General features: G+C 62.3%; 44 protein-coding genes and 1 pseudogene (1 of these 45 cut by a window edge). 31 read left to right on the top strand and 14 right to left on the bottom strand.

The window, feature by feature from the left end; translation table 11 throughout:
• Positions 1-559: 559 nt before the first annotated feature.
• The 4 genes from KLP40_RS11195 to KLP40_RS11180 all read left to right on the top strand — a co-directional run bounded on the left by KLP40_RS11195 (position 560) and on the right by KLP40_RS11180 (position 4,861).
• Positions 560-1,639, top strand: a complete 1,080-nt coding sequence (locus KLP40_RS11195; RefSeq protein WP_215593867.1) for a LacI family DNA-binding transcriptional regulator — start codon at positions 560-562, stop codon at positions 1,637-1,639.
• A complete protein-coding gene (locus KLP40_RS11190; RefSeq protein WP_215593866.1) occupies positions 1,636-2,352 on the top strand; it encodes a 3'-5' exonuclease in 717 nt (238 codons plus the stop codon). The genes KLP40_RS11195 and KLP40_RS11190 overlap by 4 nt, the downstream gene beginning before the upstream one ends.
• Positions 2,345-4,252 carry a DUF294 nucleotidyltransferase-like domain-containing protein gene (locus KLP40_RS11185; protein WP_215593865.1) on the top strand — a complete coding sequence of 636 codons (1,908 nt, stop codon included), beginning with the start codon at positions 2,345-2,347 and terminating at the stop codon, positions 4,250-4,252. Before KLP40_RS11190 ends, KLP40_RS11185 begins: the two co-directional genes overlap by 8 nt.
• A 90-nt stretch (positions 4,253-4,342) precedes the next feature.
• A complete protein-coding gene (locus KLP40_RS11180; protein ID WP_215593864.1) occupies positions 4,343-4,861 on the top strand; it encodes a D-glycero-alpha-D-manno-heptose-1,7-bisphosphate 7-phosphatase in 519 nt (172 codons plus the stop codon).
• A 79-nt stretch (positions 4,862-4,940) separates the two neighbouring features.
• Here KLP40_RS11180 and KLP40_RS11175 read toward each other — a convergent pair whose 3' ends face one another.
• From KLP40_RS11175 to KLP40_RS11165, 3 genes are all read right to left on the bottom strand, one after another.
• On the bottom strand, positions 4,941-5,102 hold the full coding sequence (locus tag KLP40_RS11175; protein WP_215593863.1) for a hypothetical protein: 162 nt from the start codon (positions 5,100-5,102) through the stop codon (positions 4,941-4,943).
• Between the two features lie 192 nt (positions 5,103-5,294).
• Positions 5,295-5,453, bottom strand: a complete 159-nt coding sequence (locus tag KLP40_RS11170) for a hypothetical protein (protein WP_215593862.1) — start codon at positions 5,451-5,453, stop codon at positions 5,295-5,297.
• 179 nt (positions 5,454-5,632) lie between these two features.
• Positions 5,633-7,036: a type III PLP-dependent enzyme domain-containing protein gene (locus tag KLP40_RS11165; protein ID WP_215593861.1), complete on the bottom strand. Its 1,404-nt coding sequence runs from the start codon at positions 7,034-7,036 to the stop codon at positions 5,633-5,635.
• Positions 7,037-7,424: 388 nt separating this feature from the next.
• Here KLP40_RS11165 and KLP40_RS11160 point away from each other — a divergent pair, with 388 nt between their 5' ends.
• Positions 7,425-8,399 carry an arginase gene (locus KLP40_RS11160; protein WP_215593860.1) on the top strand — a complete coding sequence of 325 codons (975 nt, stop codon included), beginning with the start codon at positions 7,425-7,427 and terminating at the stop codon, positions 8,397-8,399.
• A gap of 61 nt (positions 8,400-8,460) precedes the next feature.
• On the opposite strand, the gene KLP40_RS11155 is transcribed toward KLP40_RS11160, so the two are convergent.
• On the bottom strand, positions 8,461-9,219 hold the full coding sequence (locus KLP40_RS11155) for a hypothetical protein (protein ID WP_215593859.1): 759 nt from the start codon (positions 9,217-9,219) through the stop codon (positions 8,461-8,463).
• A gap of 347 nt (positions 9,220-9,566) precedes the next feature.
• Between KLP40_RS11155 and argS the strand changes: the two genes are divergently transcribed.
• Positions 9,567-11,360 carry an arginine--tRNA ligase gene (gene argS, locus KLP40_RS11150; protein WP_215593858.1) on the top strand — a complete coding sequence of 598 codons (1,794 nt, stop codon included), beginning with the start codon at positions 9,567-9,569 and terminating at the stop codon, positions 11,358-11,360.
• A 159-nt stretch (positions 11,361-11,519) separates the two neighbouring features.
• Entirely contained in the window at positions 11,520-12,101 is a 582-nt protein-coding gene (locus KLP40_RS11145) for an LOG family protein (protein ID WP_215593857.1), read from the top strand.
• A gap of 127 nt (positions 12,102-12,228) precedes the next feature.
• Here KLP40_RS11145 and KLP40_RS11140 read toward each other — a convergent pair whose 3' ends face one another.
• The gene (locus KLP40_RS11140; RefSeq protein ID WP_215593856.1) at positions 12,229-13,317 is read right to left on the bottom strand and encodes a 3-oxoacyl-ACP synthase III family protein; all 1,089 of its coding nucleotides are present in this window, start codon (positions 13,315-13,317) and stop codon (positions 12,229-12,231) included.
• Positions 13,318-13,610: 293 nt separating this feature from the next.
• Between KLP40_RS11140 and KLP40_RS11135 the strand changes: the two genes are divergently transcribed.
• The 5 genes and pseudogenes from KLP40_RS11135 to KLP40_RS11120 all read left to right on the top strand — a co-directional run bounded on the left by KLP40_RS11135 (position 13,611) and on the right by KLP40_RS11120 (position 16,904).
• Positions 13,611-14,105: a glutathione peroxidase gene (locus tag KLP40_RS11135; protein WP_246558775.1), complete on the top strand. Its 495-nt coding sequence runs from the start codon at positions 13,611-13,613 to the stop codon at positions 14,103-14,105.
• A gap of 142 nt (positions 14,106-14,247) precedes the next feature.
• Positions 14,248-14,907, top strand: coding sequence for an HAD family hydrolase (locus tag KLP40_RS11130; protein ID WP_215593854.1), 660 nt, complete (start codon positions 14,248-14,250; stop codon positions 14,905-14,907).
• A gap of 243 nt (positions 14,908-15,150) precedes the next feature.
• Positions 15,151-16,095: a 1,4-dihydroxy-2-naphthoate polyprenyltransferase gene (locus tag KLP40_RS11125; RefSeq protein WP_215593853.1), complete on the top strand. Its 945-nt coding sequence runs from the start codon at positions 15,151-15,153 to the stop codon at positions 16,093-16,095.
• 253 nt (positions 16,096-16,348) lie between these two features.
• Positions 16,349-16,432: pseudogene (locus tag KLP40_RS21540) on the top strand (RNA 2'-phosphotransferase); the annotation flags it as partial.
• Positions 16,433-16,526: 94 nt separating this feature from the next.
• A complete protein-coding gene (locus KLP40_RS11120; RefSeq protein ID WP_317196767.1) occupies positions 16,527-16,904 on the top strand; it encodes an RNA 2'-phosphotransferase in 378 nt (125 codons plus the stop codon).
• Positions 16,905-17,016: 112 nt separating this feature from the next.
• Here the strand turns inward: KLP40_RS11120 and fabG are convergent, their stop codons facing one another.
• Positions 17,017-17,766: a 3-oxoacyl-[acyl-carrier-protein] reductase gene (gene fabG / locus KLP40_RS11115; RefSeq protein ID WP_215593852.1), complete on the bottom strand. Its 750-nt coding sequence runs from the start codon at positions 17,764-17,766 to the stop codon at positions 17,017-17,019.
• A 185-nt stretch (positions 17,767-17,951) separates the two neighbouring features.
• On the opposite strand from fabG, the gene KLP40_RS11110 reads away from it, so the two are divergent.
• Positions 17,952-19,184, top strand: coding sequence for a geranylgeranyl reductase family protein (locus KLP40_RS11110; RefSeq protein ID WP_215593851.1), 1,233 nt, complete (start codon positions 17,952-17,954; stop codon positions 19,182-19,184).
• Positions 19,185-19,406: 222 nt separating this feature from the next.
• Here KLP40_RS11110 and KLP40_RS11105 read toward each other — a convergent pair whose 3' ends face one another.
• Positions 19,407-20,147: a tetratricopeptide repeat protein gene (locus tag KLP40_RS11105; protein WP_215593850.1), complete on the bottom strand. Its 741-nt coding sequence runs from the start codon at positions 20,145-20,147 to the stop codon at positions 19,407-19,409.
• A 245-nt stretch (positions 20,148-20,392) separates the two neighbouring features.
• On the opposite strand from KLP40_RS11105, the gene lpdA reads away from it, so the two are divergent.
• Complete coding sequence (lpdA, locus tag KLP40_RS11100) at positions 20,393-21,787, top strand: dihydrolipoyl dehydrogenase (protein WP_215593849.1); 1,395 nt, start codon at positions 20,393-20,395, stop codon at positions 21,785-21,787.
• A 97-nt stretch (positions 21,788-21,884) separates the two neighbouring features.
• On the opposite strand, the gene KLP40_RS11095 is transcribed toward lpdA, so the two are convergent.
• From KLP40_RS11095 to argB, 4 genes are all read right to left on the bottom strand, one after another.
• Positions 21,885-22,415 carry a TetR/AcrR family transcriptional regulator gene (locus KLP40_RS11095; protein WP_215593848.1) on the bottom strand — a complete coding sequence of 177 codons (531 nt, stop codon included), beginning with the start codon at positions 22,413-22,415 and terminating at the stop codon, positions 21,885-21,887.
• A gap of 478 nt (positions 22,416-22,893) precedes the next feature.
• Entirely contained in the window at positions 22,894-24,207 is a 1,314-nt protein-coding gene (argH, locus tag KLP40_RS11090; RefSeq protein ID WP_215593847.1) for an argininosuccinate lyase, read from the bottom strand.
• A 134-nt stretch (positions 24,208-24,341) separates the two neighbouring features.
• Positions 24,342-25,409, bottom strand: coding sequence for a M20 family metallo-hydrolase (locus tag KLP40_RS11085; protein ID WP_215593846.1), 1,068 nt, complete (start codon positions 25,407-25,409; stop codon positions 24,342-24,344).
• Positions 25,397-26,179 (bottom strand): acetylglutamate kinase, encoded by a 783-nt coding sequence (gene argB / locus KLP40_RS11080; protein WP_215593845.1) that lies wholly within the window; start codon positions 26,177-26,179, stop codon positions 25,397-25,399. The genes KLP40_RS11085 and argB overlap by 13 nt, the downstream gene beginning before the upstream one ends.
• A 603-nt stretch (positions 26,180-26,782) precedes the next feature.
• Between argB and KLP40_RS11075 the strand changes: the two genes are divergently transcribed.
• From KLP40_RS11075 to KLP40_RS11010, 15 genes are all read left to right on the top strand, one after another.
• Positions 26,783-27,361, top strand: coding sequence for a GNAT family N-acetyltransferase (locus tag KLP40_RS11075; RefSeq protein WP_215593844.1), 579 nt, complete (start codon positions 26,783-26,785; stop codon positions 27,359-27,361).
• 243 nt (positions 27,362-27,604) lie between these two features.
• Complete coding sequence (gene argG / locus KLP40_RS11070; protein ID WP_215593843.1) at positions 27,605-28,789, top strand: argininosuccinate synthase; 1,185 nt, start codon at positions 27,605-27,607, stop codon at positions 28,787-28,789.
• Positions 28,782-29,909, top strand: coding sequence for an N-acetyl-gamma-glutamyl-phosphate reductase (argC, locus tag KLP40_RS11065; protein WP_215593842.1), 1,128 nt, complete (start codon positions 28,782-28,784; stop codon positions 29,907-29,909). The genes argG and argC overlap by 8 nt, the downstream gene beginning before the upstream one ends.
• A gap of 164 nt (positions 29,910-30,073) precedes the next feature.
• Positions 30,074-31,237: an aspartate aminotransferase family protein gene (locus tag KLP40_RS11060; RefSeq protein WP_215593841.1), complete on the top strand. Its 1,164-nt coding sequence runs from the start codon at positions 30,074-30,076 to the stop codon at positions 31,235-31,237.
• Between the two features lie 650 nt (positions 31,238-31,887).
• Entirely contained in the window at positions 31,888-32,871 is a 984-nt protein-coding gene (locus KLP40_RS11055) for an aspartate carbamoyltransferase catalytic subunit (RefSeq protein WP_215593840.1), read from the top strand.
• 78 nt (positions 32,872-32,949) lie between these two features.
• Entirely contained in the window at positions 32,950-34,248 is a 1,299-nt protein-coding gene (locus KLP40_RS11050) for a dihydroorotase (RefSeq protein ID WP_215593839.1), read from the top strand.
• Positions 34,249-34,346: 98 nt separating this feature from the next.
• Positions 34,347-34,748 carry an Imm50 family immunity protein gene (locus tag KLP40_RS21645; RefSeq protein ID WP_394370027.1) on the top strand — a complete coding sequence of 134 codons (402 nt, stop codon included), beginning with the start codon at positions 34,347-34,349 and terminating at the stop codon, positions 34,746-34,748.
• A gap of 61 nt (positions 34,749-34,809) precedes the next feature.
• Positions 34,810-35,328, top strand: a complete 519-nt coding sequence (purE, locus tag KLP40_RS11045) for a 5-(carboxyamino)imidazole ribonucleotide mutase (RefSeq protein ID WP_215593838.1) — start codon at positions 34,810-34,812, stop codon at positions 35,326-35,328.
• A 2-nt stretch (positions 35,329-35,330) separates the two neighbouring features.
• Entirely contained in the window at positions 35,331-36,581 is a 1,251-nt protein-coding gene (locus KLP40_RS11040) for a 5-(carboxyamino)imidazole ribonucleotide synthase (protein ID WP_215593837.1), read from the top strand.
• Between the two features lie 184 nt (positions 36,582-36,765).
• On the top strand, positions 36,766-37,845 hold the full coding sequence (gene carA, locus KLP40_RS11035; protein ID WP_215593836.1) for a glutamine-hydrolyzing carbamoyl-phosphate synthase small subunit: 1,080 nt from the start codon (positions 36,766-36,768) through the stop codon (positions 37,843-37,845).
• Between the two features lie 71 nt (positions 37,846-37,916).
• Positions 37,917-38,285, top strand: a complete 369-nt coding sequence (locus tag KLP40_RS11030; RefSeq protein WP_215593835.1) for a hypothetical protein — start codon at positions 37,917-37,919, stop codon at positions 38,283-38,285.
• Positions 38,286-38,376: 91 nt separating this feature from the next.
• Positions 38,377-41,610: a carbamoyl-phosphate synthase (glutamine-hydrolyzing) large subunit gene (gene carB, locus KLP40_RS11025; protein WP_215593834.1), complete on the top strand. Its 3,234-nt coding sequence runs from the start codon at positions 38,377-38,379 to the stop codon at positions 41,608-41,610.
• 234 nt (positions 41,611-41,844) lie between these two features.
• Positions 41,845-42,135, top strand: a complete 291-nt coding sequence (locus KLP40_RS11020; RefSeq protein WP_215593833.1) for a GIY-YIG nuclease family protein — start codon at positions 41,845-41,847, stop codon at positions 42,133-42,135.
• A gap of 79 nt (positions 42,136-42,214) precedes the next feature.
• Positions 42,215-42,583 (top strand): hypothetical protein, encoded by a 369-nt coding sequence (locus KLP40_RS11015; protein ID WP_215593832.1) that lies wholly within the window; start codon positions 42,215-42,217, stop codon positions 42,581-42,583.
• A gap of 111 nt (positions 42,584-42,694) precedes the next feature.
• Positions 42,695-43,639, top strand: a complete 945-nt coding sequence (locus tag KLP40_RS11010; RefSeq protein WP_215593831.1) for an N-acetylornithine carbamoyltransferase — start codon at positions 42,695-42,697, stop codon at positions 43,637-43,639.
• A gap of 189 nt (positions 43,640-43,828) precedes the next feature.
• On the opposite strand, the gene dinB is transcribed toward KLP40_RS11010, so the two are convergent.
• Entirely contained in the window at positions 43,829-44,911 is a 1,083-nt protein-coding gene (gene dinB / locus KLP40_RS11005; RefSeq protein ID WP_215593830.1) for a DNA polymerase IV, read from the bottom strand.
• A 122-nt stretch (positions 44,912-45,033) separates the two neighbouring features.
• Between dinB and KLP40_RS11000 the strand changes: the two genes are divergently transcribed.
• The gene (locus KLP40_RS11000) at positions 45,034-45,279 is read left to right on the top strand and encodes a hypothetical protein (RefSeq protein ID WP_215593829.1); all 246 of its coding nucleotides are present in this window, start codon (positions 45,034-45,036) and stop codon (positions 45,277-45,279) included.
• Positions 45,280-45,327: 48 nt separating this feature from the next.
• Here the strand turns inward: KLP40_RS11000 and KLP40_RS10995 are convergent, their stop codons facing one another.
• Positions 45,328-45,942, bottom strand: coding sequence for a hypothetical protein (locus KLP40_RS10995; protein WP_215593828.1), 615 nt, complete (start codon positions 45,940-45,942; stop codon positions 45,328-45,330).
• Positions 45,943-46,253: 311 nt separating this feature from the next.
• Between KLP40_RS10995 and KLP40_RS10990 the strand changes: the two genes are divergently transcribed.
• Positions 46,254-48,698: a S9 family peptidase gene (locus tag KLP40_RS10990; RefSeq protein WP_215593827.1), complete on the top strand. Its 2,445-nt coding sequence runs from the start codon at positions 46,254-46,256 to the stop codon at positions 48,696-48,698.
• A gap of 162 nt (positions 48,699-48,860) precedes the next feature.
• Here KLP40_RS10990 and KLP40_RS10985 read toward each other — a convergent pair whose 3' ends face one another.
• Positions 48,861-48,931, bottom strand: partial view of a GNAT family N-acetyltransferase gene (locus KLP40_RS10985; RefSeq protein WP_215593826.1) — the end only. The gene runs 379 nt beyond the window's last position; 71 of the gene's 450 nt are visible here — the last part of the coding sequence; the start codon falls outside the window, past its right edge; its stop codon occupies positions 48,861-48,863.

The raw sequence follows: 48,931 nt of genomic DNA, 5'->3' as shown, positions 1-48,931 counted from the left end.
CCGGGGTGGCCGGAGTTGGCGGCCTGCACCATATCCACCGACAGCAGCCGGAGGGTGTTCACACTTTGCTGGGCAAGAGAATCGGTGGAGTCGGGCACGGCAGAAGGAAGCGAAATGAAGCGAAGAAAGTAGAAAGTGCAGGAGTGAAATAGGGTCTTTCGATGCTGGGGCGCAAGCTGCCGGCCCGAAAGAAAGGACCGGAATCGGTACCGGTAGCCAATGAGGGCTGGGTGTTTCCAAAAGTAGCGAAATACGCCTCTTAACACAAACGTTTGTGTTAGGTACAGTCCGACTATTCGGTCTGTCGGGCGGAGATGGCGCGGGCCGCGGGGGGGCGTTGGGCGGCCGCACCCCGGCCCGAACGGCAGCCCTAAGTAGGCGCGGGAGCCGGATTTGGAGAAAATAATCTATCTTCCGGTCCTCCCTGCCCTGGGCAATTATCTTTTCGGAACTTCGCGTATGCTGCCATTCGCCCCCTGTTGCGGTTTCCCGGAAACCGGCGCTGCCGACGGGGGTAAAATACTTTCTTTACACAAAGCATTGTGTAGCGCCCTCGTACATGGCTCCTCGTAAAAAGAACCCCGCCGCACTCACCACCAACAGCCCCGTTTCCATGGCCGACTTGGCCCGGGAGCTGGGCGTTTCGATGACTACTATTTCCCGGGCCCTGAGCAACCACCACAGCATCGGGCCGGAAATGAAGGCTCGGGTGCTCAAGCTGGCTAAAAAGTACAACTACCAGCCCAACCGCCTGGCCGCGGCCCTGCGCAAGGGCAAAAGCCAGCTGCTGGGCATCATCGTGCCCTACATTGAGGGGCGCTTCTTCCCCTCGGTAGTGCACGGCATCGAAACGGCCGCCAGCCGGGCCGGCTACAACGTCATCATCTGCCAGTCGAACGAGGACGCGGCCCAGGAGCAGCGCAACGTGGAAGCCCTGCTCAGCGCCCAGGTGGCCGGCATTATGGTGTCGCTGGCGCGCACTACCAGCACGTACCAGCACTTCGAGAAGGTACGCAGCCGGGGCCTGCCGCTGGTGTTTTTCGACCGCAGTATGGGGGGCGAGGACGTGAATGCCGTGGTGCTCAACGACCACGAAGGGGCCCTGATTTCGACCCGGCACCTGCTCAGTCAGGGCTGCCGACGGGTGGCGCACCTGGCCGGGCCCCAGCACCTGAGTATCTACAAAAACCGCTACCAGGGCTACCTGGCGGCCCTGCGCGAAGCGGGGTTGCCCCTGGAGGAGGAGCTGGTGGTGTTCACCGACATGGCCCAGGCGGAAGGGGCGGCGGCCATGCGCCGGTGGTTGGAGCTGCCCAACCCGCCCGACGCCGTATTTTCGGCCGGCGACTACTGTGCCCTCGGGGCCCTGCAGGAGGCGCGGCGGCAGGGCCGTCGGGTGCCCGAGGACGTGGCTATCAGTGGTTTCAGCAACGAGGCTTTCACGCTCATTACCGAGCCTACTATCACGACCATCGACCAGCGCTGCGAGGAAATGGGGCAGGCCACCGTGCGCCTGTTGCTGGAACAGATTGAGGCCGGCAGCACCCCCTTCACGCCCCGGCAGACGGTCCTCCAGCCGGAGCTGCTGGTGCGCGGCTCTTCGTTGCGGGTGTCCCGGCCCGGCCCGGCCGAGGCATGAGTGAGCAGTACCTGTTGTTTCTGGATACTGAAACCACCGGCCTGCCCACCAGCTGGAACCGGCCCTATGCCCGGCCGCGGCACTGGCCGGCCATTGCCCAGCTGGGCTGGCAGGTGTTCACCGTCGAGGGCCAGCTCATCAGGCAGGACCAGGCCTACCTGCGCGTGCCGCCCGGGCGGATGACGGCCGCGGCCGAAGCTGTGCACGGGCTCACGGAGGCCTTTCTGGCCCAGCACGGCCAGGCTCCGGCCGCCGTGCTGGCCCGTCTGCTGGCCGATCTGGAACGGTACCAGCCCCGGGTAGTCGGCCATTTTCTGCGCCTCGACTTCCACGTGATTGGGGCGGCACTGGCCGGGGCGGGGCTACCCAATCCGCTGCCCGGGCTGCCGCAGTTCTGCACCATGCGCATCACCCAGGACGCGCGCCTGGGCAGCCCGGGGCGGCAGCTGCGGCTCCAGGAGCTGCACCAGGAACTGTTCAGGGAGGCCCTGGCGCGGCAGCACGATGCGGCCGTGGACGCGGCGGCCACGGCCCGCTGTTTTTTTGAGCTGCGCCGCCGGGGCCTGATACCGGCCGGCGTACTCACGGGTCAGCCGCGGCTCACGGAACCCGGCCGGGAGCAGGACTCCGGCCGGGGCCGCTTCGGCCTGGGCTGGCTTCTCCTGATGGTGGTTGCCCTGCTGCTGGGGCTTTACTGGTTTGGCAATGGATAATCGACTGGCGTTTCTACGGACCGTGGTGCCCTTCAACCTGCTGCCCGAGGAGGTGGTGCGCGGCGTGCTCGACCTGCTGGTGGAGGAGGAGCACCCCCACCAGAAGCTGCTCTACGAGCAGGGCACCAGCAAGCTGCGCAGCCTCGACATCATCGTGGCGGGCGGCTACGAAACCTTCTTTCTCGACAGCGACCAGCACCAGCGCCTGGCCGAAACCTACGGGCCCGGCACCTGCTACGGCGGCATGTCGATTCTGCTCAACAAGAAACGCTCCCTGCGCACGGTGCGGGTGCAGGCCCGCACCCGGGTGCTGCACCTGCCCCGCCGCGACTTCCGGGCGCTGTGCCTGGCCTACGCACCGTTTTTTCACTACTTCACGGCCCGCTTCGGGGAGCGGATGCTCGATGAGGAGTACGCCCACTTCGTGCAGCCCCAGGCCGCGCCGGAGCAGAACTACCTGGTGGCCGACCAGCTGTTTTCGCGCCGCATCAGCACCCTGGAGGTGCGGGCCCTGGTCACCTGCCCCGGCCACCTGCCCATTCACGAGGCCGCCCGGCGCATGGCGGCGGCCAGGGTCAGCTGCCTGTTCGTGCTCGATGCGGCCAAAGAGGTGGTGGGCTACTGCACCGATATCACCCTGCGCGACGCCGTTATTGCCCGCTGCCTCGACCCTCGCCGGCCGGTGGCGGACGTGGCCGCCACGCCCCTGGTCAGCATTCCCGAGTCGGCGCTGGTGCACGAGGCGGTGCTGCGCATGTTCCAGACCAAGACCCGCTACCTGCTGGTGGAGCAGGCCGGAGGCGGCTACCGGGGCTTTCTGAGCCGCAACAAGCTGCTCACCGACCTGGCCCAGTCGCCGTTCATGTTCATTCAGGCCGTGAAGCTGGCCCAGAGCACCCGGGAGCTCAAGCGGCGCTGGGACATGGTGCCCGACATTGTAAACCAGCTGCTGAGCCGGGGCGTGAAGGCCGACATCGTGAACCAGGTCATCAGCACCGTGGCCGATACCGTGGCCCTGACGGTGATTGAGCGCGTGCTGGCGGCCCAGGGGCCGGCCCCGGCCCGGTTCGTGTTCATGGTGCTGGGCAGCGAGGGCCGGCAGGAGCAAACCCTGCTCACCGACCAGGACAACGCCATTATCTACGAAGACAAGGCCAACGAGCACCGGGAGGAAGTGCGGGCCTGGTTTCTGCGTTTCGCCACGGCCGTTTCCGACGAGCTGAACGAGATTGGCCTGCACCACTGCACGGGCGGCTTCATGGCCAAAAACCCCAAGTGGACGCACTCCCTCTCGCACTGGAAGCGCAACTACCAGGAGTGGATGAGCGAGTCGAACCCCGAAACGGTGATGCGCATGGCCACTTTCTTCGACTGCCGCTACCTCTACGGCGAGGCCGGCCTGATGGAGGAGCTCCACGCGTTTCTGCGCGAAGAGCTGACCCAGCCGCTCGACCGGTTTCTGTTCTTTATGGCCCGCAACGCCCTGCAGTACGAGCCGCCCCTGACCTCATTCCGGGGCCGGTTCCGCACCTTCGAGCAGGAAGGCCAGCAGGTGTTCGACCTCAAGAAGGCCATGACGCCCATCGTGGACGTGGTGCGGGTGTACGCCCTGCGCCACCAGATTTTCGAGACCAATACCGGCGCGCGCCTGGCCCGGCTGCGCGAGCAAGGCGTGTTTCGGGAGCAGGAATACCAGGAGCTGCTGCAGGCCTACTACTACCTCATGGGCATGCGCCTCCAGAAGCAGGCCCGCCAGCTCATCCACGACCGGCAGGCGCCCACCAACTACCTCGACCCCACGGCCCTGACCCAGGTGGAGCAGGTCACGCTCAAGGAAATCTTTAAGGTCATCGGCGAGTTTCAGCTCAAAATCAAGGTCAGCTTCACCAAGTCGTTGTAGCGGGCCGGGCGGGCCACGGGCGGCGGATGGGGGCTGAACTACCGGCGGCGGGCTACCTTTGCGGCCTGTTCACTTACTTTCTTCTGCCCGATGACACTCCGTAACAAAGCCGTATTCCTGGACCGCGACGGCGTGCTGAACCACGAAATCGGGACCTACGTGTGGGAGCCGGCGAAATTCGTGGTCATGGAGGGCGTAGCCGAGAGCCTGGCCCGCCTCAAGGCCGCCGGTTACCTGCTCATCGTGGTCACCAACCAGGCCGGCATCGCCCGGGGCCTCTACTCCGCCGCCGATGTGCAGGCCTGCCACGCCAAGCTCCAGCAGGCCGTGGGCGGGCTGATTGACGCCCTCTACTACGCTCCCGGCCACCCCAGCGTCTCGGAGAGCCTGCGCCGCAAACCCGACTCGCTGATGCTGGAGCAGGCCCGGGCCCGGTTCCGCCTCGACGTGGCCCAGTGCTGGCTGGTGGGCGACCGGCCGCGCGACATCGCCGCCGGCCACAAAGTAGGCGTGCGCGGCATCCTGGTGGGTCCCGACGAAGCCACCGGCTACCAGCCCCACGTAGCCGACCTGCGCGCCGCCACCGGCCTGATTCTGGCCGCCGGCTGATTGATAGGAGTATTCTAAACGACGTCGGCCGCTTCCGCCCCGGGGCAAAAGCGGCCGGCATCGGCAGCGGGCAACCGTGTTAGTACAGTGGCGCGGTAGCGGCGGTGCTGGCCAGCACCGGGGCGGCTACCGGAGCCGCTTGCCGGGTGGCCGGTTTGGTGGCCGAATAGGCCGGGCACTGGTTGCGGCAGGATACGGCTCCCAACGAAACCAGTACGCCCAATAGAAGAAGCTTTTTCATGGCAAAATGCTAAAAAGGTGTGCGAGCCGGGGGAGAGCAGGTCGTGTACGAAGAACCCCGTCGGCCGCCAAACGATTCAACTGCCGCGAAATTGTTGGTACTGCCTAAGTTTTTCATCCGGCCGGAATGCAAAAAGGCTCCCCTCCACCACGGAGAGAAGCCTTCCTAACATATAGGCAAGCGGGCCGGAGCCTACTGACGTTCGGGGGCAGGGGTGGCGTGCTGGGCCATGATGGGCGAGGAAACGCGCACCGCGTCCTTGGTGCTGCTGTAAGCCGGGCACTGGGCTTTTTTGTTGCACGAGCCCAGGCCGAGGCCGGCCACGCAGGCGAAGAGGAGAAGTTTTTTCATGAGTCTGATAAATAAAGGGCACCGCCCGGAGTACGTGTCGGCAGTAAAGGTAACCTGCCGGGCAACGGCTTGCAACTCAGGAATACGCCGGCTTCGGCGAGGGACCCGCCGGGGCCGATAAAAAAACGGGAGCTCCGGCCGGAACTCCCGTTTTCGCCGCTGGCCGGGTTGGCCGGGGGCTATACTTCGTAACCCAGGATACGCAGCATCGACTCGCCGGTCTGCTCCTCGGCAAACACCCGGTCGGTGAGGTTGCCCTCGGCGTCGCGGTCGAGAATCACGATTTTGGGGGCCGGAATCAGGCAGTGCTTCACGCCGCCGTAGCCCGAGAGGCTTTCCTGGTAGGCGCCCGTGTGGAAGAAGCCCACGTAGAGCGGCTCGGTATCGGTGGCGGGCTTGCGCTCGGGCAGGAACACCTGGTAGATGTGCTTTTCGGCGTTATAGTAGTCCTGGGAGTCGCAAGTGAGGCCGCCGAGCTGGATTTTCTTGTACTTCTTGTTCCAGCCGTTGAGGGCCAGCATGATGAAGCGCTGGTTCAGGGCCCAGGTGTCGGGCAGGTTCGTGATGAACGAGCCGTCAATCATGTACCAGAGCTCCTTGTCGTTCTGCAGCTTCTCGTCCAGAATCGAGTAAATCGTGGCCCCCGATTCGCCCACCGTGAAGATGCCGAACTCGGTGAAGATGTCCGGCTCCGGCACGCCTTCCTCGTCGCAGATGCGCTTGATGGTGCGCAGCACTTCCTCAATCATGTAGGGGTAATCGTACTCCTTCTGAATGGACGTCTGGATGGGCAGGCCGCCACCGATGTCGATGGTCGTGAGCGTATCGCAGACCTTGCGCAGCTCGCAGTACTGGTGCACAAACCGGCTCAGCTCCGACCAATAGTAGCTCGTGTCCTTGATGCCGGTGTTGATGAAGTAATGCAGCATCGAGAGCTCGAAGCGCGGGTCGTCCTTGATTTTGCTTTCGTAGAGCGCCACCGAATCAGCGTAGCGGATGCCCAGGCGGGAGGTGTAGAACTGGAAGCGCGGCTCCTCGTCGGAGGCCAGGCGCATGCCCACGCGGCACTTTTCGCGCACGTTATCGTGGTAGTAATCCACCTCGTTGGGCGAGTCGAGGATGGGCATGCAGTTCACGAAGCCGTCGTTGATGAGGCGGGTGATTTCGTGCTTGTACTCTTCGGTTTTAAAGCCGTTGCAGATGATGAACGTGTCCTTGGTCACGCGGCCCTTGGCGAACATGGCCCGGATGATGTTGGTATCAAACCACGACGAGGTTTCGATGTGCACGTCGTTTTTGAGGGCTTCCTCCACCACGAAGCTGAAGTGCGAGGCCTTGGTGCAGTAGGCGTAGGAGTACTTGCCCCGGTAGCCCGTCTGCTCGATGCCGCGCTTAAACCAGGCCTGGGCCCGCTGAATCTGGGAGCTGATTTTGGGCAAATAGGCCAGGCGCAGCGGCGTGCCGTGCTTTTTCACGAGGGCCATCAGATCAATGCCTTCGAAGCGCAGCTCATTGTTTTCCACCGTAAACTCGTCGGTCGGGAAGTCAAAGGTCTGCGAGATGAGGTCGTGGTAGGTATCCATTTAGTAGTGCCTAGTGCTGGGTGCCTAGTGCTTAGGGGTGGAAACAAAAGGAAAGAGTACGGGATGCGTAGCAGTCTGGCTGGGCAAGTACGAAGAGGAAACTCCACACCAAGCACCAAGCACTATCAACTATGCACTAAATTGCATCCGCAAAGATACCCCGTGCGCGGGGTTTTGGTTGTGCTTTGTTCGTTGGTTGCACCGGAAGGTCCGCGCGCGTCAAGCCTGAGGGGAGGTATCATCCCCTCAATCGGCAAGCATTTGGTAAGTAGTGAGTAGCTGGTATTGAGTAGTGAGATGATGTTTGCTTGACTATATCATCTCACTACTCAATACCAGCTACTCACTACTTACTTAACCACTCTAACCTCTTTTCTGCCAATGTAGTATGCGACGCATTAAGCTTGTGGAAGTCCGCTCCGAACTCGGGGCCGGAACCCGCGGGGCCAGTATGGGCATCGACGCCCTGAAGGTGGCCTGCCTTAACAAAGGCTCCGATTACTTCCGACGGTTCAACGCGGTCCAGGTGCCCGACCAGAACCACGTGCTCTTCGACCGGAATCATTTCCCCTACGCCCGGTACATCGATTCCATTTATACGGTGCAGAAGGCCATTGCCGGCACCGTGGAGCAAACCCTGCGCCTGGGCGAATTCCCGCTCGTGCTGGCCGGCGACCATAGTTCGGCCGCCGCCACCATTGCCGGCATTAAGGCCGCCTACCCCCACAAAACGCTGGGCGTCGTCTGGGTTGATGCCCACGCCGACATTCACTCGCCCTACACCACGCCCTCGGGCAATGTGCACGGCATGCCGCTGGCCATCAGCCTCGGCGACGATAATCGCCAGTGCCAGCGCAACGCCCCCGAGGCCGAAACCGAGTTTTTCTGGCAGCGCCTCCAGGATTTGGGCGAACCCGGCCCCAAGCTCACCGCCGAGCACCTCGTGTACGTGGTGGTGCGCGACACGGAGGAGGAGGAAAACGCCATTATCGAGCGCCTGGGCATCAAAAACTACCAACTCGCCGAAGTAAAGGAGAAGGGCACCCGGCAGGTGGCCCGCGAAATCTACGAGCGGCTGCGCTTCTGCGACCTGGTGTATATCAGCTTCGATGTGGACTCGCTGGACTCGCGCTTCAGCAAGGGCACCGGCACGCCCGTGGAGGAGGGCCTCAACGTGGAGGAAGCCATCAGTTTGTGCCGCGCCCTGCTCGAAAACGACCGGGTGGTGTGCTTCGAGATGGTGGAAATCAACCCCACCCTCGACTCGGAAAACACCATGGCCCAGAACGCCTTCGACATCCTGGAAGCCGCCACCGACGCCATCCAGCGCCGCCTGCGCATGGACGAAGTGGTGAGCCGGTAAACCACGCGCCTCCTGTCAGCTACTGGCAGGAGGCGCGTGATTTGTGGGACGAAGCCGCTTTCTAGCGCACCCGCTTGCCCCGGAAAACGCGGTTTACGCGCTTGAGGCTGCGGTCATTCTCAAACTGCGAGTAGTCCACCCGAATGGAGTCGCGGGTGGTCAGGTAGCCAATGCCGCTCTCCGTCAGGCAGCTAAAATCGTTGCCTCCGTAATCAAACTGAATGCCGCGCCAGGTCAGGCCCAGGGTGAAGTAGGGCGACTGGCAACCCCGGCTCAGGTTGCGCAGGAAATCGTACTGGATGGGGCTGCCCACGTTGTAGGGGTCCAGGCCCTGGAAGATGCGGATGGTGAACGTGTCCCTGGGTGCATCGGTGGTGCTGCCCTGGAACTTGCCGTAAATGGGGCCCTGGCGGAAGGAGCGCGGCACCAGGTGCAGCACCTGGGTGAGCGTGTCCACGCCGTCGTCCTGGGGAAAGCACCGGGTGTTGGGCGGGCGGCGGGCAATCAGGCGCACGGGGTAGTTGCCGGCGTCGCGCTCGTCGAAGTAGAGGCTGAACCGGCGGTCGGTGAAGCGGCGCGCGTCGTTGCCCACGCGCCACTCGTAGCTGGTGTAGGGGGCGCCGGGCCCCTCGAAGGTGATGTCCTGCTTGGCGTAGGCCGTGTCGGGGGTGGGCGTGCCGTAGTTTTCCAGGAAGCGGAAGGTGAGCGGGTTGGCCTGGGCGGCGGCGCAGGGGTCGGGCGCGGGGTCTTTATCCGGGCGGCAGCCGGCTAGCAGTAGTGAGCCCAGCAGGGCCAGGGCAGCAAGAAGAGAGGAACGCACGAGCAATCGAATAAGAAGTAGAAAACACTAACGCTGGCAAATATAGCAGTCCCAGACCAGCGGCGAGCCGCCACCGATGCCATCCAGAACCGTTTGCGCATGGAGAAGGTGGTGAGCCGGTAAGTTTTTTCGGTGGCTTCGGGGTGGGTGTCTACCTTTGTAGCGGGAGCAGCCCGGCGCGGCCCGCTCCCGCCGCCTTCATGTTGACTCACTGTTTCCCTGCGCTCCGACGATTCTAGCGTAAGTACCGGCCCCCGTGGCCCGGACTTACGCTGCCGCCGTTTCCGCCGGTGTTCCTGACCTCAACCTGTGCCGAAGCCCCGGGGCTTCCTTTTCGCATTATCCCTGTGCAACAACTCGAACAAACCCTCAAATCCGCCCTCGGGGCGGCTGTCCAGTCCGTATTCGGCACCGAAGTGCCCGCCGCCCAACTCACATTGCAGCCCACGCGCAAGGAGTTTGCCGGCCAGTTTACGCTCGTTACGTTCCCGTTCACCAAAACCCTGGGCAAGGGTCCCGAGCAGATCGGGCAGGCCATAGGGGAGTGGCTGGTGGCCAACGCGCCCATCGTGAGCGGCTACAACGTGGTGAAGGGCTTTCTCAACCTGGAAATTGCCGACGCCGAGTGGGTGAAGCTGTTCACCGACCTGCGCCAGCAGCCGGCCGGCGCGCCCGTCACTACCGAAGGCCCGCGCAACGTGGTGGTGGAGTATTCCTCGCCCAACACCAACAAGCCCCTGCACCTGGGCCACCTGCGCAACAACTTCCTGGGCTACTCCGTGGCCGAGATTCTGAAAGCCACCGGCGCCACCGTCACGAAGGCTAACCTGGTCAACGACCGGGGCATCCACATCTGCAAATCCATGCTGGCCTACCAGCAGTACGGCCAGGGCGAAACCCCGCAGAGCGCCGGCATCAAGGGCGACCACCTGGCCGGCAAGTACTACGTGCTGTTTGAGAAGCACTACCGCGAGCAGGTGCGCCAGCTGGAAGCCGAAGGCGTGGCCCCCGACGTAGCCAAGCGCCAGGCCCCCATGATGCTGGAGGCCCAGGACATGCTCCGGGCCTGGGAAGCCGGCGACGAAGCCGTGGTTAGCCTCTGGAAGCAGATGAACGGCTGGGTGTACGAAGGCTTCGACGCCACCTACACCAACATAGGCGTTGATTTCGACAAGTATTACTACGAATCGGGCACCTACCTGCTGGGCAAGGAGCGGGTGGAGGAAGGCCTGCAGAAGGGCGTGTTCTTCAAGAAGGAAGACGGCTCGGTGTGGGTGGACCTCAAGGAAGAAGGTCTCGACGAGAAGCTGCTGCTGCGCGCCGACGGCACCTCGGTCTACATCACCCAGGACCTGGGCACGGCCGAGCTCAAGTATCAGGATTTCGGCTACGATTTGAGCGTGTACGTCATTGCCGACGAGCAGAACTACCACATGCAAGTGCTGCGGGCCGTGCTCCAGAAGCTGGGCAAGCCCTACGCCGACGCCATCTACCACCTCAGCTACGGCATGGTGGACCTGCCCTCGGGCAAGATGAAAAGCCGCGAAGGCACCGTGGTGGACGCCGACGAGCTGGTGCGCGAAGTGGTGGAAGCCGCCAAAGCCGCCACGCTCGAAAAAGGCAAAACCGAAGGCCTCTCCGACGACGAGCTGGCCCAGCTCTACCACATGCTGGGTTTGGGCGCACTCAAGTACTACCTGCTGAAGGTGGACCCCAAGAAGCGCATGCTCTTCAACCCTGAGGAATCGGTGCAGTTAGAAGGCCATACTGGTCCATTCATTCAGTATAGCCACGCCCGTATCAGCAGTATTCTGCGCAAAGCTGCCGAAAAGAATATTGATCTGAATTCTTCTTTGGACGGTATAACTGAGCTGCAGGCTACTGAGCGTGAATTGATACAGGAACTAGGGCGCTACACGTCGATTGTTGCGGAAGCTGCCCGAACCCAATCACCAGCAGTGGTAGCACAATATGCTTACGACATAGCTAAAGCGTATAATCGTCTTTTTGCAGAGGTTCCGATTTTTTCGGAGACTGACGAAACTAAGCGGGCATTCCGTGTGGCCCTCTCGGCCCAAACCGGCCGCACCATCAAAGCTAGCTTGGGCCTGCTGGGCATCCAGGTGCCCGAGCGGATGTAACGGCAGTAGGGTACGGGGCTTGTTCCCCTCAGAACGTCATGCTCAGCATGACAGTTAACAGTTGTTTGTAGTGCAGCAGCAACGCCAGTAGTGGGCGTTGCTGCTGTTTTTTCTTTTGTCACTAATGACGGGCGAGGCGTGGCCGAGTCCGGTTTGCTTATGAAAAGCGTAGCCGTGTATTGCGGTGCCAGCAGCGGCACCAACGAATTGTTCACCCAGCAGGCCATTGCCATGGGCCAGGCCCTGGCCGAGCGGGGCTTCACGCTGGTGTACGGCGGCGGCCGGGTGGGCCTGATGGGCGCCGTGGCCGATGCCGTGATGCAGCACGGCGGCAAGGTTATCGGCGTGATTCCTGATTTCCTGGCCGACAAAGAGCTGGCCCACACCGGCCTCACCGAGCTGCACCTGGTGAAAACCATGCACGAGCGGAAGCTGATGATGGCCGACCTGGCCGAAGGTTTCGTGGCCATGCCCGGCGGCTACGGCACCCTGGAGGAGCTGTTCGAAGTGCTCACCTGGGGGCAGCTGGGTTTGCACAAAAAGCCCATCGGGGTGCTCAACGTGGCCGGCTACTACGACCACCTGCTCCGCGCCCTCAACCACATGGCCGACGAAGGCCTGCTGCGCCGCGAAAACCGCAACCAGCTCCTGAGCAACCCCGAGCCCCACGGCATCCTCGACGCCATGCTGGCCTACGAGCCCATCGAACTGGAAAAGTGGCTCACCCCGAAAACGACGTAGCCGATAGGCGAAGACAAAAAAGCGTCATCCTGAGCGGAGCGAAGGACCTTATTACGTCGACAAGATTTGCTCTTGTGTGATAAGGTCCTTCGCTCCGCTCAGGATGACACTTTTATTTGAGCCCGCTTTACTCCGTGGGCATCTGGTACACCACGGCGTTGCAGTTCATGCCGGCCCCGACGCTGGCAAAGACAATAATTTCGCCGGGCGTGATGGTGGTGCCGGGGAGCTGGCCTTTGAGAATCAGGTCGAGCAGGGTGGGCAGGGTGGCCACGGAGGAGTTGCCGAGCCAGGAAATGGTCATCGGCATCACGCCGGCCGGAATGGCAGTTTCGCCGTAGAGGGCGTAGAGGCGCTTGAGGATGGCCTCGTCCATCTTGCCGTTGGCCTGGTGAATGAGCAGCCTGCCCATGTCGGCAATGCCGAGGCCGGCCTTGTCGAGGCAGTCCTTGATGGCCTGGGGCACGGTTTTGAGGGCGTACTCGTAGAGCTTGCGGCCTTCCATTTTCAGGAACAGCTCCTGGCCCTGGTACTCGGGGTTGCAGGAGGTGGCCATGCGCAGCAGATGGGCCGCCTGCAGGGTATCGGAGCGGGAGCCGTGGCAGAGGATGCCGGTAGGCACCGCGCCTTCCCGGGCTTCGAAGAGCACGGCCCCGGCCCCGTCGGAGTAAATCATGCTGTCCCGGTCGTGGGGGTCGCAGACCCGGGAGAGGGTTTCGGCCCCAATCACCAGCACCCGCTTCGCGTCGCCGGAGCGCAGGTAGTAATCGGCCTGAATGACGCCCTGGAGCCAGCCGGGGCAGCCAAAGGGCAGGTCGTAGGCAATGGTTTTGGGGTTCTCGATGCCGAGCTTGTGCTTGACGCGGGCGGCCAGGGAGGGCACGAAATCGGAACGGCGGTTGGCTTCCGTGATGTCGCCGAAGTTGTGGGCGACCAGAATATAATCGAGCTGCTCGCGGTCGGCGGAGCAGGAAGCAAACAGGTTTTCGGCGGCCAGAAAGGCCAGGTCGGAGGCTACCTGGTCGGGCTGGGCGTAGCGTCGCTCCCGGATGTCGGTGATCTGGGCAAACCGCTCCACGATTTCCGCGCCCGGCTTGGTCAGGCGCTGGCCCTCGGCATCGTAAAACGCAGTCGGAACAAATTCCTCGTTTTTGACAATCCGGGTCGGTAGATAAGAGCCTGTTCCGGTAATGACCGAATGGAACGTCTTATGCATGAGCAGATTAGTAGAAGGGTGATGGTGCGGCAATTGACGAAAGTAGGGGCTTTTTGGGTAGGGCCGGGTGCCGACGTACAAAATTCCGGCAATTTATTTCCGGGCGGGCCGTCGGGCCGGGGCGGGCGGGGCCGCCGGCTGAACATTGGGGGGGCGCCGCGGTTTGTCGGAATTATCCGCTACTTGCCGGCCCCTGTATGAAATCCGTTGTCTTGGTGGGCGCGCTGCTGGCCGCAGGCCTCGCGCTGACCCGCTCCTTTTCTTCTTTCTCTTCCTCTTCTGCCGCTACTGCCATGTCTGAAACCCCTGCCGCCCAGTCCGTGTACGATTTCACCCTCAACGGCATTGATGGTCAGCCGGTGGCGTTGCGCCGGTTCGAGGGCCGCAAGCTGCTCATCGTGAACACGGCTTCCGAGTGCGGCTACACGCCTCAGTACAAGGAGCTGGAGCAGCTGCACCAGCAGTACGGCGGGCAGGTAACGGTGCTGGGTTTCCCGGCCAATAACTTCGGCGGCCAGGAGCCCGGCTCCGACGCCCAGATTGCCTCCTTCTGCGAGAAGAACTTCGGCGTCACGTTCCCGCTTTTCAGCAAGGTATCCGTAGCCGGCCCCGATGCCGCCCCGCTGTTTCAGTACCTGGGCAGCAAGGCCCGCAACGGCGTTACGGACGAGAAGCCGAACTGGAATTTCTGCAAGTACCTTATCGACGAAACCGGCCACGTGCAGGCCTTTTATCCTTCGAAGGTGAGCCCCCTGAGCGAGGAGCTGCTGACGGCCATCCGCAAGTAGGCCAGGTGTTTTGCAGACTGACGGGTGGTGGCCCGGACTTCCGTCCGGCGCCCTTTTTCGTACGTTTGCTGCCTGCCGCCGGGCCACGGACGGAAGTCCGGGCCACCACCGGTCAGCGACTCACTTACTTCTCTCGCCCATTATGCGGACCGTTATTTTCGACATGGACGGCGTTATCGTCGATACTGAGCCTGTTCACCGCTACGCCTATTTCCGCCACTTCGAGGAGCTGGGTATTGCGGTTACCGATGCCGAGTACGCGCAGTTCACCGGGCGCTCCACCAAAAACGTGTACCAGCACCTCAAGGACCGGCACGGCCTCGCGCCCGGGGTAGGAGAGCTGGTGCTCAGCAAGCGGGAGCTGTTCAACCGGGCCTTCGACGAGAAGCCCGACCTGGAGCTGCTCGACGGCGTACGGACCCTCATCGAAGACCTGCACCGCCACGGCCTGGAGCTGATTCTGGCCTCCTCGGCTTCGCACTCCACCATCGGGCGGGTCATGCGCCGCTTCGAGCTGGGCCCGTATTTCACCCACCTGCTCAGCGGCGAAGACTTCCCGCGCTCCAAACCCGACCCGGCCATTTTCGTGCAGGCCGCCGCTTTGGCCACCGCGCCCCGAACTCAGTGCGTGGTCATCGAGGACTCGGCCAACGGCGTGACGGCCGCCAAGGCCGCCGGCCTCTATTGCATCGGCTACAACAGTGTGCATTCACCCCTTCAGGACCTGAGCCACGCCGACCTGGTCGTGACCCACTTCCAGGAGCTGACCGCGGCCCGCGTGGCGGCCATTGCAGCGGATTAAGGCGTAAATTTGGGGCCGATGCTCCCGGTATTTCTGTACAAACAGAACGTCATTCCGAGCTTGCCGAGGAATCTCGCGTGCTGACGTTGTGCCGGTAACTCTTACACCAGAATTACTTTGGCAACATCAGCACGCGAGATTCCTCGGCAAGCTCGGAATGACGTTCTTTTTACCTGTCACCTGTCACCTGTCACCTGTCACCTGTCACCTGTCACCTGTCACCTGTCACCCCCATTGCCCGCAATGACTTCTTCTGCTCCCCTGAGTCCCGCTAAAGCCTGGATTTCGGCGTTTCGGCCGCGCACGTTGCCGCTGGCGCTGGCCAGCATTATGGCCGGGGGCTTTCTGGCAGCCAGTCACGGCCAGTTCCGGCCCGCCGTGGTGGCCCTGGCGGCCCTGACGACCATCCTGCTGCAAATCCTGAGCAACCTGGCCAACGACTACGGCGACTCCCAGAACGGGGCCGACAGCGTGCACCGCGAGGGGCCGCAGCGGGCCGTGCAGAGCGGCGCCATTTCGCCGGCCCAGATGAAGAAGGGAATGGGCGTGTTCGGGGCGTTGTCGCTCGGGAGTGGGCTGCTGCTGCTGTGGGTGGCGCTGGGCGCGGCCGGGGCCTGGGTGTTTCTGGCGTTTCTGCTGCTGGGGTTGTCGGCCATCTGGGCGGCGGTAAACTACACGGCGGGCAGCAAGCCCTACGGCTACGCCGGTTTGGGCGACCTGTCGGTGTTCGTGTTCTTCGGCCTGGTGGGCGTGTGCGGCACCTATTTCCTGCAGGCCTACAGCCAGGTGCCCGTCTGGACCCAGGCCCTGCCGCTGCCAGTGCTGTTGCCGGCCGCCGCGCTGGGCTGCTTCGCTACGGCCGTGCTCAACGTGAACAACATCCGCGACATCCGCTCCGACCAGCTGGCCGGCAAAATCACGATTCCGGTGCGGCTGGGCCCCGTGCGCGCGCGCCGCTACCACTGGCTGCTGCTGGCACTGGGCTTTTCGGCGGCCGTGCTGTACGTGGCCTTCACCTACCACTCGCCCTGGCAGTGGCTGTTCCTGCTGAGTGCCCCGCTGCTGCTGCGCAACGCCCGCGCCGTGTGGCAGCGCCAGGACAGCCTGCAACTCGACCCGCTGCTCAAGCAAATGGCCCTCACCACGCTCGTGTTCACGCTGCTGTTCGGGCTGGGGCAGGTGCTGTAAGGAAGAGTATGGAGAGTCTGTCAGCCGCTGCTGACGTACTTGCGCCCGCGTATCACCTGCTTCTTGAGAGGGGATATGAGGTGTTCTATGAAAAGGAGCCGGATTGGTGGGTGGCACGCAAGGGGGAGCTGCGACTGGTCGGTTACTCTACCCTTGAGCTATGTGGCCTTGCCTACCTTCATGAAATAAAAGGGGCTGATTGGGCGGTATCCGATGCGGCCATTAATGATTATCTTAAGCTAGAATCAGAATAATGCTATCCGACAAAGAAACCACCCGCCTCAGCAAGCTCCTGAGCCTGGTGCTGCGCCACGACCCCGCCCACCTGGGCTTGAGCTTGGACGACCAGGGCTGGGTAGCTGTTGATACGCTGCTGGCCCAGGCCCGGGGCCACCAGGTGCCACTGAACCCGCGAAATTCTGCTGCACCTTGTGGCCACCAGCCCCAAGCAGCGCTTCCGCCTCTCCGACGACCAGCAGCGCATCCGCGCCAGCCAGGGCCACTCGGTGGCGGTAGAATTGGGCTACGTGCCGATGGTGCCGCCCGCCACGCTGTATCACGGCACGACGGAGCGCTACCTGTCAATCATCCTGGAACAGGGGCTGCTGAAAATGAACCGCCAGCACGTGCACCTGAGTGCCGATAGCGCCACGGCCCGGCAGGTAGGCAGCCGCCACGGAGTCCCCGTGGTGCTGGTAGTCGATACCGCCCAAATGCACGCCGACGGCAACCCGTTCTACCAAGCCGATAACGGCGTCTGGCTCACCGAAGCCGTCCCGCCGCAGTATCTGCGGCGGCTGGGGGAGTAGCTTTGCCTTTTAATGGATAAATAACGCAACGTTCCGAAACCGTAAAAAAAGAGCGTCAGGCCACCGTGAGGGCCTGACGCTCTTTTACTTTTGGCTGAATTGCCGTTGACTCCTACGTCAGCATGCCGCCATCCACCTGCAATACCTGGCCGGTGATGTAGGACGAGTTGTCGGAGGCCAGGAAGGCCGTGGCCTGGGCCACGTCCTCGGGCGAGCCGCCGCGACGCAGCGGAATGGCTTTGCGCCATTCGTCTACCTGCTTAGCGTCGAGGGCGTCGGTCATTTCGGTTTCGATGAAGCCGGGGGCAATGGCGTTGCAGCGGATATTGCGCGAGCCCAGCTCCAGGGCCACCGACTTGGTGAAGCCGATGATGCCGGCCTTGGAGGCCGCGTAGTTAGCCTGGCCGGCGTTGCCCTTCACGCCCACCACCGACGACATGTTGATGATGCTGCCGGCCTTGGCCCGCATCATGGGCTTGGTGGCGGCCTTGGTGAGGTTGAACACCGATTTCAGGTTCACGGCCATCACCTGGTCCCACTGCTGCTCGCTCATGCGCATGAGCAGGCCGTCCTGGGTGATGCCGGCGTTGTTGACCAGGATATCGAGCTTGCCGAACTCGGCCACCACGTCTTCCACCAGCTTTTCGGCCTCGGCGAAGACGGAGGCATCGGAGCGGAAGCCTTTTACTTTAGTGCCGAAGCCGGCCAGCTCCTGTTCCAGCTGCTGGCCCTTCTCCACGCTGGAGAGGTAGGTGAAGGCCACCTGGGCGCCCTGCTGGGCAAAATACACCGCAATGGCGCGGCCAATTCCTTTGGAAGCCCCCGTAATCAGGGCCACTTTTCCGTCGAGCAGTTTTGTCATGGGGCGAAAGTATTGGTTTTTGGTTTTTAGTTCGTGGTTTTTGGCTTTCAACCTGGAAAGTAAGTCCCGCTAAGTTGCCACCTTTGCCCCTAACGGAGGGCAACCAGGAGGCAATGCAGCGCGAACGTAAGCGCGTGGTGCTGCAAGTGCCAAAAACCAGAAACCACCCACCAAATACCAACCCCATGACCATCTGCATCCTCGGCGCCGGACCGGGCGGGGCCACGGCGGCCCTGCACCTGGCCAACGCCGGCCACCGCTGCCTGCTGCTCGACCGCGCCGCTTTCCCCCGCGATAAAGTGTGCGGCGATGCGCTCAGCGGTAAAGTCATCAACGAGCTGCGCCGCATCGGGGAGGACCTGCCGGAGCGGCTGGCGGCCGCGCCCATTCAGGTACCCAGCTGGGGCATCGATTTCTACGCCCCCAACGGCCGGCGCCTGGCCGTGCCGTTCAAGCCCCACTACCACGCGGCCCACGACCGCGCCGCCGGCCACATCAGCAAGCGCCTGCACTTCGATAACTTCCTGGTGGAAGAAGTGCGCCAGCGCCCTGAAATCGACTTCCGCGAAAACACCGACGTCACCCGCCACGAGCAGCTGCCCGACGGCCGCTGGCGTCTGTTCGGGGCCGATAACGAGGAAATCGTGACGGCCGACTTGCTGCTGGTGGCCAACGGGGCCCAGTCGAATTTTGCGCGCGTGGTGGGCGGGCACGCGCTGGAACCGGCCCACCACTGCGCCGGCCTGCGGGCCTACTACCGCGGCGTAACTGGCCTGCACCCCGATAATTTCATCGAGCTCCACTTCATCAAGGAGTTTCTGCCCGGCTACCTCTGGGTGTTTCCGCTGCCCAACGGCGAGGCCAACGTGGGCGTGGGCATGCTCTCGGAAGCCGTATCGAAGAAGAAGGTGAAGCTGCGCGAGCGGCTCGACGACATCCTGCGCACTCACCCGGCGCTCAAAGACCGGTTTGCCACGGCCGAGCGCCTGGGCCCGGTCCGCGGCTTCGGGTTGCCGCTGGGCTCCAAGCGCCGCCCGCTCTCCGGCCCCGGCTACCTGCTGCTCGGCGACGCGGGCTCCCTCATCGACCCGTTTTCGGGCGAAGGTATCAGCCACGCCATGGTCTCGGGCCGCCACGCTGCCGACTGGGCCGCCCGGGCCGTGGCCGCGCAAAACGTCACGCCCGGGTTCCTGAAGGGCTACGACGGGGCCGTGTACAACCGCCTCTGGCAGGAGCTGCGCCTGAGCCGGGCCATGCAGCGCCTGCTCGATTACCCCTGGCTGTTCAACTTCATTGCCAACCGCGCCGCCAACAACCCCACCCTGGCCGAAACCATCAGCAACATGTTCCTCGACCTCGACCTGCGCGAGCGGCTCCGCCAGCCCAGCTTCTACCTCAAGCTCCTGCTGGGAAAGTGAGTCGCGAGTTTTTGGTTGTTAGTTTTTGGTTGTCAGTTGTCAGTAAGAGAACGTCATCCTGAGCCTGCGAAGAATCCTGTCAGGCCGGAACGAGTACCGCTTTAACGACTCGTTCTGCCGTGATAAGATCCTTCGCAAGCTCAGGATGACGTTCTCTTACTGACAACTGACAACCAAAAACTAACAACTACAAACCAACAACCAGCAACCAAAAAACCAGCGCTACTCCTTACTCGTGTAACGACGGAGGCTTTTTTCGGCCTCGGGGTTGAGCTGGGCGGCTTTTTCGAGGTCGGCTTTGGCTTCTTTGGGCTTGTTGATGGAGGAGTAGCTGATGCCGCGGTACTCATAGGCGTCGGCGTAGGCGGGGTCTAGGGCAATGGCCCGGGTGAAGTCCGGAATGGCCGACTTATAGTTGAAGATCTGCATCTTGGCCGCACCCCGACCAAAAAAGGCCTCTTTATCCTGGGGGTTGTACTTGGTGGCCTTGCTGAAGTCGGAAATGGCCCCGCTGTACTCTTTCATTTTCAGACGGTTCAGGCCCCGGTTATAGTACACCTCGGCGTTGGTGGGCTTGAGGCGGGCGGCGGCGTTGTAATCGGTCATGGCCTCCTTGTAGTCTTTGAGGTGACTCTTGGCCTTGGCCCGGGCCAGCAGGGCCTCGAAGTTGCGTGGGGTGGCTTTCAGACGGGCATCGGCCAGGCGGATTTCCTCCCGGTAGTCGGTACTGTTCTTGCGGGCGGCGGGCTCCACCACCGTCGGCGGGGCCGTAGTCGGCGCAACGGAAGCAACGGCCGTAGCGGCCTCGGCGCTGGCTCCGGTCGTTTGGGCTATGGTTGTTTCCCGGGCCATATTACGGGCGGCAGAAGTTGGCCGTTCCCGGTCGGCGGTAGTGCTGCGGGCGCAGGAACCGGCCAGCAGCAGGGTAGTGGCGGCCAGCAGGGAGAGTATGGATGAGTTCATGAAACGAGGTGAAAAAGAAGAAATAACGGGCTCAGCGGCCAGCGTTAGGCAACAACGGCTCTATGTACGCGCGGCGTTCCGTTAGGGCTGCGGGTTAGCCCAAAATTTTGTCCGGAACTGTTTGGCCGCTCCGGCCGGCGGAAGGGTGGCACACTCACCCGGGGTGCCTATCTTTGCCCGGCTTGGCTTGCGGGCTGCCCGATGCGGCGCGCAGCCCTTCTTCTTACCCTTCAACCGAACATAACATGGCATTGCAATACGACCTGGTCGTTATCGGCAGCGGCCCCGGCGGTTACGTAGCCGCCATCCGGGCTTCGCAGCTGGGCTTGAAAGTAGGCGTGGTAGAGCGCGAGTCGCTCGGCGGAATCTGCCTCAACTGGGGCTGCATCCCAACCAAAGCGCTGCTCAAAAGCGCCCAGGTATTCGAGTACCTCAACCACGCCAAAGACTACGGCCTGTCGGCGGAAGGAGTGGGCTACGACTTCGGCGCCGTGATTCAGCGCAGCCGCGGCGTGGCCGACGGCATGAGCAAGGGCATCAACTTCCTCTTCAAAAAGAACAAGATTGACGCCATCATGGGCACCGGCAAACTGCTGGCCCCCGGCAAAATCGAGCTCACCAAGGCCGATGGCAGCAAGGATACCATCGAGGCCAAGTCCATCATCCTGGCCACCGGGGCCCGCTCCCGCGAGCTGCCCGCCCTGCCCATCGACGGCAAGAAAATCATCGGCTACCGCCAGGCTATGGTGCTGCCCGAGCTGCCCAAGCGCCTCGTGGTAGTGGGTTCCGGCGCCATCGGCGTCGAGTTTGCCTACTTCTACCGCACCATGGGCTCGGAAGTGACGGTGGTGGAATACCTGCCCCGCATCGTGCCCGTGGAAGACGAGGAAGTGTCGCGCCAGATGGAGAAATCCTTCAAGAAAATCGGCGTGAACGTGCTCACGTCGGCCGAAGTAACGGCCGTCGATACCAGCGGCGAAGGCTGCAACGTGACCATCAAAACGGCCAAAGGCGACCAGCAGATTGCCTGCGACGTGGTGCTGAGCGCCGCCGGCGTGGTCACCAATATCGAAAACCTGGGCCTTGAGGAGCTGGGCATCAAAGTAGAGAAAGGCCGCCTGGTGGTGGATGATTTCTACCAGACCAACGTGCCCGACATCTACGCCATCGGCGACATCGTGCCCGGCCCCGCCCTGGCCCACGTGGCTTCGGCCGAAGGCATTATCTGCGTCGAGAAAATTGCCGGTCACCATCCCGAGCCCCTCAACTATCAGAACATCCCCGGCTGCACCTACGCCTCGCCGGAAATTGCCTCGGTGGGCCTTACCGAAGCCGAAGCCAAAAAGCAGGGCTACGACATTCTGGTGGGTAAATTCCCGTTCTCGGCCTCGGGCAAAGCCTCGGCCGGCGGCGTGAAGGACGGCTTCGTAAAAGTCATCTTCGACAAGAAGTACGGCGAGTGGCTGGGCGCCCACATGATTGGGGCCAACGTAACCGAAATGATTGCCGAAGTGGTGGTAGCCCGCAAGCTCGAAACCACCGGCCACGAAATCATCAAATCGGTGCACCCGCACCCCACCATGAGCGAGGCCGTGATGGAAGCCGCCGCCGCTGCCTACGGGGAGGTAATTCACTTGTAGGAGCGTTCAGCATTCATTCAAAAAGCGAAGTCCCGGCCGAAATTCGGCCGGGACTTCGCTTTTTAGGCCCTTGGGTTGGCCACTACGCCTAGAATATTTACTGCGCTTGGTATTTGCCTTTGATGAAGTCGAGCATGTAGCGGCCGTGGTCTTCGGTTTTGGTGGCTTCCATTTTCCAGAGGGCTTCCACCAGCAGCAGCAGCAGGGCCGTTTCCTTGTCCGGATCAGGGTAGCCGAGCTTTTCGAAGGCCTGGCGGAGCAGGGCCGGCACGGGCTTCATGAACCGCTCGTGCTGCTGGCGGGCCATTTCGGAGTCGGCGAGGCGGTACTGGAGCTTCCAGAAGTGGGGCTCGGCCTGCACCAGCTTGTAGGGCAGCTCAATCACGCTGTAGATGAACGTGAGCGGGTCAGGCTCGCCCAGGCCACCGCGGTTATCCTCAATGATGCGCTTGTAGCCGTTGCGGATAACAAATTCCAGGAGCTGATCCTTGGAGCCGAAATGTTTGAAAATCAGGGCCTCGGAAACCCCGGCGGCCTTGGCAATAAGTTGGGTAGACGTGTTCTCGAAACCTTTCTCCCCAAAGAGCCGCAGTGCTACCTCGGCAATGTCCTGCTTGCGGTTCGTCATAAACAGAGTCGGTTAAGCCCCCGAATATAGTGATTCGGGATGTTGATGGCAGAGCATCGGTTGAGGCTGCAAGTTCGCGCTCAGAACGCTAAAAACGCGTAATGCAAAAAAATAAAGCCGTTTGTTTCTTCCACTCAGCCGGCTCCAAACAGAAGCCGGCCGATTCGGAGAATCCGAATCGGCCGGCTACGTGAGTTCCGAAAGCCAGCGGGCGGCAGGGCCGGGGGCAAAGCCGCGCGGCTTTCGAAGGGGCCCGGACGAGGGTGGGAATTCATCCGGATAATCAGGGCGTGGGAATTGGCTGCCAGCAACTAGTGGGAATCGTTATCTGATAGCGGGAGCAATATTACACAACGAATTCCAATAAAGTAAGTGTTAGCTTACTTTTAATTGGTGAGTGCTTACTTACTATTCTCGATTTAGAAGTTAATTAACTGAAATTCAGTTGCAATAGCGCGTTGTTCAAGATTTTGGCATTTTATGCCCCAGGAGTTTCGATCAGATGACTGCCTGCCCGGAACCGCGCCACCTTCGCCCGGATTTCTTCTAGACCGAGGTTATGGACGCTGCCCAGGTGGGTAGTCTGGAACTGCTTGCGGGGCACGTAGGAACCGTCTTCCACGGCCAGGCCCACCTGCTTGTAAGCCGTGCGGAAGGGCGTGCCGGTCTGGATCAGCTGGTTGATGTTCTCCACCGTAAACACGGCGTCGTACTTGGGCTGGTTGAGCAGGTCGGGCTTGATGCGCAGCTGGGGCAGGGCAAACAGCACGATGTCGAGGATGTCGAGAAACTGGGTCATCGGCTCGAACAGGATTTCCTTCAGAATCTGGAAGTCGCGGTGGTAGCCGCTGGGCAGGTTGCCGGTGGCCAGCATCAGCGTGTTGGGCAGGGCCTGCAAGGCGTTGCAGCGGGCCCGGATCAGCTCGAATACGTCGGGGTTTTTCTTGTGGGGCATGATGCTGCTGCCGGTGGTAAACTCCTTGGGCAGCTCCACGAAGGCCATGTCCTGCCCGTTGTAGAGCACCAGGTCGTAGCTCATTTTGGCCAGGGTGGCGGCCATGCCGGCCAGGGCAAAGGCCACGGTTTTCTCGGTTTTGCCGCGCAGCATCTGGGCCCCCACGCTGCTCACGGCCAGGTTGCCGAAACCCATTTCCTGCGTCGTCTGCAGCCGGTCGATGGGGAAGGAGCTGCCGAAGCCCGCGCCCGAGCCCAGCGGGTTCTGGTCGGCCACGGTGTGGGCCGCCTCGAAGAGGGCCAGGTCCAGCAGCAGGTGCTCGGCGTAGGCCGAAAACCACAGCCCGAACGAGTTGGGCATGGCCGCCTGGAAGTGGGTGTAGCCGGGCATCAGGTCGGTTTTGTGCGTTTCCGCCTTCTGCAGTAGCACCTCCACCAGCTCCAGCGTTTTGGTGGCCGCGCGCCGGGTGTAGTCTTTCAGGAACAGCTGAATGGCGGTCAGCACCTGGTCGTTGCGGGAGCGGGCGGTGTGGATTTTCTTGCCCGCGTCGCCGTAATGCTCGGTCAGGTAGGACTCGATTTTGGAGTGTACGTCCTCGAAGTCCTCGCCGATGGTAAACGTACCGGCTTCCAACTGCGCGGCCAGCTCCTGCAGGCCCTGCTGCAGCTGCTGGTTTTCCGCCGCGGAAATCAGTCCCGCTCCGGCCAGCATGTTGGCCTGGGCGCGGGAGGCCTGCACGTCGAACTGCGCCAAGTACATATCCAGTTCCCGGTCGCGTCCGACGGTGAACTGCTCGATTTTTTGATCAACGGCAATGCCTTTATCCCAGATTTTCATGGTGTGGTGCGGTGTAGCGCGAAGCCTTTGCTTCGCGTATCGTGTAAACGGATTTTCATAGCGCAGCTTCTGTTGCGCGTACAGTTGAACAATATCAGTTACTGTCCGACGATACGCGAAGCAAAGGCTTCGCGCTACAACTCCAGCCCGTCCAGCAACTCCACGTACCCTTGCACGCCGGCGCGGATTTCGCTGAGCAGGATGTACTCGTCGGGGGTGTGGGAGCGGGCCGAGTCGCCGGGGCCGATTTTGACGGTGGTGAAGGGCATCATCGACTGATCGGAGAGGGTGACGGAGCCGAAGGTACGGCGGCCCAGCGCCACGCCGCGCTGCACCAGCGGGTGCGTGAGCGGGATGCGCGAGGAGTTGAGGTGGGTGGAGCGCGGCGTCACGTCGGCCCCGATGAGGCCGCGCACGAGCTCCACCACTTCCGGGTTGGTGTACAGCTCGTTGGTGCGCACGTCGGCCACAAAGGTGCAGCGGTCAGGCACCACGTTGTGCTGGGTGCCGGCTTGGAGCTGCGTTACCGTCAGCTTCACCGGGCCCAGCAGCTCCGATACCCGCTCGAACCGGTAGTCGCGCAGGCGCTGCACGTCGTCGAGGGCTTTGTAGAGGGCGTTTTCGCCTTCCTCGCGGGCAGCGTGGCCGGTGCGGCCGTGAGCCACGCAGTCGAGTACCACGAGACCTTTTTCGGCCACGGCAAGGTCCATCTGCGTCGGCTCACCCACGATGCCCAGGTCAATCCGGGGTAGCAGCGGCAGCAGCCGGCGGATGCCGTTCACGCCCGATACCTCCTCCTCGGCCGTAATGGCGCAGATGAGGTTGTAGGGCAGGTTCTCCTGCTCGTGGAAGTAGAGGAACGCAGCCAGCAAACTCACCGCCGAAGCCCCCGCGTCGTTGCTGCCCAGGCCGGTCAGCCGGTCGCCTTCCACCGCGGCCCCGAACGGGTCGGTGGTCCAGGACGCGCCGGGCTTCACCGTGTCATGGTGGGAGTTGAGCAGGATGGTGGGCTTAGCTGGGTTGAAGTGCTTCGAAACGGCCCACACGTTGTTGGCGTCGCGCTGGGGGCGGGCCCCGCGGAACGCCAGAAACCGGAAAATCAGCTCGGCCGTCTGGTCTTCTTCCCGCGAGAAGGAGGGCGTCTGCACCAGCTGAATCAGCAGCTCGATGGCGTCGTCGGTGAGGGCGGTTAGCTCCGGCATAGCACGGTTTTTACGGGCTCGTTGATGCGCAGCGCGTGCTCGATGACTACCCGCTCCACGCCAGCCTCCAGGGCGGCAAAGGCGTTATCCAGCTTGGGCACCATGCCGGCCGCAATGATGCCCGCGGCCTTTAGCTGCTGGTATTCGGCGGCGGTAATCTGCGGAATTACGGAGGCGTCATCATCCACGTCGCGCAGCACACCGTCCTTCTCGAAGCAGTAGTGCAGATCTACGGCGTAGTGCGGGGCCAGGGCGCAGGCCAGCACGCTGGCAATGGTGTCGGCGTTGGTGTTGAGCAGCTGGCCCGCGCCGTCGTGGGTGATGGCGCAGAACACGGGTAGCAGGCCGGTTTCCAGCAACTGGCGCAGCAGGGGCACGTTTACCGCGTCGGCTGGCAGGTCGCCCACGAAGCCGTAGTCAATGTCCTTTACCGGCCGCAGCACGGCCCAGATGGCGTTGCCATCGGCGCCGGAGAGGCCCAGCGCATTTACGCCTGCGGCCTGCAGGCCGGCCACCACCTGCTTGTTGGTCTTGCCGGCGTAGAACATGGTTACGATGTCGAGGGTGGCCGCGTCGGTGATGCGGCGGCCCTGCACCATCTGGGGTTCCTGGCCCAGGTCGCGCAGCATCTGGCTGGCACCTTTGCCGCCGCCGTGCACCAGCACCTTGCGGCCCGGCACCCGCGCCAGCTCCCGCAGAAACCGCTGCAGCTGGGCGTCATCGTCAATAATGCCGCCCCCGATTTTAAAAATTTTCAGGCCTTCGCTCATAGGATGCAAGTAGGGAGAAATGAGGCACTGCGCGCCGTACGCTGCCAAAAGGAGGCTCATCGGGCCCCGGCCGGAGTGGACCGGCCAAACCGGGGAAGAATTTTTTTTGCTCCCGGAGCGGCAAAGTTTCCGAAAAAAATCATCTAGTTTTGCAACGATTTAGCGGTTTAAACGATTTAAACCGTGAAAACACTCCCTTGCCGCCCCGCGGCACCCGTCATGATTCAACTCTCTTCTATTGCGCTTCTGCGACGACCTCGACTGGTCGTGCGAATCATGCCAGCTTAACCGCTGGCTGCAATAGTACGTCCGGGTTCCGCCTCTACCGCGAACCGACGCCGGGTCCTCCCTCCGGAGCCCGCCCCAAGAGACCTTTCACGAATCAACCGACCTTAGTCCGAGTGTAAGCCTTCGTGTGACGTTGCCCGGCATCCGCCGGGATACCCCGCTCCCCGGCCTGCTGGCCCCACCTTCTTTTTGGGTTTTTGTCGCTATCGGCGTTTCTGCCTGAGCATAGGCTTTGCTTGGCCCGCGCCGTTCCCCTCCCGCTTTTCGTCTTCCCGAGTCTGCTGCCCAACTCAGGCAGCCCACCGAGCTTTGACCATGTTCCTACGAGTCGCCGATGCTGCCGATGCGCAGTATGTGGAAACCCTCTGTCAATGGTACGCCGAATCCGCCAAAACGCGGGGCGTAGGCATTGCCAAGCGTGATCCTAACTATCTGATTAAGAAGATGGAAAAGGGTGATGCCATCATTGCCTTCATCGATGACCAACTGGCGGGTTTCTGCTACATCGAAACCTTCGAGGACGCGAAATTCGTGGTGAACTCGGGGCTGATTGTGAACACCGAACTGCGCAAAGAGGGCCTGGGCCGCGCCATCAAGCACCGCGTGTTTGAGCTGTCGCGCACCAAGTACCCGGCGGCTAAGATCTTCGGTATCACCACCTCGGCGGCCGTGATGAAGATCAACAACGAGCTGGGTTACCGCCCCGTGACCTTCCCCGAGCTCACGCAGTCGGACGACTTCTGGAAGGGCTGCTCCAGCTGCAAAAACTACGGTATCCTGATGGAAAACCAGCGCAAAATGTGCCTCTGTACCGGCATGGTGTACGATACGCTGGACGACAGTTTCACGCAGCAATCCATTGAAATTCTGGCGCAGGAAGACCACAAAGTATAATTGGCGGTCATGCTGAGCTTGCCGAAGCATCTCGCGTGCTGACGTCTGCTTACTACTCCTGCATCAGCACGCGAGATGCTTCGGCTTCGCTCAGCATGACGTTCCTTTTCCCACAACATCAGCATGCGAGATGCTTCGACTACGCCTCCGGCTTCGCTCAGCATGACGTTCTTTTCCCATAACATTAGCACGCGAGATGCTTCGGCAAGCTCAGCATGACGTTCTCATAATCTTCAGCACTCCATGAAAAAAAAGGTAGTTCTCGCCTATAGCGGCGGCTTGGATACGTCCTATTGCGTGGTGTACCTGACCCGCGAGCTGGGTCTGGAAGTCCACACGGTGATTGTCAACTCGGGCGGGTTCTCCCAGGAGGAGTTGGCCGGCATCGAGCAGCGCGCCTACGAAATGGGCTCCACCCGCCACGAGGTGATTGACGTGACTGAGCGGTTCTACCAGCAGTGCCTGCGCTACCTGCTGGCCGGCAACGTGCTCAAAAACGATACCTACCCGCTGAGCGTGAGCGCCGAGCGCATGTTCCAGAGCCTGGCGCTGGCCGAGTATGCCCGGGAGAACAAGGCCGACTACATTGCCCACGGCAGCACCGGCGCCGGCAACGACCAGGTACGTTTCGACGTGGCCTTCTCGGTGATTTCGCCTAACACCGAAATCATCACGCCCATCCGCGACCTGGGCCTCTCACGCCAGCAGGAAATCGAATATCTGCAGCAGAATGGCGTGGAGATGAGCTGGGAAAAAGCCCGGTACTCCATCAACAAAGGCATCTGGGGCACCAGCGTGGGCGGCGTGGAAACCCTGACCTCGCGCCAGGGCCTGCCCGAGTCGGCCTGGCCGACGCAGCTGAGCAAGCACGAGCCGCAGGAAATCAGCATCACCTTCGAGAAAGGTGAGCCGGTAGCCCTGAACGGCGAAACCATGAAGCCGGTGGACCTGATTGTGGCCCTCAACGAACTGGCCGGCCAGTATGCCATCGGCCGCGACACTCACGTGGGCGACACGATTCTGGGTATCAAGGGCCGCGTGGGCTTCGAGGCCCCCGCACCACTGATTCTCATCAAAGGCCACCACCTGCTGGAAAAGCACACTTCCAGCCGCTGGCAACTGCTGCACAAGGACTACATCGCCAACTGGTACGGCACGCTGCTGCACGAAGCGCAGTACCTCGACCCGGTGATGCGCGACATGGAGGCCTTCCTAGAGTCGTCGCAGGAGCGGGTGTCGGGCACGGTGTACGTAACGCTGAAGCCCTACCAGTTTGAGCTGCTGGGCGTGGAGTCGCCCTTTGATATGATGCAGTCGAAGGTGGCCACCTACGGCGAGGAAAACAACGCCTGGGACTCGCGCGACGCGAAAGGCTTCATCAAAATCTTCAGCAACCAGCTGCGGATTCATGGCTCGTTCAATGAATAACTCATCTAACTCAACGAATGCCTCATCCCCCCAGCCCCCTTCTCCGGTAGAGAAGGGGGAGCCAGCTGCTAGCTCTAAAAAGCTAGAAACTAGTCCCCCCTCTCTACCGGAGAGGGGGCTAGGGGGTGAGGCGACCTGCGGCCGGATTAAGGCTGGTATCGTCGGCGGGGCCGGCTACACGGCGGGGGAGCTGCTGCGGATTCTGCTGCACCACGAGTTTGTGGAGCTGGGCGGCATCGTGAGTTCCTCCAACGCTGGCAACCCCATCCATCAGGTGCACGACGACCTGGTGGGCGAAACGGAACTGCGTTTCGCGGCCGCGCTGCAGGGCGACGAGGACGTGGTGTTTCTGTGCCTGGGCCACGGCAACTCCAAGGCCTGGCTGACCCAGCAGCCGCTGCCCGAAACCACCCACATCATCGACCTGAGCAACGACTTCCGCCTAGAAGCCGACGCCGAGTTTGAAGGCCGAGAGTTTGTGTACGGGTTGCCGGAGCTGAACAAGAACCAAATTCAGCAGGCCCAGAGCATTGCCAACCCCGGTTGCTTTGCCACGGCCATTCAGCTGGCACTGCTGCCGCTGGCTCAGGCCGGCAAGCTCCAGGACGACGTGCACGTATCGGCCATTACGGGCAGCACGGGCGCGGGGCAGGGCCTCTCGGAAACCGTGCATTTCTCGTGGCGCACCAACAACGTGTCCATCTACAAGCCCTTCACGCACCAGCATTTGGGCGAGATAGGGGAGAGCCTGGCGCAGCTGCAGCACGAGCTGGACGTGGACATCCACTTCATCCCGTACCGCGGCAACTTCACCCGGGGCATCTTCGCCAGCGTCTACACGCCGTCGGATCTGACCCAGGACGAGGCTCGCGCGCTGTACCAGCAGTTCTACCAGGACGCCCCGTTCACCACGGTGTCGGACACGGAAGTGCATCTGAAGCAGGTAGTCAACACCAACAAGTGCCTGCTGCACGTGCAGAAACTCGGCAAGCAGCTGCTCATCACCTCCGTTATCGACAACCTGGTGAAAGGCGCTTCCGGCCAGGCCGTGCAGAACATGAACCTCATCTTCGGCCTGCCCGAAACGACGGGACTGGGATTGAAGGCCGGACTGTTTTAAGCTGAACGTCATTCCGAGCTTGCCGAGGAATCTCGCGTGCTGACGTCCGGAATACCATTACAACATCAGCACGCGAGATTCCTAGGCAAGCTCGGAATGACGTTCAGCTTCGAGTTCTGCCGTACGTTTCTAAGTTCTAACCTCTCAGCTCTTACATCTATATCATGGAGCTTTTCAATGTGTATCCGCTCGTCAACATCACGCCAGTGAAGGCGCTGGGGGCGAAACTCTGGGACGACAAGGGCCAGGAGTATCTGGATTTTTACGGCGGGCACGCCGTTATCAGCATCGGCCACAGCCACCCGCACTACGTGCAGCGCCTCACCGGGCAGCTGCAGAACCTGGGCTTCTACTCCAACTCGGTGCAGATTCCGATTCAGCGGGAGCTGGCCGAGAAGCTGGGCCAAGTGTCGGGCTACGAGGACTACACGCTGTTTCTGTGCAACTCCGGGGCCGAGGCCAACGAGAATGCGCTGAAGCTGGCTTCCTTCCACACCGGCAAAAAGCGCGTCATAGCCTTCAAGGGCGCGTTCCACGGCCGCACCTCGGGCGCGGTAGCCGCTACGGATAACGCCAAAATCGTGGCACCTTTCAACGCCGACCACCACATCAGCTTCCTGGAGTACGATCTGGCGGCAGTAGAGCAGGTGCTACAGGGCGGCGACGTGTGCGGGGTCATCATCGAGCCCATCCAAGGCGTGGGCGGCATCATCATGCCTTCGGATGAGTTCCTGCAGGGGCTGGCGGCGCTGTGCAAGCAATACGGCGCATTGCTCATTGCCGATGAGGTGCAGAGCGGCTACGGCCGCAGCGGCAAGTTCTTCGCCCACCAGCACGCCGGCATCCGGCCCGATGTTATTTCGGTGGCCAAGGGCATGGGCAACGGCTTCCCCATCGGTGGCATCCTGATTGCGCCCGAGCTGAAAGCGTCCTACGGCCTGCTGGGCACCACCTTCGGCGGCAACCACTTGGCCTGCGCCGCCGCGCTGGCCGTGCTGGAAGTTATTGAGCAGGAAAACCTGGTGCAGCACGCCGCCGAGTTGGGCAACTACCTGCGCACGGAGCTGCTGGCCCACGCCGGGGCCGAGGAAATCCGGGGCCGGGGCCTGATGGTGGGCATCAAGTACGACTTCCCCATCAAGGACCTGCGCGACCAGCTGCTCGCGGAGCACCACATCTTCGTGGGCAACGCCTCCGACCCCACGGTGCTGCGCCTGCTGCCGCCGCTGAATATTACCAAAGCCGAGGTAGACCGGTTCTTGCAGGCGCTGTACGCGCTGACGGCGAAATCAGTAGAAGCCATTCAGCAAGCCTCGGCCCTAGATTAGAAGGGGGGAGAGACGCAATATCTTGCGTCTCGTCGTTGCTGATGTTGTTCAGTAAGCGCGGCTCCGGTCGTTCAGCGACGAGACGCAAGATATTGCGTCTCTGCACGGCTCTGAAAGCTCTTTAGCTTTGCTTTCCCACTGACCACCAGTCTCAAAAGCGAAACGCTGGCTCCGCACTTTGCAGGAGAGCAGACTAGGAGGTGAGGCACACGACAGAACAAGTACCCTGCTAGGTGGACTACCCCGGAGGGCCGTGCCGATTGGCGCGGCTGCCGGAGTACCGAAACGCCGGCGGAGGCTATACCGCAGAAAAAACACCGCATTCAGCCAGACAGGATAACCGGACAAGAGAGAGGCGCAGGGCGAAAAAAATAGCCCCGCCGGTATGTTGCCGAACGGTACAATACCGTAGCTTTGCACCATGCTTCAAGCACACAACTTGTTGATGAAGCGCGGAACCTTGCTCAACCAGGAACCGCGAGTGGACCGCAAGGTCTTCGATACCATTGGTTTTCCTGATTTTCCTTCTGTCGCTTTCGTTGTTTTTTCTGGGTATTGCCCCGCCACCGTTTCGGATTCCGAAACGGTTTTTTTATGCCCATTGAGTTCGTCGGCTTTCCTCTAGCAGTTCACTTTTTCTTCCTACCCGTATGGCCCGTAAAGATTTGCTCGACATCGCCTCCCTGCAGCGTGAGGAAATTGAGCTTTTGCTCGACCAGTCCACTGCCTTCAAGCAGCTGCTCATCAGCTCCGGGAAAAAGGTGCCCGTCTTGGAAGGTAAGTCGGTGCTGATGCTGTTCTACGAACCCAGCACCCGCACGCACTCTTCCTTCGAGGTGGCTGCCAAGCGCCTCTCGGCCGAAGTCACCAACTTCAACGTGGCCCATTCCTCCATCACCAAGGGTGAATCGGTGCGCGAGACGATTGAGACGCTCCAGGCGATGCGCACCGATTACATCGTGGTGCGGCACAGCCGGTCGGGCCTGCCAGGCATGATTGCGCGGCTCACCAAGGCGTCGGTTATCAACGCCGGCGACGGGGCACACGAGCACCCCACGCAGGCGTTGCTGGATGCCTTTACGATCAAGGAGAAATTTGCTGACCCCCGGGGCAAGCGGGTGCTCATCATCGGCGACATTCTGCACTCGCGGGTGGCGCGCTCCACCAGCACGCTGCTGCAGAAGCTGGGCGTGGAAGTGGCCTACCTCGGGCCGGGCTCCCTGGTGCCCAGGTTCGGCCCGGCCTCCATTCGCCGCTTCACCAACTACGACGAGGCCATGGCCTGGGGCCCCGATTTCGTGTACCTGCTGCGGGTGCAGATGGAGCGCCAGGACGTGCAGTTTTTCCCGACTCTGCGCGAGTACCACCGCATCTACGGCATCACCAACACCCGCCTGGAGGACATCCGCCAGCGGGGCCTCTACATCATGCACCCCGGCCCCGTCAACCGGGGCGTGGAGCTCTGCGACGCCGTGATGGACTATGAGCGCAGCCTCATCAACAACCAGGCAGAAAACGGCATTGCCGTGCGCATGGCCGTGCTCGACTGGCTCACGCCCGGTGGCGACCTGCCTAAGCCCGAGCCGGCGTACGCCACCCGGTCCGGGGCTGCCCCGGCGCTGGTAATGCCCTGAGCGCCGCCCGCTTTTTTCATCTCCTGCCAACCGCATTTCTATTCCCCCATCTTGCCCGCTAACAGCCCTTATCTTCCCATGATTCTGCTCCAAAACACCCGCATTGCTTCCGAAAACTCCCCCGTGCTTGTTGAGGGTGATGTGCTGATTGTCGACGGAATTATCCAGCAAATCGGTCCTGGTCTGGCTGTGCCGGAGGGTGCCCGCGTCATCGACGCCCGCGGCCGCATTCTGATGCCGGCCATGTTTGATGCCCACGTCCATTTCCGCGCCCCGGGCTTCGAGAACAAGGAAACCATCACCACGGGCAGCGAGGCGGCCATCAACGGCGGCGTGACCGGCGTGGTGATGATGCCCAACACCCGCCCGGCCATCGACTCGGCGGCGGTGGTGTCCACGGTGCTGGAAAGCGCCAAGCGCAAGTCCCGGATTCCGGTGTACACCTCCGGCTGCGTCACCAAGGACCGCGAAGGCAAGGAGCTGGCTGAAATCGACGGCATGCGCCTGCTTGGGGTGACGATGCTCACCGACGACGGCGACACCACCGGCGACCCGGCCGTGCTGCTGCGGGCCATGCAGTATGCCACCGAGTTCGGGATGTTCTTCGCCAGCCACTGCGAAGTGCCGGAGCTGGCCGGGCCGCGCGCCCTCAACGAAGGCGTGATGAGCTACCGGCTGGGCATCAAAGGCTCGCCGGCCTGCGCCGAGGAAATCATCATCGACCGCGACATCCGGCTGGCCCGGGCGGCAGGGGCGCACGTGCACATCCAGCACGTGTCCAGCAAAATGGGCATGGAAACCATTAAGTGGTGGAAGTCGCGCGGCGATGTGAAGGTGACGGCCGAGGTGGCCCCGCACCATTTGCTGTTCACCGAGGAGCACATCGGCGACTACGACACCAACTACAAGATGAACCCGCCGCTGCGCACTCAGGCCGACTGCGACGCGCTGCTGGAAGGGCTCAAGGAAGGTGTATTCGACCTCATTGCCACCGACCACGCCCCGCACACGCCCTTCGAGAAAGCCCAGGACTTCATCAGTGCCCCCAACGGCATCACCGGCCTGGAAACGGCGCTGGTGTCGCTCTACCACTTCTTCGTGCGGCCCGAGAAATTCGGGTGGGATTTGGTAGTGAAGCGCTACTCCGCCGAGCCCCGCCGCCTGATGGGCCTGCCGGTGCCCACCATCGAAGTCGGCCAGCCGGCCGAGTGCCTGCTGTTCGACACCGAAGCCGAAACCACCTTCACCAAGGAGTTCATGAAGTCCAAATCCCAGAACACGCCCTTCATCAACCAGACGCTGCAAGGCCGGGTGGATGTAGTGATTCTGGGTTCGGAAATCCTGCTGGAGCGGGAAGCCACGGTGGCCATCGGCTAGCTAATCGCAATAAAGAACGTCATGCTGAGCGCAGCCGAAGCATCTCTACCGCTTCGTGTGCACGGCAGCAAAGTCTGAACCTAATAGGCACTGTCTTGATGTGGATTGAGCACGTTTTGAACCCCAAGACCATAACGAGTATCTACCCAACTGAACCTCCGTCCTTGGAGCAGATACAGCTGGCTGAGGTAGCCATTGTTTGCGGCGGTGACCTACAGTGTAAGCTTCATTTCAATTTGAAGGATTTTCCTGCTGACGCCCCGATCAAATGGGTACAGCGGAATTGTAACACAGTTCAACTGAGCCTGAACCTGATTCAAACCGAACTGATTCAGTGCACTATTCCTGGCGGAAGCGGCATTGGAGACCTAAGTATCATGCACGACGGGAAACGCTTTCAGGTAACATTCACTACCCAGCCGCAAGTAGTCGTTTTTCAAGCAACGGCTACTTGGATACATGTAGACAACATATCGGGCTACCAAAAAGAACTTCGTTGACCGCTCCACGAAGCAGTAGAGATGCTTCGACTTCGCTCAGCATGACGACTAAATAACTTCAATGAATACACCTTCCTCCGATACTCCCGCCGCCGACCAGCCCCTGGTGGGTGTGGTGATGGGCTCCAGCAGCGACTGGGAAACCATGAAGCACGCCGTGCAGATCCTCACGCAGTTTGGCGTAGCCCACGAGGCCCGCGTGGTATCAGCCCACCGCATGCCCGACGACCTGTTTGCCTACGCCGAGCAGGCCGGGCCGCGGGGCCTGCAGGCCATCATTGCCGGAGCGGGCGGCGCGGCCCACCTGCCAGGCATGCTGGCCGCCAAAACTACCGTGCCCGTGCTGGGCGTGCCCGTGGCCAGCCGCCACCTGCAGGGCGTCGATTCGCTGCACAGCATCGTGCAGATGCCGAAGGGAATTCCCGTTGCCACGTTTGCCATCGGCGAGGCCGGGGCCGCCAACGCGGCGCTGTTTGCCGTGAGCCAGCTGGCCCTGCACGATGCCCGCCTGGCTGCCCAACTCCACACCTTCCGGGCCGAGCAGACCGCAGCCGCCCGGGCCATGAAGCTGCCAGTATGAGTATGAGCGAGGCTCCTGATATGACCACCATGACCCCCGTTTTCCCCGGCAGCACCGACGCCGCCGGCCGGCCGGCCACGCTGGGCGTGCTGGGCGGCGGCCAGCTGGGCCGTATGCTGGTACACGCGGCTCAGCGCCTGGGCTACCGCACCGCCGTGCTGGAACCCGACCCGCAAAGCCCGGCCGGGCTGGTGAGCCACCACCACATCCAGACCAACTACGACGACCCGACCGGGCTGGTGCAGTTGGCTGACCTGTGCCAGGCTATCACCACCGAGTTTGAAAACGTGCCCGCCGCGGTGCTGCACACCCTGGCCCAGGCCCGTCCCGTGGCCCCGGCCGCGGCTGCGGTAGCCATTGCCCAGGACCGCATCGAGGAAAAAGCCCACTTCGCGGCCTGCGCCGCCGTGTCGGGGGTGACGTGCGCGCCTTACGCCGTACTAGAGACGCAAGCCCAGTTGCAGGCCGTGCAAAACGAGCGGCCCGACCTGCTGCCCGGCATCCTGAAAACGGCGCGCCTGGGCTACGACGGCAAGGGCCAGATCCGGGTGAAAACCGCGGCGGAGCTGACGGCCGCTTGGGCAGAGCTGGGCGGCGTGGCCTGCGTGCTGGAAAAGATGCTGCCACTCACGGCCGAGTGCTCGGTGCTGGTGGCGCGCGGCTGGGACGGGCAGGTGGTGAGCTTCGCGCCCCAGCGCAACGTGCACGTGGCCGGTATTCTGGCCGTGACGCACGCCTACGAAGGGGCTTTGCCACCGGCATTAGCCGATCAGGCCCGCGCCGCCGCTGTGGCTATTGCCGGGCACATCGGCTACGTGGGGGTGCTGTGCGTGGAGTTTTTTGTGGTGGCCGATGGCAGTGAGCAAGGCCAGCTAATCGTCAACGAAATGGCCCCGCGCCCCCACAACAGCGGCCACTACACCCTGGATGCCTGCGACGCCTCGCAGTTCGACCTGCAGGTGCACACGATGGCGGGCTTGCCCTTGCTGCCGCCCCGCCAGCACTCCCCGGCCATCATGCTCAACCTGCTCGGCGACGTGTGGCTGGATACCCAGGGCCAGCCGCAGGAGCCCGACTGGACCGCCGTGCTGGCGTTGCCGGGCGCGCACCTGCACCTCTACGGCAAGCAGCAGGCCCGCGCCGGCCGCAAAATGGGCCACCTCACTATCACCGGCTCGGCCGTGGCAGGCGTCCGAACGGTGGCGCGCCAGGCGGCGGCGCTGCTGGGCCTGCCGGGCCAGGACGACATCTAGAGGCCGTGTAGGCGGGTCGCCTAACCTCTTGGCACCCTCTCCGGAAAGGAGAGGGCTAATGTTTAAAAAGTAGTTTCTAACTAACCCTTTTACACCTCATCACCAGTCACAGATTCTAGCCTACAAACTAGAAACTAGTTCCCCCTCTCTGCAGGAGAGGGGGCTAGGGGGTGAGGCCAATCGTATGAATCAAACAGTAAAACTTGTTCTCGAAGACGGTACCGAAATCGAGGGCCAGTCGTTCGGCGCCTTCACCTCCGCCGCGGGCGAAGTGGTATTCAGCACGGCCATGACCGGCTACCCCGAAAACCTCACCGATCCGTCCTTCGCCGGCCAGATTCTGGTGCTCACCTACCCCATGGTGGGCAACTACGGCGTGCCCGGTGAGGAGCTGTACGAGTCGATTTCCAAGATTTTCGAGTCCGACAAGATTCACATTGCCGGGCTGGTGGTCAACTACTACTCCGAGGAGCACAGCCACTGGAACGCTGCCAAGAGCCTGGGCGACTGGCTGGCGGAATACAACATCCCCGGCATCTTCGGCGTCGATACCCGCATGCTCACCAAGAAGCTGCGCGAGAAGGGCGCCATGCTCGGCAAGATTGTGGCCGAGCAGGACGTGCCCCTGCACGACCCCAACCTGGAAAACCTGGTGGCCCAGGTGAGCCCCCAGGGCGTGCAGCACTACGGCACAGGCCAGCACAAAATCGTGCTGGTAGACTGCGGCACCAAAACCAATATCATCCGCTGCTTCCTGGAGCGCGACGTGGAGCTGATTCGGGTGCCCTGGGACTACGATTTCACGACCCTGGATTACGACGGCCTGTTTCTGAGCAACGGCCCCGGCGACCCGAAAATGTGCGAGGCTACCATCCAGAACCTCCAGAAAGCCCTGCAACAGGACAAGCCCATCTTCGGCATCTGCCTGGGCTCCCAGCTCATGGGCCTCGCCGCCGGCGGCGACACGTTCAAGCTGAAATACGGCCACCGCAGCCACAACCAGCCCGTAAAGCTCACCGGCACCCAGCGCTGCTACATCACCAGCCAAAACCACGGCTTCGCGGTGGATACCGCCACCCTGCCCGCCGAATGGGACATGCTGTTCGAGAACCTCAACGACGGTACCTGCGAAGGCATCAAGCACGCGTCCAAGCCGTTCTTCTCTACCCAGTTCCACCCCGAAGCCGCCGGCGGCCCCCAGGATACGGAGTTTCTGTTTGATGACTTTTTGAAAGCGGTAGCGGCCTACAAAGCCGGCCGGTAACGGTCGGGCGTGGTGGTTTCGGTTGACTTGCTTTCTGTACTGCGTTTTGTTTTTGCTGTTCCGTTAAGCGCATGAAAGAGAAAAACTCCGGCATTCCTTCCTGGGCATACCTGCTGATGGGACTGGTGGCATTCGGACTATACTACGGCAGCAAGCAGCTGACGGGGGAGGACGTCATGCGGCTGGCACTGGGTAAGAAGGCAGGAGCGGTGCTTTCGGCCGCCGACTGGGGGCCGGTTTCGCCCCGCATCCTGAACCACACCGGCAAAATCGTCTCCCGTAAACTCAAGGCCGGGAAGCCAGGTCCCCAGCAGGATTCCCTCACGTTCCACCTCGTGCTGAAAGGTGAAAAAGCCACCGCCACCATTCGAACCAGCATGCAGCGCCAGCCCTCGGGTACCTGGGACGTCACCAAGAGCGACACGGTGTACTCCCGCTAAATCTGTTGCGCCCCGGTTGCGGCCGGTTTCGCGCCATTGCCTTTGAACACGGCTGCTCCCGCGCAGTCTGTTACCCAACCCTCACGACCTAATGAACAAACCCAACAAAGTCCTCATCCTTGGTTCCGGCGCCCTCAAAATTGGCGAGGCCGGGGAGTTCGATTATTCCGGCTCGCAGGCCCTCAAGGCGCTGAAGGAGGAAGGCATCCGCACCATCCTCATCAACCCCAACATTGCCACCGTGCAGACGTCGGACGACATTGCCGACGACGTGTACTTCCTGCCCGTGACGCCCTACTTCGTGGAGGAGGTCATCAAGAAGGAGCAGCCCGACGGCATTCTGGTGGCTTTCGGCGGCCAGACGGCCCTGAACTGCGCCGTGGCCCTGTACCGCGGCGGCGTGTTTGAGAAGTACAACGTGCGCGTGCTCGGCACGCCCGTGCAAAGCATCATCGACACCGAGGACCGCGACATCTTCAAGGAAAAGCTCGACCAGATCGGCGTGCTCACGGCCCGCAGCGAAGCCGTAACCACGATGGAAGGCGCCCTGGCCGCGGCCGAGCGCATTGGCTTCCCCATCATCGTGCGCGCCGCCTTTGCCCTGGGCGGTTTGGGCAGCGGTTTCGCCAACAACATGGATGAGCTGCGCACCCTGGCCCAGAAGGCCTTCTCGACGTCCGACCAAATTCTGGTGGAAGAGTCCTTGAAGGGCTGGAAAGAAGTGGAGTACGAGGTGGTGCGGGATGCGTTTGACAACTGCATCACCGTCTGCAACATGGAAAACTTCGACCCCATCGGCATCCATACCGGGGAGAGTATCGTGGTGGCCCCGTCGCAGACGCTCAGCAACCGCGAGTACCACAAGCTGCGCAGCATCGGCATCCAGACCATCCGCCACCTGGGCATCGTGGGCGAGTGCAACATTCAGTACGCCCTCGACCCGCACTCGGAGGAATACCGCGTGATTGAGGTGAATGCGCGCCTCTCGCGCTCCTCGGCCTTGGCGTCCAAGGCCACGGGCTACCCGCTGGCCTTCGTGGCCGCCAAGCTGAGCTTGGGCTACTCTTTGGCCGAGCTCAAGAACAGCGTCACGCAGACCACTTCGGCCTTCTTCGAGCCCTCGCTCGACTACCTGGTGGTGAAGCTGCCGCGCTGGGATTTGGGTAAGTTTTCGGGCGTGCAGCGCGAGATTGGCTCGGCCATGAAGAGTGTGGGCGAGGTGATGGCCATCGGCAAAACCTTCGAGGAAGCCGTGCAGAAGGGCCTGCGCATGCTCGACACCGGCCGGCGCGGCTTCGTGGCCAACAAGCCCGAGCCCATCGACCTGACCAAGCTCGACACGCTGCTGAGCGAGCCCAACGAGGAGCGCATCTTCGCCATCAACGAGGCCTTCCAGGCTGGCTACGACGTGGAGCGCGTGTACGAGCTCACGCGCATCGACCGGTGGTTTTTGCAGCGCCTCTACGGCATCTACCAACTGGGCCAGCAGCTGGCCGAAAAGCGCCGGCAGGGCGGCCTCGACGCCCTGGAAACCGACCTGCTGCGCCAGGCCAAGAAAATGGGCTTTTCGGACCAGCAGCTGGCCGTGCAGCTTCTCGGTTCGGCCGAGGTGAAGGCCAACGAAATGCTGGTGCGCGCCCGCCGCAAGGCCCTGGGCGTGGTGCCCGTGGTGAAGCAAATCGACACGCTGGCGGCCGAATTCCCGGCCCAGACCAACTACCTCTACCTCACCTACCACGGCACCGAAAACGACCTGGAACCAGAAACCGATAAATCGGTGGTGGTGCTGGGCTCGGGCGTGTACCGCATCGGCTCGTCGGTGGAGTTTGACTGGTGCGGGGTAAACGCGGCCCAGACGGTGAACGAGGAAGGCTACAAGTCCATCATCATCAACTACAACCCCGAAACCGTGAGCACCGACTATGACGTGTCGGACCGCCTCTACTTCGAGGAATTGAGCTACGAGCGGGTGATGGATATTCTGGACTTCGAGACGCCCCAGGGCGTGATTCTGAGCACCGGCGGCCAGATTCCCAACAACATTGCCACCCGCCTCGAAGCGGCCGGCGCGCCCATCCTGGGCACCGCCGCCGCCCGCATCGACGAGGCCGAAAACCGCCACAAGTTCAGCAGCATCCTGGACGAGCTGGGCATTGCCCAACCGCGCTGGAGCGAGCTGACCACCATGGAGGCCATTTACGGCTTCGTGAAGGAAGTGGGCTTCCCGGTGCTGATCCGGCCGAGCTACGTGCTGTCGGGCGCGGCCATGAACGTGGTGTCCAACGTGCCGGAGCTGGAGGAGTACCTGAAGCTGGCCGTGGACGTGAGTGCCGAGTACCCGGTGGTGGTGTCGCAGTTCATCCAGGATGCCAAGGAAATCGAGCTGGACGCGGTGGCCGACCAGGGCGAAATCGTGAGCTACGCCATTTCCGAGCACGTGGAGTTTGCCGGCGTACACTCCGGCGACGCCACCATGTACTACCCGCCCCAGCGCGTGTACGTGGGCACGGTGCGCAAGCTCAAGGTCATTGCCGAGAAGATTGCCCGGCGCTTCCAGATCAGCGGGCCGTTCAACATCCAGTTCCTGGAGAAAAACCGCGAAATCCGCGTGATTGAGTGCAACCTGCGCGCCTCGCGCTCTTTCCCGTTCGTGAGCAAGGTTTCGGGCCACAACCTGATCAAGAAGGCCACCAAGGTGCTGCTGGGCCAGCACGTGGAGCGCGACGCGAGCGAGCTGGTGTACGATCTGCCCTTCGTGGGCGTGAAGGCCTCGCAGTTCTCCTTCACCCGCCTGCAGGGCGCCGACCCGGTGCTGCGCGTGGACATGACCAGTACCGGCGAAGTAGGCTGCCTGGGCGACACGGCCGAGGAAGCCCTGCTCAAGTCGCTGCTGAGCGTGGGCTACCGCATTCCGGAGAAAACGGTGCTGATTTCCAGCGGCCCGCTGACGTCCAAAGTGGCCCTGCTGGAATCGGCGCAGGTGCTGGTGCAGAAGGGCTACACGCTCTACGCCACCCACGGCACGCACAGCTTCTACGCCGAAAACGGGGTGCCCAGCACCCTGGTCTACTGGCCCGATGAGCTACAGGAGCCCAACGCCCTGACCTACCTGCGCGAGCGAAAAATCGACCTGGTCATCAACATCCCCAAGAACACGACCAAGGGCGAGCTGGACAACGACTATAAAATCCGCCGCACGGCCGTGGACTTCAACATCCCGCTCATCACCAACGCCCGCCTGGCCAAAGCCTTCATTCACGCCTTCACCACCCTGAAGCTCGAGGATCTGAGCATCAAGAGCTGGAAGGAATTTAAGGCCATGTAAGCTGGTCGGCTGAATAAACAGAAAGGGACGTCATGCTGAGCCTGTCGAAGCATCTCTACCGCTTCGTTGCCCAGCATCAGCACTGACCGAATAAAGCCAGAACGTCATGCTGAGCGAAGCCACAGTATCTCTCCTGATAGTAACTCCTCTCGTGAGGACGCCCCCTGGAGGGATACTTCGGCTTCGCTCAGCATGACGTTCTAATTTTTCGGCGGTTCTGCGTAATGTAGCCGCATGTATGTCTACATTCTGACCAACCCGACCCAAACCGTGCTCTACATCGGCGTCACCAACGACCTGGCCCGCCGCCTATACGAGCACAGTCAGGTCCGCGGCGACGCGGGCAAGTTCACCGGCCGCTATCAAGCGGATTTGCTGGTGTACTTCGAGCAGTGCCCGGATGCCACGCAGGCCATTGCACGGGAAAAGCAGCTGAAAGGCTGGACGCGGCAGAAGAAAGACGCACTGATTGCGGCTTTTAATCCGACGTGGCAGGCTATTGATTTGCAGACGTGGGCAGGATAAGTTCAACGAAGCGGTAGAGATGCTTCGGCAAGCTCAGCATGACGTTCTTGTATTTGTAAGTCTTGTTCCAACCGTGGCTATGTCTCACTATCTCGCAGCATCGGAGTTAACAGCACGTCTACATCTAGGAAAAGAGGTAGAGCAGTGGCTTTCCCACGAGCAGGAGGCGGAATATACCTTCATAAGGTGGATGGTCCTCAGCAAGAATAAAAACCAGTTTATCGTCACCTACTTTGAATCGTTCGATGAAGGGGACGAAGACTTTCATGACGTACATGAGTTTTCTGTGCTCGACCCGGAGGATGCTCCTTATGGCGTCACTCATGAGTTTGACTCAGTGGAGGAAGCCCTTGCTTTTGCTGTTGAAGCCTATGGAGCTGCTATAGATAAGTTTGTCACAGGTGGGATGATACAAAACGAGTACGCTAAGCATCTAGGCCAGCACTAAGCACCATATTAAATCAACGAAGCGGTAGAGATGCTTCGACAAGCTCAGCATGACGACCAAACGACAGACCGCCCCTTTCGTCTGCCGTTCTGAAACCCCGTAGAAAATCCCATGAAAAACTTCACGTCCTTCGCCGATGCGGGCGACCATAACGCCCTGTTGCAGCAAGCCCTGGAAATCAAGGCCAACCCCTTCGGCTACCAGCACGTCGGGCGCAACAAAACTGTCGGGCTGATTTTCTTCAACCCCAGCCTGCGCACCCGGCTCAGCTCGGTGAAGGCGGCCTACAACCTGGGCGCGCAAGCCTGGGTGCTCAACGCCGGCGCCGACTCCTGGACCCTGGAAATGAACGACGGCGCGGTGATGAACGGCTCGACCCAGGAGCACATCAAAGACGCCATTGCCGTGATGAGCCAGTACTGCGACGTGCTGGGCGTGCGCACCTTCCCCACGCTCAAGGACCGCGAGGCCGACTACAGTGAGGAAGTATTCAACAAAATCATGCAGTACGCCACCGTGCCCGTCATCAGCCTGGAAAGCGCCACCCGCCACCCGCTGCAAAGCTTCGCCGACCTGATTACGGTGGCCGAAACCAAGCAGAAGGAGCGCGTGAAAGTGGTGCTCACCTGGGCCCCGCACGTGCGCGCGTTGCCCCAGTGCGTGCCCAACTCGTTCTGCGACTGGTTCACCGATATCGACTGGGTGGACTTCGTCATTACTCACCCCGAAGGCTACGAGCTGGACCCCATCTTCACCCGCGGCGCCCGCATCGAGTACGACCAGCAGAAGGCCCTCGAGGGCGCCGACTACGTGCAGGCCAAGAACTGGAGCAGCTACTACGACTACGGCCAGGTGCTGAGCACCGACCGTTCCTGGATGCTCACGCCCGAACACATGGCCCTCACCGACAACGCCCGGTTCCTGCACTGCCTGCCCGTGCGCCGCAACGTGGAAGTCTCTGACGCCGTGCTCGACTCGCCCAATTCCCTCATCATTCAGGAAGCCGGCAACCGCACTTTCTCCATGCAAACCGTCCTGCACGAGTTGCTGAAGTAGAGTTGCTGGTTGTCAGTTGTTGGTTGTCAGAAAGAACGGTCATCCTGAGCGAAGCGAAGGACCTTGTCACGCTGGAACGACCATCGCACAAACGAATCGTTTTAATGTGAGAAGATCCTTCGCTCCGCTCAGGATGACCGTTCTTTCTGACAACTGACAACTGACAACTGACAACTGACAACCAACAACTCACAACGCCAGGCCCAGCTGCTGGCCGACCAGGTCTTCCTGGCTTTCAAGGTTGGAGAGGGTGAGGCCGAGCAGGCGCACGCCCCGGGGAAGCGGCAGCTGAGCCCGGAGCAGTTCCTGGGCGAGGCGCTCGGCCTGGTCGCGGTGGGGCAGGGGGGCGAAAAGGGTGCGGCTGCGGGTGATTTGCTGGAAGTCGGCGTACTTGATTTTGAGCGTGAGCGTGCGGCCGCGCAGGCCCAGGCGCTGGGCCTGCTCCCAGGTGGCAGTGAGGCAGGGCAGCAGGCGGGCCCAAAGGTCGTCGTAGCTGGTCAGGTCGTGCTCGAAGGTGGTTTCCGAGCCGATGGACTTGCGCACCCGGTCGGGCCGCACGGGCCGCGGGTCCTGGGCCCGGGCGATAAGGTAGTAGTAGCCGCCGGCCTTGCCGAAGTGCTGGCGCAGAAACGTTTCCGACTGCTGCCGTAAATCGAGGCCCGAGAAGATGCCGAGCTGGTTGAGCCGGGCCGCGGTGGCCGGCCCGATGCCGTGAAACTCGCCCACCCGCAGCTTCTCCACGAAGGCCAGCCCCTGCTCGGGCCGGATCACGAACTGGCCGTTGGGTTTGCGGTAATCGGAGGCCAGCTTGGCCAGAAACTTATTGTAGCTGATGCCGGCCGAGGCCGTGAGCTGGGTCTGGCGCAGAATCTCGGCCCGGATGTGGCGGGCTACCTCGCTGGCCAGGGGCAGCCCCTTGAGGTTTTCGGTCACGTCGAGGTAGGCCTCATCCAGGGAAAGCGGCTCGATAAGCGGCGTGTACTCGGCGAAGATGGCCCGGATCTGCCGCGAAACTTCCTTGTACACCTCGAAGCGGGGCTTCACGAACACCAGCTCCGGGCACTTGCGCAGGGCCGTGGCGGCGGGCATGGCCGAGCGCACCCCGAACCGGCGGGCCTCGTAGCTGGCCGCCGCCACCACGCCCCGGGCCCGGGCTCCGCCCACGGCCACGGGCCGCCCGCGCAGCTCCGGCTGGTCGCGCTGCTCCACGGAGGCGTAGAACGCGTCCATGTCGAGGTGAATGATTTTGCGGGTTTCGGCGGTGGGTTCCACCCCCAAATTTCGGTAAGCCCGGCCGGAAAACCAGCGGCGGCTTCCGGCGGCCCGGCCGGGGCCAGCTGGAAGCGGGGCGGCGGACGTCTGCCGGGCCGGCCGTATCTTGGGGCGCCGCCGCCATGAAATACGCCGACTTCAAACAGCTGCACATGTACCGCCAGACGGAGTACCTGCGCCGGCACGGCCGCCTGCTGGCCGAGCGGCGCCAGGACAGCTTCCGCCTGCGCCTGTTTGCGGTGGCCGACTTCTACGCCGAGGAATGGTGCGAGTACGACTCGGAGCATATCCTGTTCCTTCACCTCTTCCAGCACTCCGGCGGCCTGCGCGACTACCTCGACGCCATCCGCCTGCCGAAGGGGCTGTAAACGGCCCGTAAAGGCGGCCCGTCCGGACTTTTTCTTCGCTCTGCCTTCTTAGTTTTTTTCCGCCGGCCGTTCTACGTCCACAATTTCTTCCTTGGCCAGCATGATGTTCAGGTCGTAGCGGGTGAGCTCGAGCGGGTCGGAGCCGAAGTTCTCGGGGCGGTTGAGCTCGTTGACCTTGGTCTGGTTGTCGATTTCGTAGTTGTTGGCCAGCAGCTTCACGGCGTTGCCGGTCACGTCCTGAACCTTCCAGAGCGAATAGTGGCCGTTGGCGGTGCGCACGTGGTAGAGGTCGCCCTTGTGGGGCAGGGTGATAAACGACTGGTTGGCCCGCGCATCGTTGCTGTGAGCTACCAGCCCCCATCCCAGTCCGACCAGGGCTACCAGCAGGCCTGCAAAATGCCACCACGGGGCGCGGCTGCGCTGCTTGAGCTGCCGGAATGCCTGCTTCAGCGAGGCATCCATTTCCTTGGGTCGCACAACGAACTGGCAGTGGGCGCACTCTGCTGCCCCCGTTTTGCCAATGGGCAGCAGCGGAAACCAGTACACGTGCGCGTAGCGCCCGAATACGCTCGTGCGCAGTCCATCGGAGGTGGCGCAGGCCGGGCAGGTGCCCGCCACGGGCTCGGTAAGCAGGTGCGAAGCGCGGTAACCGTAAATAAGCATATCAGTCGGAAAATAGGGCCCGGTGCCCGCATTCACAAACGTCCCGGCCTCAGCGCAGGCTGCCGGAAGAATCAGCCGGTCAATATTCGGGGTTTTTACCCGAAAAGCCGCGCAGTATTCTCGTGGCTTCCTGTTCGGGTGCTCCCTGTTCGGGTACTTCCTGACTACCAGGCCTGCCGGCGGCGGCGGCGCGGCCCCGGCGTGCTTGGCCAGGGCTGGTGGCGGAGGGCGAGTACCCATCTGAAATGCCCGGCTTGGTTTCCGGACATTTTGGGCAAACTTTAGCTCGTCGCAATTAAAAGCAAGTCGTTATGAAAAAACTCCTGATGGGGCTGCTGCTGCTCAGCACCTATGCCGTGGCCCAGGATGCCGCTACGTACCAGACGCCGCCCCAGGCCCTGGCCGACCTCGTAACCGTGCCGCCCACCCCGGGCGTGAGCGTCGACTCCAAGGGCCAGTACCTGGTGATTCTGGAGCGGGCCGCCAACCCCACCATTGCCGAGCTTTCGCAGCCCGAGCTGCGGCTGGCGGGCCTGCGCCTCAATCCCGCCACCACCGGCCCCAGCCGGGCCCAGTACCTGACCGGGCTGAAGCTCAAAAAAATACCGTCCGGGGCCGAAGTGCCGGTAACGGGCCTGCCCGCCGACGCCCGCCTGAGCTACGTGCAATGGTCGCCCGACGAAACCCGGATTGCCTTCACTCACACCACCGATAGCCAGATCGAGCTCTACGTGGCCGACGTGGCCACCGCCGCGGCCCGGCGGGTGGGCAGCGTGGCCCTGAACGCCGTGCTGGGCACGCCCTATGCCTGGCTTTCCGATGGGCAGGGTTTTATCGTGCGGGCCGTACCGGCCGGGCGCGGGCCCGCGCCGGCAGTGAGCCGGGTGCCGGCCGGCCCCACGGTACAGGAAAACCTCGGCCGCTCGGGCCAGGCCCCCACCTACCAGGACCTGCTCAAAAACCCCTCCGACGAGGCGCAGTTCCAGTATTACGCCACGGCCCAGGTTATGCGCCTGGGGCTTGATGGCCAGACCCGGCCCATCGGCCAGCCGGGTATCATGGCCGAGGCCCAGCCCTCACCCGATGGCCGCTACGTGCTCACCCAGACCCTGCACGCCCCGTTCTCCTACCTCGTGCCGGTGTACCGCTTCCCCACGCGCACGGAGGTGTTTACCCTCGATGGCACCCGGGTGAAACTACTGGCCGACACGCCCGCCCAGGAAAACGTGCCCTACAGCCCCGATGGCGCCCCCACCGGCCCACGCGACTACGACTGGCGCAACGACGCGCCGGCCACCGTCTACTACACCGAAGCCCAGGACGGGGGCAACCCCAGGCAGCCGGCCGCCATCCGCGACAAAGTATTCGCCCTCGAAGCGCCCTTTACGGGCAGACCCAAGCAGATTTACGCTGCCCAATACCGCTTCCGCGGCTTTGAGTGGGGCGACGACAACGTGGCCCTGGCCACGGAAACGTGGTGGCAGTCGCGCAAGACGCTCACTAAACTTGTGAAGCCGCGCACCTGGCAGGCTAGTACCCTCTTCGACCGCTCCTTTGAAGACCGCTACTCCGACCCCGGCCGGCCCGATACCCGCCGCAACCAGTACGGCCGCGACGTACTCAACCTGCTGCCCCAGAACGAACTGCTGCTGCTCAATGGCACGGGCGCCTCGGCCGATGGCGACCGGCCCTTCGTGAGCCTGCTCAACCTCAAAACCGGCAAAAGCCAGGAGCTCTGGCGCTCCCAGGCCCCCGTCTTCGAGCGGCCCGTGGCCGTGCTTGATGCCCGGAACCGGGTGCTGCTCACCACCCAGGAGCAGCCCGCCGAAAACCCGAACTACTACGTACGCAACCTCGTGCGGCGCATCGCCCCGTTGCAGATCACCAATTTTCCCCACCCGTACCCTCAGCTTAAAGGCATCCAGAAGGAACAGCTGCGCTACAAGCGGGCCGACGGGGTGGAGCTGACGGCCATGCTCTACCTGCCCGCGGGCTATAAGAAGGAGGACGGCCCGCTGCCCACCTTCCTGTGGGCTTACCCGGCCGAGTTCAAGAGTGCCGCCGCCGCCGGCCAGGTCAACGGCTCGCCCTATCAGTTCAACCGCATCAGCTACTGGGGGGCGGCGGCCTTCGTGACCATGGGCTACGCCGTGCTCGATAACGCCAGCATCCCCATCGTGGGCGAGGGCGACAAGGAGCCCAACGACACCTACGTCACCCAGCTCGTGGCCAGCGCCCGGGCCGCCATTGAGGAGGGCGTGCGCCGGGGCGTGGTGGATGCCAACCGCGTGGCCGTGGGCGGCCACTCCTACGGGGCTTTCATGACGGCCAACCTGCTCACCCACAGCAACATGTTCCGGGCCGGGGTGGCCCGCAGCGGGGCCTATAACCGCACGCTCACGCCCTTTGGCTTCCAGAATGAGCAGCGTACCTACTGGCAGGCCCCCGACGTGTACAATACCATGTCGCCCTTCCAGAACGCCGACAAGATGAAGACCCCGCTGCTGCTCATCCACGGCGAGGCCGACAACAACACCGGCACCTTCCCCATGCAGTCGGAACGCTACTACACGGCCCTCAAGAGCTATGGCGCCAGCACCCGCCTGGTGCTGCTGCCCTACGAGAGCCACGGCTACACCGGCAGGGAATCACTGCTGCACATGCTCTGGGAGATGAACAGCTGGCTCGATAAATTCGTGAAGAACGCCCCCGCCCCGACCCCCGAAAAGGCCGCCGGCCCGACCGGCACGAAGTAGCCAGCACGTCGATAATCCAGTACATGGATAAAGTACAACGCCCCGCTCACGTAGTGAGCGGGGCGTTGTACTTTAATACTACGGCAACCGGCGCGGGAGCTACCCCGGCTGCCTAGCCGCACAAGGCCGGCCCATTTTTTCCTGGCGGCGGGGCAGCCGGCGTCAGGCCCGCACCATGTGGAGGTGCGGAATGCCGTCTTCGAGGTAGCCCGCACCCACCTGCCGGAAGCCGA

The organism is Hymenobacter piscis, assembly GCF_018760735.1.
GTDB lineage: Bacteria > Bacteroidota > Bacteroidia > Cytophagales > Hymenobacteraceae > Hymenobacter > Hymenobacter piscis.
Note: the sequence above shows the minus strand (reverse complement) of the source record. Positions and strands in the feature narration are given on the sequence as shown.

Excerpts from the sequence above, each read along its gene's own strand:
- carB (WP_215593834.1), top strand. The coding sequence starts at position 38,377 with ATGAACAAACCCAACAAAGTCCTCATCCTTGGTTCCGGCGCCCTCAAA.
- argG (WP_215593843.1), top strand. The coding sequence starts at position 27,605 with ATGAAAAAAAAGGTAGTTCTCGCCTATAGCGGCGGCTTGGATACGTCC.
- argH (WP_215593847.1), bottom strand. The coding sequence starts at position 24,207 with ATGAAAATCTGGGATAAAGGCATTGCCGTTGATCAAAAAATCGAGCAG.
- KLP40_RS11190 (WP_215593866.1), top strand. The coding sequence starts at position 1,636 with ATGAGTGAGCAGTACCTGTTGTTTCTGGATACTGAAACCACCGGCCTG.
- KLP40_RS11105 (WP_215593850.1), bottom strand. The coding sequence starts at position 20,147 with ATGAACTCATCCATACTCTCCCTGCTGGCCGCCACTACCCTGCTGCTG.
- KLP40_RS11095 (WP_215593848.1), bottom strand. The coding sequence starts at position 22,415 with ATGACGAACCGCAAGCAGGACATTGCCGAGGTAGCACTGCGGCTCTTT.
- KLP40_RS11030 (WP_215593835.1), top strand. The coding sequence starts at position 37,917 with ATGAAAGAGAAAAACTCCGGCATTCCTTCCTGGGCATACCTGCTGATG.
- KLP40_RS11180 (WP_215593864.1), top strand. The coding sequence starts at position 4,343 with ATGACACTCCGTAACAAAGCCGTATTCCTGGACCGCGACGGCGTGCTG.
- purE (WP_215593838.1), top strand. The coding sequence starts at position 34,810 with ATGAATACACCTTCCTCCGATACTCCCGCCGCCGACCAGCCCCTGGTG.
- lpdA (WP_215593849.1), top strand. The coding sequence starts at position 20,393 with ATGGCATTGCAATACGACCTGGTCGTTATCGGCAGCGGCCCCGGCGGT.
- KLP40_RS11125 (WP_215593853.1), top strand. The coding sequence starts at position 15,151 with ATGACTTCTTCTGCTCCCCTGAGTCCCGCTAAAGCCTGGATTTCGGCG.
- KLP40_RS11010 (WP_215593831.1), top strand. The coding sequence starts at position 42,695 with ATGAAAAACTTCACGTCCTTCGCCGATGCGGGCGACCATAACGCCCTG.
- KLP40_RS11000 (WP_215593829.1), top strand. The coding sequence starts at position 45,034 with ATGAAATACGCCGACTTCAAACAGCTGCACATGTACCGCCAGACGGAG.
- carA (WP_215593836.1), top strand. The coding sequence starts at position 36,766 with ATGAATCAAACAGTAAAACTTGTTCTCGAAGACGGTACCGAAATCGAG.
- KLP40_RS11130 (WP_215593854.1), top strand. The coding sequence starts at position 14,248 with ATGCGGACCGTTATTTTCGACATGGACGGCGTTATCGTCGATACTGAG.
- KLP40_RS11195 (WP_215593867.1), top strand. The coding sequence starts at position 560 with ATGGCTCCTCGTAAAAAGAACCCCGCCGCACTCACCACCAACAGCCCC.
- KLP40_RS11075 (WP_215593844.1), top strand. The coding sequence starts at position 26,783 with ATGTTCCTACGAGTCGCCGATGCTGCCGATGCGCAGTATGTGGAAACC.
- KLP40_RS10995 (WP_215593828.1), bottom strand. The coding sequence starts at position 45,942 with ATGCTTATTTACGGTTACCGCGCTTCGCACCTGCTTACCGAGCCCGTG.
- argB (WP_215593845.1), bottom strand. The coding sequence starts at position 26,179 with ATGAGCGAAGGCCTGAAAATTTTTAAAATCGGGGGCGGCATTATTGAC.
- KLP40_RS11145 (WP_215593857.1), top strand. The coding sequence starts at position 11,520 with ATGAAAAGCGTAGCCGTGTATTGCGGTGCCAGCAGCGGCACCAACGAA.
- KLP40_RS11185 (WP_215593865.1), top strand. The coding sequence starts at position 2,345 with ATGGATAATCGACTGGCGTTTCTACGGACCGTGGTGCCCTTCAACCTG.
- KLP40_RS11085 (WP_215593846.1), bottom strand. The coding sequence starts at position 25,409 with ATGCCGGAGCTAACCGCCCTCACCGACGACGCCATCGAGCTGCTGATT.
- KLP40_RS11110 (WP_215593851.1), top strand. The coding sequence starts at position 17,952 with ATGACCATCTGCATCCTCGGCGCCGGACCGGGCGGGGCCACGGCGGCC.
- fabG (WP_215593852.1), bottom strand. The coding sequence starts at position 17,766 with ATGACAAAACTGCTCGACGGAAAAGTGGCCCTGATTACGGGGGCTTCC.
- KLP40_RS11020 (WP_215593833.1), top strand. The coding sequence starts at position 41,845 with ATGTATGTCTACATTCTGACCAACCCGACCCAAACCGTGCTCTACATC.
- KLP40_RS11175 (WP_215593863.1), bottom strand. The coding sequence starts at position 5,102 with ATGAAAAAGCTTCTTCTATTGGGCGTACTGGTTTCGTTGGGAGCCGTA.
- argC (WP_215593842.1), top strand. The coding sequence starts at position 28,782 with ATGAATAACTCATCTAACTCAACGAATGCCTCATCCCCCCAGCCCCCT.
- KLP40_RS11170 (WP_215593862.1), bottom strand. The coding sequence starts at position 5,453 with ATGAAAAAACTTCTCCTCTTCGCCTGCGTGGCCGGCCTCGGCCTGGGC.
- KLP40_RS11165 (WP_215593861.1), bottom strand. The coding sequence starts at position 7,036 with ATGGATACCTACCACGACCTCATCTCGCAGACCTTTGACTTCCCGACC.
- KLP40_RS11135 (WP_246558775.1), top strand. The coding sequence starts at position 13,611 with ATGTCTGAAACCCCTGCCGCCCAGTCCGTGTACGATTTCACCCTCAAC.
- KLP40_RS11060 (WP_215593841.1), top strand. The coding sequence starts at position 30,074 with ATGGAGCTTTTCAATGTGTATCCGCTCGTCAACATCACGCCAGTGAAG.
- KLP40_RS11040 (WP_215593837.1), top strand. The coding sequence starts at position 35,331 with ATGAGCGAGGCTCCTGATATGACCACCATGACCCCCGTTTTCCCCGGC.
- KLP40_RS11160 (WP_215593860.1), top strand. The coding sequence starts at position 7,425 with ATGCGACGCATTAAGCTTGTGGAAGTCCGCTCCGAACTCGGGGCCGGA.
- KLP40_RS11015 (WP_215593832.1), top strand. The coding sequence starts at position 42,215 with ATGTCTCACTATCTCGCAGCATCGGAGTTAACAGCACGTCTACATCTA.
- KLP40_RS11050 (WP_215593839.1), top strand. The coding sequence starts at position 32,950 with ATGATTCTGCTCCAAAACACCCGCATTGCTTCCGAAAACTCCCCCGTG.
- KLP40_RS11140 (WP_215593856.1), bottom strand. The coding sequence starts at position 13,317 with ATGCATAAGACGTTCCATTCGGTCATTACCGGAACAGGCTCTTATCTA.
- KLP40_RS21645 (WP_394370027.1), top strand. The coding sequence starts at position 34,347 with ATGTGGATTGAGCACGTTTTGAACCCCAAGACCATAACGAGTATCTAC.
- KLP40_RS11055 (WP_215593840.1), top strand. The coding sequence starts at position 31,888 with ATGGCCCGTAAAGATTTGCTCGACATCGCCTCCCTGCAGCGTGAGGAA.
- KLP40_RS10990 (WP_215593827.1), top strand. The coding sequence starts at position 46,254 with ATGAAAAAACTCCTGATGGGGCTGCTGCTGCTCAGCACCTATGCCGTG.